Annotated in this window: 54 protein-coding genes and 1 pseudogene (1 of these 55 running past the window's edge); 23 read left to right on the forward strand and 32 right to left on the reverse strand. The window is 68.9% G+C overall.

Annotation, left to right across the window (positions count from 1 at the left end):
* The 6 genes in view from H074_RS29085 to H074_RS29110 are tightly spaced (at most 5 nt apart) and all read left to right on the forward strand, a layout consistent with a single transcriptional unit that may run on beyond the window.
* Window positions 1-260 carry the 3' portion of a FadD3 family acyl-CoA ligase gene (locus H074_RS29085; protein ID WP_007033652.1) on the forward strand. Its footprint begins 1,231 nt before the window's first position, so the window shows 260 of its 1,491 coding nt (coding positions 1,232-1,491); its start codon lies off the left edge, out of view; the stop codon is at window positions 258-260.
* Window positions 257-1,096, forward strand: coding sequence for an enoyl-CoA hydratase (locus tag H074_RS29090; RefSeq protein WP_007033653.1), 840 nt, complete (start codon window positions 257-259; stop codon window positions 1,094-1,096). Before H074_RS29085 ends, H074_RS29090 begins: the two co-directional genes overlap by 4 nt.
* Window positions 1,096-2,229, forward strand: a complete 1,134-nt coding sequence (locus tag H074_RS29095; protein WP_007033654.1) for an acyl-CoA dehydrogenase family protein — start codon at window positions 1,096-1,098, stop codon at window positions 2,227-2,229. Before H074_RS29090 ends, H074_RS29095 begins: the two co-directional genes overlap by 1 nt.
* A complete protein-coding gene (locus H074_RS29100) occupies window positions 2,226-3,155 on the forward strand; it encodes an acyl-CoA dehydrogenase family protein (protein WP_007033655.1) in 930 nt (309 codons plus the stop codon). The genes H074_RS29095 and H074_RS29100 overlap by 4 nt, the downstream gene beginning before the upstream one ends.
* Window positions 3,152-4,123, forward strand: a complete 972-nt coding sequence (locus H074_RS29105; RefSeq protein WP_007033656.1) for an acyl-CoA dehydrogenase family protein — start codon at window positions 3,152-3,154, stop codon at window positions 4,121-4,123. Before H074_RS29100 ends, H074_RS29105 begins: the two co-directional genes overlap by 4 nt.
* Window positions 4,124-4,128: 5 nt before the next feature.
* On the forward strand, window positions 4,129-4,536 hold the full coding sequence (locus H074_RS29110; RefSeq protein ID WP_083920518.1) for an HIT family protein: 408 nt from the start codon (window positions 4,129-4,131) through the stop codon (window positions 4,534-4,536).
* Here H074_RS29110 and H074_RS29115 read toward each other — a convergent pair.
* Window positions 4,527-5,444, reverse strand: coding sequence for an RNA polymerase subunit sigma-70 (locus tag H074_RS29115; RefSeq protein ID WP_007033658.1), 918 nt, complete (start codon window positions 5,442-5,444; stop codon window positions 4,527-4,529). The two genes, H074_RS29110 and H074_RS29115, sit on opposite strands and share 10 nt — an antisense overlap.
* Before the next feature lie 94 nt (window positions 5,445-5,538).
* Here H074_RS29115 and H074_RS29120 point away from each other — a divergent pair, with 94 nt between their 5' ends.
* The gene (locus H074_RS29120; RefSeq protein WP_007033659.1) at window positions 5,539-5,907 is read left to right on the forward strand and encodes a nuclear transport factor 2 family protein; all 369 of its coding nucleotides are present in this window, start codon (window positions 5,539-5,541) and stop codon (window positions 5,905-5,907) included.
* A gap of 101 nt (window positions 5,908-6,008) precedes the next feature.
* On the opposite strand, the gene H074_RS29125 is transcribed toward H074_RS29120, so the two are convergent.
* The 4 genes and pseudogenes from H074_RS29125 to H074_RS42275 form a co-directional block, all read right to left on the reverse strand.
* A complete protein-coding gene (locus tag H074_RS29125) occupies window positions 6,009-7,046 on the reverse strand; it encodes an HNH endonuclease signature motif containing protein (protein WP_007033660.1) in 1,038 nt (345 codons plus the stop codon).
* A gap of 223 nt (window positions 7,047-7,269) precedes the next feature.
* Window positions 7,270-7,617, reverse strand: a pseudogene (locus tag H074_RS29130) (IS30 family transposase); the annotation flags it as partial.
* Window positions 7,610-7,765 carry a helix-turn-helix domain-containing protein gene (locus H074_RS42385; protein ID WP_083920519.1) on the reverse strand — a complete coding sequence of 52 codons (156 nt, stop codon included), beginning with the start codon at window positions 7,763-7,765 and terminating at the stop codon, window positions 7,610-7,612. The pseudogene H074_RS29130 and the gene H074_RS42385, both read right to left, overlap by 8 nt.
* A 164-nt stretch (window positions 7,766-7,929) precedes the next feature.
* Entirely contained in the window at window positions 7,930-8,211 is a 282-nt protein-coding gene (locus H074_RS42275) for a DUF6881 domain-containing protein (protein WP_007033662.1), read from the reverse strand.
* Between the two features lie 227 nt (window positions 8,212-8,438).
* Between H074_RS42275 and H074_RS29135 the strand changes: the two genes are divergently transcribed.
* Window positions 8,439-9,470 carry a fatty acid desaturase family protein gene (locus H074_RS29135; RefSeq protein WP_007033663.1) on the forward strand — a complete coding sequence of 344 codons (1,032 nt, stop codon included), beginning with the start codon at window positions 8,439-8,441 and terminating at the stop codon, window positions 9,468-9,470.
* On the opposite strand, the gene hsaB is transcribed toward H074_RS29135, so the two are convergent.
* From hsaB to H074_RS29160, 5 genes are read right to left on the reverse strand one after another with little or no spacing between them, the layout of a single operon-like run.
* Window positions 9,436-9,990: a 3-hydroxy-9,10-secoandrosta-1,3,5(10)-triene-9,17-dione monooxygenase reductase subunit gene (gene hsaB / locus H074_RS29140; RefSeq protein WP_007033664.1), complete on the reverse strand. Its 555-nt coding sequence runs from the start codon at window positions 9,988-9,990 to the stop codon at window positions 9,436-9,438. The genes H074_RS29135 and hsaB overlap by 35 nt on opposite strands.
* Window positions 9,987-10,901 carry an iron-dependent extradiol dioxygenase HsaC gene (gene hsaC / locus H074_RS29145; RefSeq protein WP_007033665.1) on the reverse strand — a complete coding sequence of 305 codons (915 nt, stop codon included), beginning with the start codon at window positions 10,899-10,901 and terminating at the stop codon, window positions 9,987-9,989. The genes hsaB and hsaC overlap by 4 nt, the downstream gene beginning before the upstream one ends.
* Window positions 10,901-11,749, reverse strand: coding sequence for a 4,5:9,10-diseco-3-hydroxy-5,9,17-trioxoandrosta-1(10),2-diene-4-oate hydrolase (gene hsaD / locus H074_RS29150; protein ID WP_007033666.1), 849 nt, complete (start codon window positions 11,747-11,749; stop codon window positions 10,901-10,903). Before hsaD ends, hsaC begins: the two co-directional genes overlap by 1 nt.
* Complete coding sequence (gene hsaA, locus H074_RS29155; protein WP_007033667.1) at window positions 11,749-12,924, reverse strand: 3-hydroxy-9,10-secoandrosta-1,3,5(10)-triene-9,17-dione monooxygenase oxygenase subunit; 1,176 nt, start codon at window positions 12,922-12,924, stop codon at window positions 11,749-11,751. Before hsaA ends, hsaD begins: the two co-directional genes overlap by 1 nt.
* A gap of 43 nt (window positions 12,925-12,967) precedes the next feature.
* Entirely contained in the window at window positions 12,968-14,566 is a 1,599-nt protein-coding gene (locus tag H074_RS29160; RefSeq protein ID WP_007033668.1) for an FAD-binding protein, read from the reverse strand.
* Window positions 14,567-14,665: 99 nt separating this feature from the next.
* Between H074_RS29160 and kstD the strand changes: the two genes are divergently transcribed.
* The 7 genes from kstD (at window position 14,666) to H074_RS29195 (ending at window position 21,349) form a co-directional block, all read left to right on the forward strand.
* Window positions 14,666-16,336, forward strand: a complete 1,671-nt coding sequence (kstD, locus tag H074_RS29165) for a 3-oxosteroid 1-dehydrogenase (protein ID WP_007033669.1) — start codon at window positions 14,666-14,668, stop codon at window positions 16,334-16,336.
* Window positions 16,333-17,472 carry a 3-ketosteroid-9-alpha-monooxygenase, oxygenase component gene (locus H074_RS29170; RefSeq protein ID WP_007033670.1) on the forward strand — a complete coding sequence of 380 codons (1,140 nt, stop codon included), beginning with the start codon at window positions 16,333-16,335 and terminating at the stop codon, window positions 17,470-17,472. Before kstD ends, H074_RS29170 begins: the two co-directional genes overlap by 4 nt.
* Entirely contained in the window at window positions 17,469-17,729 is a 261-nt protein-coding gene (locus tag H074_RS29175; protein WP_007033671.1) for a hypothetical protein, read from the forward strand. The genes H074_RS29170 and H074_RS29175 overlap by 4 nt, the downstream gene beginning before the upstream one ends.
* Window positions 17,726-18,751 (forward strand): ferredoxin--NADP reductase, encoded by a 1,026-nt coding sequence (locus H074_RS29180; protein ID WP_007033672.1) that lies wholly within the window; start codon window positions 17,726-17,728, stop codon window positions 18,749-18,751. Before H074_RS29175 ends, H074_RS29180 begins: the two co-directional genes overlap by 4 nt.
* Window positions 18,752-18,939: 188 nt before the next feature.
* A complete protein-coding gene (locus tag H074_RS29185; protein WP_007033673.1) occupies window positions 18,940-19,803 on the forward strand; it encodes a MaoC/PaaZ C-terminal domain-containing protein in 864 nt (287 codons plus the stop codon).
* 52 nt (window positions 19,804-19,855) lie between these two features.
* Window positions 19,856-20,605 (forward strand): methyltransferase domain-containing protein, encoded by a 750-nt coding sequence (locus tag H074_RS29190; RefSeq protein ID WP_007033674.1) that lies wholly within the window; start codon window positions 19,856-19,858, stop codon window positions 20,603-20,605.
* A gap of 285 nt (window positions 20,606-20,890) precedes the next feature.
* Window positions 20,891-21,349, forward strand: a complete 459-nt coding sequence (locus H074_RS29195) for a riboflavin kinase (protein ID WP_007033675.1) — start codon at window positions 20,891-20,893, stop codon at window positions 21,347-21,349.
* A gap of 48 nt (window positions 21,350-21,397) precedes the next feature.
* On the opposite strand, the gene H074_RS29200 is transcribed toward H074_RS29195, so the two are convergent.
* From H074_RS29200 to H074_RS29230, 7 genes are all read right to left on the reverse strand, one after another.
* Window positions 21,398-21,967 carry a DUF5134 domain-containing protein gene (locus tag H074_RS29200; protein WP_007033676.1) on the reverse strand — a complete coding sequence of 190 codons (570 nt, stop codon included), beginning with the start codon at window positions 21,965-21,967 and terminating at the stop codon, window positions 21,398-21,400.
* 73 nt (window positions 21,968-22,040) lie between these two features.
* Window positions 22,041-23,210, reverse strand: a complete 1,170-nt coding sequence (locus H074_RS29205; protein ID WP_007033677.1) for a lipid-transfer protein — start codon at window positions 23,208-23,210, stop codon at window positions 22,041-22,043.
* The gene (locus H074_RS29210) at window positions 23,210-23,605 is read right to left on the reverse strand and encodes a MaoC family dehydratase (protein WP_007033678.1); all 396 of its coding nucleotides are present in this window, start codon (window positions 23,603-23,605) and stop codon (window positions 23,210-23,212) included. The genes H074_RS29205 and H074_RS29210 overlap by 1 nt, the downstream gene beginning before the upstream one ends.
* A complete protein-coding gene (locus H074_RS29215; RefSeq protein ID WP_007033679.1) occupies window positions 23,602-24,516 on the reverse strand; it encodes a bifunctional MaoC family dehydratase N-terminal/OB-fold nucleic acid binding domain-containing protein in 915 nt (304 codons plus the stop codon). Before H074_RS29215 ends, H074_RS29210 begins: the two co-directional genes overlap by 4 nt.
* The gene (locus tag H074_RS29220) at window positions 24,513-25,685 is read right to left on the reverse strand and encodes an acyl-CoA dehydrogenase family protein (protein ID WP_007033680.1); all 1,173 of its coding nucleotides are present in this window, start codon (window positions 25,683-25,685) and stop codon (window positions 24,513-24,515) included. The genes H074_RS29215 and H074_RS29220 overlap by 4 nt, the downstream gene beginning before the upstream one ends.
* A gap of 4 nt (window positions 25,686-25,689) precedes the next feature.
* Entirely contained in the window at window positions 25,690-26,754 is a 1,065-nt protein-coding gene (locus H074_RS29225) for an acyl-CoA dehydrogenase family protein (RefSeq protein WP_007033681.1), read from the reverse strand.
* A 112-nt stretch (window positions 26,755-26,866) separates the two neighbouring features.
* Window positions 26,867-28,258 carry a WS/DGAT/MGAT family O-acyltransferase gene (locus tag H074_RS29230; RefSeq protein WP_007033682.1) on the reverse strand — a complete coding sequence of 464 codons (1,392 nt, stop codon included), beginning with the start codon at window positions 28,256-28,258 and terminating at the stop codon, window positions 26,867-26,869.
* A gap of 66 nt (window positions 28,259-28,324) precedes the next feature.
* Between H074_RS29230 and H074_RS29235 the strand changes: the two genes are divergently transcribed.
* Entirely contained in the window at window positions 28,325-29,569 is a 1,245-nt protein-coding gene (locus H074_RS29235) for an alpha/beta hydrolase (RefSeq protein ID WP_007033683.1), read from the forward strand.
* A gap of 165 nt (window positions 29,570-29,734) precedes the next feature.
* On the opposite strand, the gene H074_RS29240 is transcribed toward H074_RS29235, so the two are convergent.
* The 3 genes from H074_RS29240 to H074_RS29250 all read right to left on the reverse strand — a co-directional run bounded on the left by H074_RS29240 (window position 29,735) and on the right by H074_RS29250 (window position 35,889).
* Window positions 29,735-30,919, reverse strand: coding sequence for an SWIM zinc finger family protein (locus tag H074_RS29240; RefSeq protein WP_007033684.1), 1,185 nt, complete (start codon window positions 30,917-30,919; stop codon window positions 29,735-29,737).
* Window positions 30,919-33,684: a DEAD/DEAH box helicase gene (locus H074_RS29245; RefSeq protein WP_083920520.1), complete on the reverse strand. Its 2,766-nt coding sequence runs from the start codon at window positions 33,682-33,684 to the stop codon at window positions 30,919-30,921. The genes H074_RS29240 and H074_RS29245 overlap by 1 nt, the downstream gene beginning before the upstream one ends.
* Before the next feature lie 129 nt (window positions 33,685-33,813).
* Window positions 33,814-35,889, reverse strand: a complete 2,076-nt coding sequence (locus H074_RS29250; protein WP_007033686.1) for an acyl-CoA dehydrogenase family protein — start codon at window positions 35,887-35,889, stop codon at window positions 33,814-33,816.
* Between the two features lie 169 nt (window positions 35,890-36,058).
* On the opposite strand from H074_RS29250, the gene kstR reads away from it, so the two are divergent.
* On the forward strand, window positions 36,059-36,706 hold the full coding sequence (gene kstR, locus H074_RS29255; protein WP_038523880.1) for a cholesterol catabolism transcriptional regulator KstR: 648 nt from the start codon (window positions 36,059-36,061) through the stop codon (window positions 36,704-36,706).
* Window positions 36,707-36,768: 62 nt separating this feature from the next.
* On the opposite strand, the gene H074_RS29260 is transcribed toward kstR, so the two are convergent.
* Genes H074_RS29260 through icmF form a run of 3 tightly spaced genes read right to left on the reverse strand, consistent with a single transcriptional unit; the run spans window position 36,769 to window position 41,890 of the window.
* Entirely contained in the window at window positions 36,769-37,758 is a 990-nt protein-coding gene (locus H074_RS29260) for a TIGR03557 family F420-dependent LLM class oxidoreductase (protein ID WP_007033688.1), read from the reverse strand.
* Complete coding sequence (locus tag H074_RS29265) at window positions 37,755-38,600, reverse strand: LLM class F420-dependent oxidoreductase (RefSeq protein WP_039923642.1); 846 nt, start codon at window positions 38,598-38,600, stop codon at window positions 37,755-37,757. The genes H074_RS29260 and H074_RS29265 overlap by 4 nt, the downstream gene beginning before the upstream one ends.
* A gap of 53 nt (window positions 38,601-38,653) precedes the next feature.
* Window positions 38,654-41,890: a fused isobutyryl-CoA mutase/GTPase IcmF gene (gene icmF, locus H074_RS29270; RefSeq protein ID WP_007033690.1), complete on the reverse strand. Its 3,237-nt coding sequence runs from the start codon at window positions 41,888-41,890 to the stop codon at window positions 38,654-38,656.
* Window positions 41,891-42,025: 135 nt separating this feature from the next.
* Between icmF and H074_RS29275 the strand changes: the two genes are divergently transcribed.
* The 3 genes from H074_RS29275 to H074_RS29285 all read left to right on the forward strand — a co-directional run bounded on the left by H074_RS29275 (window position 42,026) and on the right by H074_RS29285 (window position 43,689).
* Window positions 42,026-42,364, forward strand: coding sequence for an ArsR/SmtB family transcription factor (locus H074_RS29275; RefSeq protein ID WP_007033691.1), 339 nt, complete (start codon window positions 42,026-42,028; stop codon window positions 42,362-42,364).
* Entirely contained in the window at window positions 42,357-43,010 is a 654-nt protein-coding gene (locus H074_RS29280) for a DUF899 domain-containing protein (protein ID WP_007033692.1), read from the forward strand. Before H074_RS29275 ends, H074_RS29280 begins: the two co-directional genes overlap by 8 nt.
* A gap of 121 nt (window positions 43,011-43,131) precedes the next feature.
* Window positions 43,132-43,689: a dihydrofolate reductase family protein gene (locus H074_RS29285; protein ID WP_007033693.1), complete on the forward strand. Its 558-nt coding sequence runs from the start codon at window positions 43,132-43,134 to the stop codon at window positions 43,687-43,689.
* Between the two features lie 38 nt (window positions 43,690-43,727).
* Here the strand turns inward: H074_RS29285 and H074_RS29290 are convergent, their stop codons facing one another.
* Genes H074_RS29290 through H074_RS29305 form a run of 4 tightly spaced genes read right to left on the reverse strand, consistent with a single transcriptional unit; the run spans window position 43,728 to window position 48,933 of the window.
* Entirely contained in the window at window positions 43,728-44,291 is a 564-nt protein-coding gene (locus H074_RS29290) for a GTP-binding protein (RefSeq protein ID WP_007033694.1), read from the reverse strand.
* 28 nt (window positions 44,292-44,319) lie between these two features.
* Window positions 44,320-45,066 (reverse strand): DUF742 domain-containing protein, encoded by a 747-nt coding sequence (locus H074_RS41315; protein ID WP_007033695.1) that lies wholly within the window; start codon window positions 45,064-45,066, stop codon window positions 44,320-44,322.
* A 7-nt stretch (window positions 45,067-45,073) separates the two neighbouring features.
* Entirely contained in the window at window positions 45,074-45,526 is a 453-nt protein-coding gene (locus H074_RS29300; protein ID WP_005166055.1) for a roadblock/LC7 domain-containing protein, read from the reverse strand.
* On the reverse strand, window positions 45,523-48,933 hold the full coding sequence (locus H074_RS29305) for a sensor histidine kinase (RefSeq protein ID WP_007033696.1): 3,411 nt from the start codon (window positions 48,931-48,933) through the stop codon (window positions 45,523-45,525). The genes H074_RS29300 and H074_RS29305 overlap by 4 nt, the downstream gene beginning before the upstream one ends.
* Before the next feature lie 968 nt (window positions 48,934-49,901).
* Here H074_RS29305 and H074_RS29310 point away from each other — a divergent pair.
* Together H074_RS29310 and H074_RS29315 are read left to right on the forward strand one after the other, a co-directional pair.
* Window positions 49,902-50,324, forward strand: coding sequence for a DUF485 domain-containing protein (locus H074_RS29310; protein ID WP_007033697.1), 423 nt, complete (start codon window positions 49,902-49,904; stop codon window positions 50,322-50,324).
* Window positions 50,321-51,895: a solute symporter family protein gene (locus H074_RS29315; protein WP_007033698.1), complete on the forward strand. Its 1,575-nt coding sequence runs from the start codon at window positions 50,321-50,323 to the stop codon at window positions 51,893-51,895. The genes H074_RS29310 and H074_RS29315 overlap by 4 nt, the downstream gene beginning before the upstream one ends.
* 93 nt (window positions 51,896-51,988) lie before the next feature.
* On the opposite strand, the gene H074_RS29320 is transcribed toward H074_RS29315, so the two are convergent.
* Window positions 51,989-52,558 (reverse strand): TetR/AcrR family transcriptional regulator, encoded by a 570-nt coding sequence (locus H074_RS29320; protein ID WP_007033699.1) that lies wholly within the window; start codon window positions 52,556-52,558, stop codon window positions 51,989-51,991.
* 137 nt (window positions 52,559-52,695) lie between these two features.
* Here H074_RS29320 and H074_RS29325 point away from each other — a divergent pair, with 137 nt between their 5' ends.
* The gene (locus tag H074_RS29325) at window positions 52,696-54,117 is read left to right on the forward strand and encodes an MFS transporter (protein ID WP_007033700.1); all 1,422 of its coding nucleotides are present in this window, start codon (window positions 52,696-52,698) and stop codon (window positions 54,115-54,117) included.
* Here H074_RS29325 and H074_RS29330 read toward each other — a convergent pair.
* The 4 genes from H074_RS29330 to H074_RS29345 all read right to left on the reverse strand — a co-directional run bounded on the left by H074_RS29330 (window position 54,114) and on the right by H074_RS29345 (window position 56,472).
* The gene (locus H074_RS29330; protein WP_005166062.1) at window positions 54,114-54,467 is read right to left on the reverse strand and encodes a DUF3817 domain-containing protein; all 354 of its coding nucleotides are present in this window, start codon (window positions 54,465-54,467) and stop codon (window positions 54,114-54,116) included. The two genes, H074_RS29325 and H074_RS29330, sit on opposite strands and share 4 nt — an antisense overlap.
* Window positions 54,468-54,490: 23 nt before the next feature.
* Window positions 54,491-54,859, reverse strand: coding sequence for a hypothetical protein (locus H074_RS29335; protein ID WP_007033701.1), 369 nt, complete (start codon window positions 54,857-54,859; stop codon window positions 54,491-54,493).
* Window positions 54,860-54,973: 114 nt separating this feature from the next.
* Window positions 54,974-55,858, reverse strand: coding sequence for a lytic transglycosylase domain-containing protein (locus tag H074_RS29340; RefSeq protein ID WP_007033702.1), 885 nt, complete (start codon window positions 55,856-55,858; stop codon window positions 54,974-54,976).
* A gap of 131 nt (window positions 55,859-55,989) precedes the next feature.
* A complete protein-coding gene (locus tag H074_RS29345) occupies window positions 55,990-56,472 on the reverse strand; it encodes a hypothetical protein (RefSeq protein ID WP_007033703.1) in 483 nt (160 codons plus the stop codon).
* Window positions 56,473-56,558 lie beyond the last annotated feature (86 nt).

The following is a 56,558-nucleotide window of genomic DNA, read 5'->3' on the forward strand; positions in this document are numbered from 1 at the left end:
TCGAGCAGGTGCTGAGCCGCCTGGACGGTGTCGCGGAAGCCGCCGTCGTCGGTGTGCCGGACGAGCGGCTCGGCGAGGTCGGCAAGGCCTTCGTCCGGCTCCGCCCCGGGGCCGGACTGTCCATAGAGGATGTTTTGGCGCACTGCGAAGGCCGGTTGGCCAACTACAAGACCCCTCGATTTGTCGACTTTGTGGCGGAGCTTCCGCGAAACCTGTCGGGGAAGGTGTTGAAACGCGTGTTGCGGGAGGAGAACGGATGACCGTCGAGTACGAGCGACACGGGCCGGTGGCCGTCGTCACGATGAACCGGCCGGAGTACCGGAACGCGCAGAACTCGGCGATGACCTACGCGCTCGACGCGGCGTTCACCCGCGCCGTCGACGATCCCGAGGTCAAGGTGATCGTGCTGGCCGGGGCGGGGAAGCACTTCTCCGCCGGGCACGACATCGGGACACCGGAACGCGACGTGGACGTCTCGTTCGAGCGCAAGGCGGTCCTGTGGTGGGACCATGTCGGCGCCGAGGGCGGTGATCAGCGGTTCGCCCGCGAGTCGGAGGTCTACCTCGGCATGTGCCGCCGGTGGCGCGAGATCCCGAAACCGACCATCGCGAGTGTGCAGGGCGCGTGCATCGCGGGCGCGCTGATGCTGGCGTGGGTGTGCGACCTGATCGTCGCCTCCGATGACGCGTTCTTCGCCGATCCCGTGGTGCGTATGGGGATTCCCGGAGTCGAGTACTTCGCGCACCCCTGGGTCCTCGGTCCGCGCGCGGCCAAGGAAGTGCTGTTCACCGGCGAGCGCTTCACGGCACAGCAGGCCAAGGAATGGGGCATGCTGAACCGCGTCGTGCCCCGCGCCGACCTCGAAACCGAGACGATGGCGCTGGCGGAGAAGATCGCGGTGATGCCGCGGATGGGACTCGCGCTCGCCAAGAAGGCCGTCAACCAGGCCGAGGACCTGATGGGCCTCCGGTCCGGCATGGACTCCGTGTTCGGGCTGCACCACTTCGCGCACGCGCACAACGCCGAGGTTTCCGGCGGTGACTCGCTGGGCGGGCAGGACGCGCGCTCGATGCGAGACGCGAACAGGACCTCGTGATGGATCTCGATCTCGACGAACGCACGCTCGCCTTCCGCGACGAAGCCCGCACTTGGCTCGCCGCGAATGTCCCCGCCCAGCCGCTGAAATCGTTCGACACCGCCGAAGGATTCGCGCAGCACCGCGTCTGGGAATCCCGGTTGGCCGACGCCCGCTGGTCGGTCGTCTCGTGGCCGCGCGAGTTCGGCGGGCGGGACGCGAGCCTCTTGGAGTGGGTGCTGTTCGAGGAGGAGTACTACGCGGCGGGAGCACCGTTGCGGGTCAACCAGAACGGCATCTTCATGCTCGCGCCCACGCTGTTCTCCCATGGCACGGAAGAGCAGCAGCGCCGCATCCTGCCGAAGATGGCGCGTTCGGAAGAAGTCTGGGCGCAGGCCTGGTCGGAGCCCGAGGCGGGCAGTGACATCGCCGCGCTCCGGAGCACCGCCACCCGCTGCGACGGCGGCTGGCGGGTCAGCGGCCAGAAGACGTGGAGCTCACGGGCGACGTTCGCCGACCGGGCGTTCGGCCTGTTCCGCAGTGATCCGGACTCCGTGCGGCACAAGGGTCTCACCTATCTGATGGTGGACCTGCGGTCCGAGGGCGTCACCGTCCGGCCGATCCCTCAGCTGGACGGCGAACCGGGGTTCGCCGAGATCTTCTTCGACGACGTCTTCGTCCCCGACGAGGACGTGATCGGCTCACCTGGCGAGGGCTGGCGGGTCGCGATGACGACGGCGAACAACGAACGCGGACTGTCCTTACGCAGTCCCGGCCGGTTCCTCGCCGCGGCCGACAGGCTGGTCTCGCTCTGGCACGACGCCGGGCGCCCCGCGCACACCGCGGACAGGGTCGCCGACGCGTGGATCGGCGCGCGGGCCTACCAGCTGTACACCCTCGGCACGGTCACCCGCCTTTCCGACGGCGCCGAGCTCGGACCGGAATCGAGTGTCAACAAGCTGTTCTGGTCGCACCTCGACGTCGCCCTGCACGAGACCGCGCTCGACATCCTCGGACCGGACGCCGAACTTCAGGGCAGCTGGAGCGACGGCTGGCTGTTCTCGCTGGCGGGACCGATCTACGGCGGGACCGACCAGATCCAGCGGTCCATCGTCGCCGAACGCCTGCTCGGCCTGCCGAAGGGGGCTCGATGAGGTTCACACTCTCCGGTGAGCAGGAGCAGTTTTCCGGCAGCCTGAACGATCTTCTGTCCGGTGTGGACACCGACTCGGCGAACCGGTCCTGGGCGGCGGGCGATCCCGGCCCCGGGCTCAAGATCTGGCGTCGGCTGGCGGAACTCGGCGTGACCGCGCTGGCGGTCCCCGAGAAGTACGACGGGCTCGGCGCCACACCGGTGGATCTGGCCGTCGGCTTCGAACGGCTGGGTCATCACTGCGTGCCCGGGCCGTGGACCGACACCGTGGCCGTCCTGCCGTCCTTGCTGGACGACGAGCTGCTGACGTCGGTCGCGTCCGGCGAGACGCTGGCGTCGGTCGCCTACGCGCCGCACGTGCCGTATGCCTTGGATTCCGACGTCGCGGACGCGCGTCTCGCCGTCGAGAACGGCAGGCTGCGCGCGTTCGCCCCCGGCTCACTGCTGTCCTCTGTGGACGGCTCACGACGGCTGTTCCCGCCGGTGACCGGAGACGATCTCGGCATGGCGCTCGACGCGGACCGCGCTTTCGAGCTGGGCTGTCTGGCCACCGCCGCGCAACTCCTCGGCGCGGGACGCTGGCTGCTCGACACGTCGGTCGCGTATGCCACCCAACGCAAGCAGTACGGGCGCGAGATCGGCGGGTACCAGGCGGTCAAACACCTGCTCGCCGATGTCGCGACCGGACTGGCGCTGGCCGAACCGCTGCTGTTCGGCGCGGCCGTCACCCTGGACCGGCGCGACGTCTCCGCGGCCAAGGTGGCGTGCGGCGACGCCGCGCACCTCGCCGCCCGGACCGGGCTGCAGGTGCACGGCGCGATCGGCTACACCGCGGAACACGCGCTCGGCCTGCGGCTGACCAGGGTCCGCGCGCTGGTCGGCGCCTGGGGCACGCCGCGGTTCCACCGGGAGCGGGTGCTGTCATGACGTTCACCGCCGAGCAGGACGCGCTGCGGGACAGTGTGCGGAAACTGCTGGACCGGGAAGCGGATCCCTGGCCGGAGCTGTGCGAACAGATCGGTGTGGCGGCGTTGGCCGTTCCCGAACGGTTCGGCGGGCTCGGCGCCGGGACGACGGAGCTGCAGGTGGTCGCCGAAGAACTGGGAAGGGTCCTCGCCGACGTCCCGTTCCTCGGCTCGGCCGTGCTCGCCGTGCACGCGGTCCTGGCGACGGGCAACGACGAAGCTTGCGAGCGTCTGCTCCCCCGCCTCGCCGAAGGGGTCGTCGGCGCGGTGGCCTGGACCGGTGCCGAGGGCGGCTGGGATGTTCCCGCCTGCCGCGTCGTCGACTCCACCGTGGAGGGTGAGGCGCACTACGTCCTCGACGGTGACGAGGCCGAGATCCTCTTGGTCGTGGCCGGCGGCTCGCTGTACGAGGTCTCCGATGCCCGCCGCGTCCGGACTCCGGCGATGGACGAAACGCGGCGGCTCGCCCGCGTGACTTTCGATCGTGCTCCCGCGCGGCTGCTCGGCCCCGTCGACCTCGTCGCGCTGCGGGACGTCGCGTGCGCCGTCCTGGCCGCCGAACAGGCCGGGGCCGCGGCACGGGCGTTCGAGCTGACTGTGGAGTACAGCAAGCAACGGCACCAGTTCGGCAGGCCGATCGGCGGATTCCAGGCCTTGAAGCATCGGATGGCGGATCTCCACGTCCTGGTCGAGACCGCGCGTTCGGCGGCTTACGCGGCTCCGGAGTCGAGCAGGCTGGCCGCGGTGGCGAAGGTGCATTGCTCGGAGGCGCTGGCGACGGTGGCGGGCGAGATGATCCAGCTGCACGGCGGGATCGCGATCACCTGGGAGCATCCGGCGCACCGCTATTTCAAGCGGGCGCACGGCGCGGCACACCTGTTCGGGTCGCCCGGAGACCACATCGGGCGGGTGCGGCCGCCGTTATCGTGAGCCCCGTGGAGTGCGCGATCTGTGCCAAGCACCGCGGCGAGGGGCCCTTGGCCGGTCCAGTCGTCTGGGCGGACGACGCGGTCGTGGTGTCGCACCGTCCCGGCGAGTTCCCCGGCTATCTGTTCGTGGAGACCCGGCGGCACGTGGCGGCACTGGACAAGCTGACCTCGGACGAGGTCTCGGCGGTGTCGCACGCGGCCTGGTGCGCGGCTCGCGGCCTGCGGGCGGAGCTGACTCCGGAGCACGTGTTCTCCGCCATCGCCGGGCGCAGCGTCGCCCACTTCCATCAGCACGTTTTCGTGCGGCATCGAGGAACGCCCGAAGAGATCGGGTGGATGGACAGTCCTTTGTGGACGGGCACGCCGGTCTTGGACATCGGCGTACTCTGCCGTCGTCTGGCGGATTACTTCTGATGGAGGAACCGGGTGATGGCGCGGATGCGGTCACCATCCAGGGTGAGGACCATCAGCCCGGCCGATGTCTCGCCATGGCGGCAGCGGAAGGCGGGCTGGTTGTTGGCCCGCGTCGGCGTCACGGTGAAACGCTCCACGGGAATGGCCATGGTGACGCGAAGGAAACCGGCGATCGCTGCGAGACCGTGGTACTCGTGCGGTGCCGGCGGCATGGCGAGCCAGGCGTCATCGGTGAGCAGGCTTAAGACGCCGTCGAGGTCAGCCGCGGTGAAAGCATCGGCGAATCGCCTGGTCAGCTCGCGTTCCTGCGGTGAAGGCCGGTGTGCGGCGCCATCGCGATGCTTGTCGAGGGACGCGCGGGCGCGCTGAAGGATGCCTTTGATCGCCGTCTCGGTGGTGCCGAGCATGCTCGCGACCTCATCGGCGGGGAAGCACAGGACGTCACGCAGGACGAGCGCGGCGGCTTGTCTCGGCGGGAGAAGCTGGAGGCCGGTGATGAAAGCGAGCTCGATCGCCTCCCTGGTGCCGTAGCGCGCTTCGGGGCCGGGCTCGCTGTCGGCGACGCGCTCGAGGAGTTCGTCCGGGTACGGCTGCAGCCAGGTCATCTCGCCGCGGAGGCTCGGCTCCGGCGGGTCGAACGGCGGCACCGGTTCGGGCGGTCGACGGCGGCCCGCGTCCCTCTGGGCGTTGAGGCAGCGGTTGGTGGCGATGCGGCACAGCCAAGTGCGAAGCGACGAGCACCCCTCGAAGCCGTCGAGACCTCGCCACGCGGCCAGGAGTGTTTCCTGGACGGCGTCCTCGGCGTCGGTGAAGGAGCCGAGGATCCGGTAACAGTGCAGGTGGAGCTCGTGCCGGTACGTGTCGGCCAGCTCGCGAAACACCTGCTCGTCCGTCGTCCTCGTGCTCACGGGCCGATCCTGTCACGACCTTTTTCGCGGCGCACCGTTCCGTTCCGGGCGGGGGTGGTGTCTGACGGGGTGAAGATCGGCGAAAGGAACCATCATGACCAGTCCCGCCTTGGATGTCGCACTCTCCTACCACCGCGCGTGGACGGGCAAGGACTTCGAGCAGGCGATGACCTACGTCGCCGACGACATCGTCTGCCACACGCCCGGTGGGCGCCTTGCCGGCGCGGAGGCTTTTCGCGGGTTCATGGGCCCGTTCACCAAGATCCTGACCGGGTCGACCCTGCTTTCGGCGTTCGGGGACGAAGCGACGGCGTTGCTGATGTACGACACGGCGACCCTGCCGGTGGCGAGCGCACCCGGGGCCGAGCTGATGACGGTGCGGGAGGGGAAGATCGTGGAGTTGCGGATCGTGTTCGACCGGGCTCCTTTCGATGCGGCGCGGGAGACTGCTGCGGGGTCTTAGCGGCACGTGGCGCGCGTGGTGGCGGACCGGGCGCGCTTCGGGGCGCGCCGGTGCCGCCGCCCGGCGCGTGTCCGGGTGGTCGCAGGGTATGTCCGTGCCGGTCAGAACGGTGGGGTGTCGTCCTCCGGTTCGGGGCGCGGGTCATGGAGTGGTTCGGGGGTTGCGGTGTAGGTGCGGCCGGTGGGGGTGGTGATGGTCATGCCGCCGTTGCCGGTGGGGGTGGCGGACCAGCCGGGTTCTTCTTTGAGGAGGTTGTGGATTTTGCAGGCGGCGTGGCAGTTGTGGTGATCGGTCTTGCCGTTCCGCGCCCAGGTGGTGATGTGGTCGATTTCGGAGAACTCGGCGGGGCGGTGGCAGCCTGGATGGGTGCATTCCCGATCCCGTGCCTTGATCAACCTGGCCAGCGAGGCCGGGGACCGGTACTTGTCGGCGCCGGCTTCCAGGAGTTGTCCGGTGGCGGGGTCGGTGATCAACCGCGACCACGTCGAGGCGGGGTCTGAGGCGATCTCTCGCGCGAGCCAGTCCGGAACGGGTCCGTAACCCGCCAGGAACGCGGGATCCTCACGCGCACCGGCCAGGGTGAGCAGGTCGACATAGACGTGGATGTGCGCACGAGGTGTGCCGTGGCCGTCTTCGGCGAGGAGACGTTCGGCGAAGACGTCGGCGCGGTGCTGATCGAGGGTGCGGGATTTGTCGTTCCTGCGGCGTATCTTGGCCGCGTGGCTCAACGACACGTAAATCGAGCTTGCCACCTCGGCGGGAAGCCAGCCCGACAGTTTGGACATGGTCTCGTCTTCGTGTTCCAGCGAGACATGACGCAACGCGCGTTTCTTCGCGGCGCGTTCCTCATAACCGGCGCGGTCGAACTTCTGCACCGCGTGATCCACCGATTTCCGGATCGCCCCGGGGTCACGGTCGGCGAGACGCTTGGCCATGAACGCGTCCACCTGTGCGGCGACCTCGTCGGAGACCTCACGGGTCAGCTGACTGACCTTCGACGCCTTGAACAGATCGATATCACCTTTCTCCAGCGCCGCCAACGTATTCGGCAACCGGCCCACCAGGGCACAGGAGGTTTCGACCAGCAGATACGCCTGATTGCGGGAGACCGAGAAGGCCAAAGCGACCTCCTCGGTCACCGATCTTCGCGAACCACCCACCGCGGCGAACCCCGCTATCGAACGCACCTGCCGCCCCTGCGCACGGCGAAGCGACACCTCTTCATCGTAAGCGGCGTCGAGAAAACGAGCGGCTTTCGGGTTAAAGCCAAGAGACGTGGTCATACCCATGATCATACTCGAACATGAGTTCGATCGCTACGAAATGAGGCGGGGGTGGTTTCAATTGGTGAGTGCACCACCTCTAGTCTAGCAACACTTTGCTGAACGCTTCGATCGGCTTCAGCCATCCCAGCGTCTGCCTTGGCCGGTCGTTGAGTTCGTCTGCGACGGCATCGAGCTCGTCCTGCGAATATCCCGAGAGATCGGTTCCCTTGGGGAAGTATTGGCGCAGCAGTCCATTGGTGTTCTCATTGCTGCCACGTTGCCATGGCGCGCGTGGGTCGCAGAAGTAAACTGGCATGTTCGTGGCGATCGTGAACTCGGCGTGTCGGCCCATTTCGCCACCTTGGTCCCAGGTGATGCCGTTCTTGAACAAGTCGGGAAGAGTGTTCATTTTCCTAGCCAAGAGGCGTGCCACACGTTCAGCGGTTCCGTGGCCAATACTGATCGCGTCCTCCGTTGTTGTTCACCTCACGTGCCACCACCGAGTGATGACGGCCGATCCATGTGGCGATAACACGGAACGACAGATTCCGCTTGATACCCAACGCGATGAGCTCGCGCTCAACCGCTTGCAAAGGGACGCCGCGCCATCCAGAACACTCCCATCGTCAAGCGGTATGGCCACCATCTCACGTGGCGCACTGACCGTTTGACTCCAAGGGTGTCAGGAGCTCAGTAGATATCCGCGACTGCCCTATCGTCGGCGAGCGATGGCTTCACCGAACCTGAAGGTGGCCGCTCATTGCCCGCCGAGTGCTCGGTCCCATGCCTGTTCGAACTCGTCGCCACCGACTCGGGACGCCACGAACTCCTGCTGTGAGTTGATCTCGGCAAGAGGCGGGACGGGAACCTTCCCCAAACCTGTGCCGCCCACCTCGTGCTTCTCGTCAGCCCAACCGAATCGGCCATTTCGGAAACGCTCTACCTTCCGACGCTCATAGCCATCGGCACCGACCTCACTGAGGATCTCCACGGGTTCCTCGGCGAATTCATGCGACCACGCTACTCGTAGATACCACATCCACGTATCTCCTCACCCGTGCCGACTCTGCTCTTCTCTACGGCGCCGTCCGCTCACTGAGACCAGCCGTCGCGAACGAGGCCGCGTCGAAAAACGCCGGCGCGCACCAACAGCCGATCCCGCTGGATCGAAGCCGAACCTCAACCCTCAGGGTAGGGCCAACCCCCGCACCGACCCACCGGCGCACCGCATTCACCCCGCCCCGTCCCCGAACCAGACTCACAACGGTGACCGCAAACCTCCGCACAGGCAGCGATTTCGCCCGCCTGTCCCGCCGCATCAGCGAAGCGGGCCTCCTCGACCGCCGTCCCGGCTACTACGCCTTCCGCATCGGCCTGGTCGCCATCCTCTTCGTCTCCGGCTGGATCGCCTTCTTCGCGATCGGGGACTCCTGGTGGCAGCTGGGGATCGCCGTCTTCCAGGCGGTGATGTTCGGCCAGATCGCCCTGCTGTCGCACGATCTCGCGCACCGCCAGGTGTTCCGCACCCGCCGTCCGAGCGAGATCGCCGGACGTGTCGCGGGGAACCTCGGGATCGGCATGAGTTACGGCTGGTGGATGGACAAGCACACCCGCCACCACGCGAACCCGAATCACGAGGACCTCGACCCCGACGTCGATCCGGACATCCTCGTGTGGTCGAAGGAGCAGGCGAGGGCCAGCAAAGGGCTACCGCGGTTCATCGGCCGCTACCAGGCGTACCTGTTCTTCCCGCTGCTCACCCTCGAAGGCCTGAATCTGCACTTCTCCGGTATCCGCGCGGTTTCGAAACCGGGCCTCCGGCGGCGCGGGATCGAAGCGGCCTTGCTACTGGCGCATTTCGCGCTGTACTTCAGCGCGCTGCTCGTGGTCCTCTCCCCCGCCAAGGCGCTCGTCTTCTTCATCGTCCACAAAGCACTGTGGGGTGTCTACATGGGATCGATCTTCGCTCCCAACCACAAGGGGATGCCGATCCTGTCCGGTGACACCGAGCTCGACTTCCTCCGCAAGCAGGTGCTCACGTCACGCAACGTCCGGGGCGGCCGGATCGTCGACGTCGCGCTCGGCGGGCTCAACTACCAGATCGAGCATCATCTGTTCCCGAGCATGCCGTCGCCGCATCTTCGCCGCGCCCGGCCCATCGTCCAAGGATACTGCGCGGAAATCGGCGTCCCGTATCACGAGACGGGCCTCGTCGAGTCGTACGCGCTCGCGTTGCGCAGCCTGCACGAAGCGGGTGAGCCGATCAGAGCCAATCATCGGGACGCGGCCACGGCATGAGCGCGGCGAGCGCGTCCGTCACCGGTTCGGTCACCGTGTACCGCCCGCGGTGGAACAGCAGCGGACGATCGTCGGACGGTTCCCCGAGCGCGGTGACCCTGCCGACGACGACGTAGTGGTCACCCGCCTCGTGCACGGCTTCGAGCGTGCAATCGATCCACGTCAAGGCCCCTGTCAGCAAGGGGGACCCGGAAGGGGCGGGCGTCCAGTCGATCGACGCGAACTTGTCCGCGCCCCGCGAGCCGAACACCGCGCTGACGTCCTGCTGGTCCTCGGAGAGCACGTTCACGGCGAACCGGCCCGACTCGGCGAGCACCGCCCACGTCCGGGAAGTCTTGGCAGGACAGAAAAGCACCAGCGGCGGATCCAGGGAAAGCGCCGCGAACGACTGGCACGCGAAGCCCACCGGCGCTCGACCGTCGTGCCCGGTCACCACCGCGACACCCGTGCAGAAATGCCCGAGCACCGTGCGGAACCGCGCCGGATCGATGTCCGAGCCGAGGTCCGTCACCGGGGTCACGACTGACCCGGCGGACGGGCACCGACCGAAAAGTCGTGTCCCCACAAGGAAACCGCCGTACTCTCTCGGGCGATCCAGCTCTCGTCGTCCACTTGCCTGCCCTCGCAGCCGTATTCGACGTCGAAGCCGCCGGGAGTCTTCATGTAGAACGAGAGCATCAGATCGTTGACGTGCCGCCCGAGGGTCGCCGACATCGGCACCTTCCGGCGGATGGCCCGGTCGAGGCAGAGGCCGACGTCGTCGGTGTTCTCCACTTCGACCATGAGGTGCACGATGCCACTCGGCGTCGGCATCGGCAGGAAGGCGAGACTGTGGTGGCGCGGGTTGCAGCCGAAGAACCGCAGCCACGCCGGAGCGCCGTCGGCGGGCCTCCCGACCATCTGCGGCGGCAGTCTCATCGAGTCGCGCAGTCGGAACCCGAGCACGTCGCGATAGAAGCGCAGGGACGCGTCATCGTCGTGTGTCGACAGGACGACATGCCCGAGTCCTTGCTCGCCGGTCACGAACTTGTGCCCATAAGGACTCACGACCCGCCGGTGTTGCAGCGCGACGCCGTGGAACACTTCGAGCGTGTTACCCGAAGGGTCCTCAAAGGACACCAAACCGTCGACCCGGCGATCGGCCAGCTGATCCGGGGTTCCTTCCTTGTACGGCACCGAGTGCGCGTCGAGCGATGCCCGGATCTCGTCGAGTTCGCCGGCGTTGGCGACCTCCCAGCCCGCCACTGCGAGCCGGTCGTGGTCACCGGGGAACACCACCAGCCGCGCCGGAAAATCGTCCATGCGCAGGTAGAGCGCTTCCGGGTTCGTACCGGAGCCCTCGACCATACCGAGGACCTTCAGCCCGTATTCACGCCACGCGGCCATGTCGGTGGCTTCGATGCGGAGGTAGGCGAGCGAACGGATACCCATCAGGAGGCTCCCAGGAAGTCGAGTGCCAGCCGGTTGAACTCGTCGAACTTCTCCAGCTGCGCCCAGTGCCCGCAGCCGCCGAACACGTGCAACTGGGCACGCGGGATCGTCTTGAGCGCGAGCAACGCGCCGTCGAGCGGGTTGACCCGGTCTTCCCTGCCCCAGATGAGCAGCACACGCTGGCGCAGGCGATGCGCCTCGCGCCACAGCATGCCCTCCTCGTAGGTTTCGGGCTGAGCGAACGACTTCCCCATCGCCTTCATCGCGGCCAGGGACTCCGGCGCGCTCGCGGCGGCGAACCGTTCGTCGATCAGTTCGTCGGTGATCAGCGACTGGTCGTGCACCATGATCCGAAGGAAGGCTTCGAGTTTCTCGCGGCTCGGCCCCGGCGGGGCGCTGAACCGGCCGAGGTTCTTGATGCCCTCGGTGGGGTCGGGCGCGAACAGGTTCACGCTCAGACCGCCCGGTCCCATCAGGACGAGACGTCCGGCGCGCTTCGGGTGATTGAGCGCGAGCCGCACGGAGGTCCCGCCGCCGAGCGAGTTGCCGACGAAATGCGCCCGCTCGATACCGAGTTCGTCCATCAGCCCGACGACGGCGTCCGCGCTGTGCCGGAAGTACTGGGGGTGCTCGGTCGGTTTGCCCGATCGGCCGAACCCCGGCTGGTCGATCGCCAGCGTCCGGTAGTTCTTGCCGAACACCGAGAGGTTGCGGCCGAAGTTGCTCCACGCCGACGCGCCGGGCCCGCCGCCGTGCAGCAGGATCACCGTCTCCGGATGCTCCCCGCCCGCCTCGTGGTAGTGCAGCTTGAGTCCATCGTGGACGGTGACGTACTTGCCTTCGGCCATCAGACCATCGCATTCTCGACGGGCAGCCCGAAGGCGCCGGTTCCGAACATGACGTAGGCGCGCTCGGCGTCGTTCGCGGCGTGCACCCGGCCGGCGTGGGCGTCGCGCCAGAACCGCTGGATCGGGGTTCCGGCCTGCAGTGCCCGCCCGCCGGAGTTCTCGAAGAGCCTGTCGATCGCGAAGATCGCGCGCTCGGTACCGCGAACCTGGTCACGGCGGACTCGCAGCCGCGTGGGGAATGGCAGCTTCTCCCCCTTGCACGCCAGCTGGTACAGCTCGTCGATGTTGTGCGTCAGCTGGAGCCAGGCCGCGTCGATCTCGCTCGCCGCCTCGGCGATCCGCACCTTGGCGAACGGGTCCTCTTTGGACTGTTCACCCGCATAGGCCGCGCGGACCCGCTTGCCCTGGTACTCGACGTGCGCGTCGTACGCGCCCTGCGCCATCCCGATGATCGGTGCGGTGATCGTGCTCGGGTGCACCGAACCGTACGGCAGTTTGTACAGCGGCCCGGGGTTGATCTCCTGCCCGGGTGTCTTGCACTTCGATGTCGCGATGAAGCTGAGCGCACGGTGCTTCGGGACGAACACGTCGTTCACGATGATGTCGTTGGACCCGGTACCTCGCAGGCCCACGGTGTCCCACACGTCTTCGATCGTGTAGTCGGAGATCGGCACCAGATAGGTGCAGAAGTCGACGGGTTTGCCGCCGGAGAACGTCGGCCCGCCCAGCAGCACCCAGGTCGCGTGGTCGCAGCCGGAGGAGAAACTCCAGCGCCCGCTGAGCCGGTAACCGCCGTCGACGACGTCCGCCTTGCCCATCGGCGCGTACGACGAGGAGATCCGGACGTCGGTGTCGTCACCCCAGACGTCCTGCTGCGCCTGCGCCTCGAACAGGCCGAGGTGCCACGGGTGGACGCCGAGGATGGAGGCGACCCAGCCGGTGGACCCGCACGCGCTCGCGACGAGTTTGACCGCGGTGTAGAAGCTCACCGGGTCGGCTTCGAGGCCGCCGAACGTCTTCGGCTGCAGGAGTTTGAAGAACCCGGTCTCCTGCAGGGATTTGACGGACTCCTCGGGAACGCGCCTCGCGTCCTCCGCCTCCTGCGCCCGTTCCCGCAGGACCGGCAGCAGCTCCCGGATCCCCGCGATCACGTCCTGCGCGGCGTGCTCGCTCATATGCGTTCCCTCTCTCGCCATACTCCGTGAACCAGATCCAAGACTAGAACACGTTCTCGTTTTTGTCGACCGACCCCCGGTCGAGGGCACTGTGCAGTCCGGCACGACGACCGGAAAACACGCAGTCGGCCAGCGACAGACCGCTCACATAGGACCTAGAACAGATTCCCACCGCGGTCCGCCCCGCCGCGTACAGCCCGCGGATCGGAGCACCGGACGACGCACGTACGGCACCGGTCTCCTCGTCCACGACCAGGCCGCCCAGCGTCAGCATCGGACACGGATAGCCGAGGTTCGGCTTGATCGAGACGTCGATCAGCGAGTACGGCGCCCGATCCAGCGGCCGCGCGAATTCCGCGGGTTTCCCCGTCGGATCGGCGCCGGAGCGCGAGGCCTCGACACTGGCGGCCAGCCCGCCGGGATCGACACCGGCCTTGCGCGCGACCTGTTCGAGCGAACCGGCGACGACTCGTTGCCGCAGCAGATAGCGCACCTGAAGTCCTTGGAACCATTGACTTTGCCCGCGTGCGTCCCGCCGGACCTCCCGGACGATGGCGTCGTCGACCAGCAGCCAGCCACGCCCCTCGTGTTCGGTGATCATGCGTTCGCCGACGGCGGCACCGTACCGGGATTCGTCGATGATCCGGCCGCCCGTCTTGTCCACGAGCAGGCCGCCGAGGAACGCCGAGGGCGGGGTGATGAACCGCCAGGCGGAGATCCGCCCGAGTTCGGCCGTGGCCCCGCCCGCTTCGACACCCATCCGGATGCCGGACCCGTCGTCGGCGGAGGTCCCGAGCGCCAGCCCACCCCGATAAGCGGGAGCGTGCTCGCGCACCATCTCACGATTCGCGATGAACCCGCCCGCCGAGAGAACGACGCCACGCAAGGCGGAGATCCGCAGCTCACGGCCGTATCGCCGTTCGATTCGTTCCACCCGCCGGTGCAGCGACTTCCGCAGCGACGGCACGTAGATCCCCGGTTTCGCGGCATACGCGGACAGCTTCCGATGCGCTGCCCGCACCCGAGCGGGAGCGTCCCGCAACGTGGACACGACGACGCCGGTCACGGTCCCGTCGGCGTCCACGATGAGATTCCGCGCGGCGGTCTGCCGCAGCACCTGGACACCGCGACTGCGGACAGCCTCCATCAGGCGTTTCATCAGCAGTTTCCCCGAAGTGCCGGGCCCCTTGACGCGGTGCCCGCGCGGCGCCGGCTTGGCCGCGTCACGGAAGCCGCCCGCCGCCTCACTGCCCGAGTAGTACAGGTAGTGCTTGTCGCTCGGATAGGACGTCTTGTACGGGCACAGGCTGCCCTCGAACGGCACGCCGTTGCCTTCGAGCCAGGAGATCATCTCCGTACTACCCGCGCAGAACCGCCGCAAGGTCTCCTCGGAAACGACGTCGCCGACCTCGAGCCGCAGATAGTCGTACATCGCGTCGACGCTGTCGTCGATGCCCGCGTCCCGCTGTTGCGCCGTCCCGCCACCGGCGTAGACGACACCACCGCTGACCGCGCTCGCGCCACCGCCGGAGAACCGGTCCAGCACGAGCACCCGGGCACCGGCGTCGGCGGCTTCGATCGCCGCGCAGGCACCCGCCGCACCGAAACCCACGATCACCACATCCGCGACGAGGGAGTCCATGACCCCACCCTAGAACTAGAACACGTTCTCGTCTATGGTGACTGGAGCAGCGCGGATGCTGCTACATGCTTCCTACAACGTGTTTCAGGTGAGGGGCGTATGGAGTACGACGTGATCGTGGCGGGCAGTGGTGCCGCCGGGATGACCGCCGCACTGTCCGCAGCCCACCGGGGACTCGAGGTCCTGGTCGTGGAGAAGGCCGCCCACTTCGGCGGCTCGACGGCCCGGTCCGGCGGCGGCGTCTGGATCCCCGGCAACCACGCGCTGCGCGCGGCCGGGATCTCCGAACCCCCGGAGCGGGCGCACGAGTACCTCGAAGCGATCGTCGGTGACGTCGTCCCCGCCGAACTCCGGTCGGCCTTCCTCGACCGCGGCCCCGAGGTCCTGTCCTTCGTCTGCGACAAGACGCCGTTGCGCTTCCGCTGGGTCCGCGGTTACTCGGACTACCACCCGGAGGCCCCGGGCGGGCGCGCCGGCGGACGGTCGGTCGAACCGGCCGCGTTCGACGGCAACCTGCTCGGACCCGAGCTGGCGAATCTGGAGCCGCCGTACAGCGCTCCCCCGCTGGGCGTCCCGATCACCCAGGCGGACTACCGGTGGCTGAGCCTGCTCGCCCGGCATCCGCGGGGCATCCTCCGCGTCCTCGGCCTCGGCGGACGCTGGCTCGCGGGCCGGATCCGCCGCCAACGGCTACTTTCCATGGGGCAAGCGCTTGCGGCAGGTCTGCGTGAGGGGCTGCGGCGGGCGGATGTCCCCGTCTGGCTGAACACGCCCCTGGTGGATCTCTCCAGCGAAGGCGACCGGGTGACCGGCGTCGTGGTCCGCCACGAGGGCGAGGACAAGCTGATCCGCGCGCGGCTCGGCGTCGTCCTCGGCGCGGGCGGGTTCGAGCGCAACGAGGAGATGCGGGTCAAATACCAGCGGGCGCCCATCGGTACGGAGTGGACCGTCGGCGCCGAAGCCAACACCGGCGACGCCATCGAGGCCGGGCTCGAACTCGGCGCGGCCGTCGACCTGATGGACGACGCCTGGTGGGGCCCGTCCATCCCGCTGACCGGCGGGCCGTGGTTCGCGCTCGCCGAGCGGTCGCGGCCGGGCTGCCTGATGGTGAACGCGCGCGGCGAACGCTTCGTCAACGAGTCGGCGCCCTACGTCGAGGCCGTGCACGCGATGTACGGCGAGGGTGACGGACCCGGCGAGAACATCCCGACCTGGCTGGTGTTCGACCAGCGCAACCGCAACCGGTACATGTTCACCGGGCTCGGACCGCGCCAGCCGCTGCCCGGCCGCTGGTTCAAAGCGGGCATCGCGGTCAAAGCGAGCACGATCGCGAAACTCGCCGAGCGGATCGAGGTCCCGGCCGAAGCGCTGGAGGCCACCGTGCGGCGGTTCAACGGCTTCGCGAAGAGCGGCGTGGACGAGGACTTCCACCGCGGGCGCAGCGCGTACGACCACTACTACGGCGACCCGCGGAACAAACCCAATCCAAGCCTGGGCCCGCTGGACGTCGCGCCGTACTACGCGGTGAAGATCGTGCCCGGCGATCTGGGCACCAAGGGCGGTTTGAGGATCGACCCGCACGCGCGCGTCCTGCGCGAGGACGGGTCGGTGATCGAGGGACTTTACGCGGCGGGCAACACGAGCGCCGCGGTGATGGGCCGCACCTACGCGGGCCCCGGCGCGACGATCGGCCCGGCGATGGTGTTCGGCTACCTTGCGGCCGAGCACCTCGCGCAGCAAGATCACGGTCAAACGGGAGGCAGCCGATGACGACGGAATCCGTACGGCAGATCGACGCGGGCGCGCCCCCTTCGCGGTTCGCGCGCGGCTGGCACTGTCTCGGTCTGGCCGAGCCGTTCCGGGACGGGAAACCGCACGCCATCACGGCGTTCGGGACGAAACTGGTGGTCTTCGCCGACTCGTCCGGCAAGCTCAACGTGCTCGACGGGTACTGCCGCCACATGGGCGGCGACCTCACCCAGGGCGAGGTCAAGGGCGACGAGATCGCCTGCCCGTTCCACGACTGGCGCTGGAACGGTAACGGCAAGTGCGTCTCGATCCCCTACGCCAAAAGGGTTCCGCTGCGGGCGCGGACGAAGTCGTGGCTGGTACTTGAGGAGAACAAGCAACTGTTCGTCTGGCACGACCCGGAGGGCAATCCGCCCCCCGAGGACGTCGTCATCCCGCGTATCGATGGCGTGTTCAACGGCGAGTGGAGCAACTGGACCTGGGACTCGGTGCTGATCGAGGGCTCCAACTGCCGCGAAATCATCGACAACATGGTCGACATGGCGCACTTCTTCTACATCCACTACGCCTTCCCGACCTACTTCAAGAACGTGTTCGAGGGGCACATCGCCACTCAGTACCTGAACACGAAGGGCCGCCCGGACAAGGGAATGGCGTCGAACTACGGTGGCGAGGAGAACCTGCTGCGGTCGGAAGCGTCCTACTTCGGACCCTCGTACATGATCAACAAGCTGCTCAACACGTACCAGGGTTTCGAGATCGAGAACGTGCTGATCAACTGCCACTACCCGGTCACCGAGAACTCGTTCGTGCTGCAGTGGGGCGTGAGCGTGAAGAAGTTCGAGGGCGTCTCGGACGAGCACGCGGACAAGATCGCCGGGAAGTTCGCCAAGGGCATCGGCGTCGGCTTCCTGCAGGACGTGGAGATCTGGCGCAACAAGACGCGGATCGACAACCCGTTGCTGTGCGAGGAGGACGGTCCGGTCTACCAGCTGCGCCGCTGGTACGACCAGTTCTATGTGGACGCGGCCGACGTCACCGAGGACATGACCCAGCGTTTCGAGTTCGAAGTGGACACCAGCCGCGCCAACGAGGTCTGGGCGGCGGAGGTGGCCGAGAATCTGGCGCGGCAGCAGGCGGAAGAGGCCGGGGTGTGAAGCCCGAGACCGTCGAATTCCTCACCGCCGGGCTGCGGCCGCTGAACTGCCGCGCGTGCGGGACGTGCGTGCTGGTCAAGAAGAACAGCGTGCAGCACACCAGCATCCAGTGGACGACCGACGCGTCCCGGAGCTGCCCGGTGTTCGCCGAGCGGAAGGCTTCCGGGGCGCAGACGGCGTTGCTCGACACCTGCGGCAATCTCAGCGACAGCATCGACGCCGCGTTGAAGGACGGCCTGCTGGAGGTGCCCGAATGAGCGGTCCCGTCACCGTGACCGTGGCCGAGGTGATCACCGAGACGGCCGACGCGCGGTCGATCGTGTTCGAGATCCCGGCCGAGCACGTCTCCGCTTTCGCCTACACCCCAGGGCAGTTCCTCACCGTGCGTGTGCCGAGCGAGCGGACCGGGTCGGTGGCCCGCTGTTACTCGCTCTCCAGCGCGCCGCACGAGAACCGGGTCCAGGTCACGGTCAAGCGCACCGCCGACGGCTACGGATCGAACTGGCTGTGTGACAACCTCCAAGCGGGCCAAGAGGTCCAGGTCCTGCCGCCGGCCGGGGTGTTCAGTCCCGCGTCGCTCGACGAGGACTTCCTGCTGCTCGCGGGCGGCAGCGGCATCACCCCGGTGATGTCGATCCTCAAATCCGCGCTGGAGCACGGCACCGGCAAGGTGGTGCTGCTGTACGCCAATCGCGACGAGAGCTCGGTGATCTTCGCGCACGAACTGTCGGACCTCGCCGCGAAGCACGCGGACCGGCTGGTCGTGCTGCACTGGCTGGAGAGCCTGCAAGGGTTGCCGACGGAGGCGCACCTGCGCGCGCTGGTGGCGCCGTACACCGGGCACGAGGCGTTCATCTGCGGACCTGGCCCGTTCATGGACGCGGCGCGCACAGTGCTCAAGGATCTCGGGCTGCCGCGCAAACGAATCCACCTGGAGCGGTTCCTGTCCCTCGGCGGGAACCCCTTCGAGGTGGCCGAGCCCGTCGCCGTCGAAGAGGCCGAGACCCCGGCGTCGGTCGAAGTCACCCTCGACGGTGAGACCAGGAACCTCGCGTGGCCTCGCCGGACGAAACTGCTGGACCTGTTGCTGGAAAAGGGTTTTGACGCGCCGTACTCGTGCCGCGAGGGCCAGTGCAGCGCGTGTGCCTGCCGGATCACCTCCGGCGAGGTGAAGATGCTGAACAACGAGGTCCTCGACGGCGACGACATCGCCGAAGGCATCGTGCTGGCGTGTCAGTCCCTGCCGCTGACCGACGAGGTAACCGTCACCTACGAGTAGGAGAAGGAGATGCGTGTCTGGATGCGGATCCCACGTGACTGGAGCCGGATCTCGCGTGTCTCCAGCCGGATGACGCGGTGCGGCGCCCAGTCACGTGTGTTCCGCCTTCAATCACGTGTGTTCCGCCTTCAATCACGTGTGTTCCGCCTTCAATCACGAACAAACCACAGCATCTGAGGAGTTCCCCCGTGCCCATCGATCCTTCGGCCGCGATCGGCGCCGACCTCGGCGAGGTGAGTTTCGCCTGGACCGCGTCGGACGTGCAGCTCTACCACCTGGCGCTGGGCGCGGGCGCGGATCCGATGAGTCCGCGCGAACTGCGCTACACCTACGAGGACGGCCTCCAGGTGCTGCCGACGTTCGCCACCGTGGCGGCGAACCTGCGCGTGTTCGAACCACCCGCGGTCTCGTTCCCCGGCGTCGAGGTCGACCTCGGGAAGGTGTTGCACGGCAAGCAGGAGGTGATCGCGCACCGGCCGATCCCGGTCTCGGGGAAGGCCGTGGCGCGGACGCGGATCGTCGACGTCTTCGACAAGGGCAAGGCGGCCGTGATCGTGAACGAGACGGTCGCCACCGATTCCGACGGGACTCCACTGTGGACGTTGCGGTCGAGCATCTTCGCCCGTGGCGAAGGAGGTTTCGGCGGCGAACGCGGCCCGTCGGACCGCGTCGAACTCCCGTCGCGCGCCCCGGACGCGGTCATCGACACGCCGACGTTGCCGCAGCAGGCCCTGCTCTACCGGCTCTGCGGGGACCGCAACCCCTTGCACGCCGATCCCGCGTTCGCCGCGGCCGCCGGATTCGACGAGCCGATCCTGCACGGCCTGTGCACCTACGGTGTCATCGCGAAGGCCGTCACCGACGAGTTCCTCGACGGCGACACCGCCCGCGTCGCGTCGTTCTCGGCCAAGTTCGCCGGCGTCGTCTTCCCCGGCGAACCACTGCGGACCCGGGTCTGGCGCGAGCCCGCCGGGCTGCTGATCACGACCACGGCACCGGACCGGGACGAGGCGCCCGTCCTTTCCGACACTTTCTTGACCACGACAGACTGAATCATCGTTCCCGCAGATAGCGGCTCTGGCTAGACTCGGCCGGGTGCGACCCTTGATCTCGGATCCGTATGCCGAACTCGGCCGGGACTACGCGCGATCAAGACGCCCGGATCCCCGCATCGCGGCCGCTGTCACCGCCGCTCTCGGAGACGCGCGCTCGGTGGTCAACGTCGGGGCCGGGGCCGGTTCCTACGAGCCGGAAGACCGCGACGTGGTCGCGGTCGAGCCGTCGTGGCGGATGATCGCGCAGCGCCCGGCCGCGGCGGCCCCCGCCGTCCAGGCGTGCGCGGAAGAGCTGCCCTTCCCCGACGGCGCCTTCGACGCCGCCTTGGCGGTGCTCACCGTGCACCACTGGACGGACGTGACCGCCGGACTGGCCGAGTTGCGGCGCGTGTCCCGTCGCCAGGTGATCGTGACCTGGGATCAGGCGGTGTTCGCGCGATTCTGGCTGGTGCGGGACTACCTGCCGGAGATCGCCGAACACGAAAGCCGGCTGGCCTGTCTCGACAGGGTCGTCGAGGAATTGACCGCGGCCGGGCGAACGCCTTCGGTGACTCCGCTGCCGGTGCCGTCGGACTGCGTCGACGGCTTCCTCGGCGCGTATTGGCGCAGGCCGGAGGCTTACCTGTCCGAGCGCGTGCGCGCGGGGATGTCCGGGGTGGCGCTGCTGGACCAGAACGTCGTCGCGACGGCGGTCGGGCGGCTGCGCGCCGATCTCGCGGACGGGCACTGGCACCGGCATCACGTCGGCTTGCTCGGCCGGACGGAACTCGACCTCGGATACCGGCTCGTCACGACGTGATCGAAAGCCAGGTGGCGGAGCTGAGGTGTCCCCGGCAAATGGCCGTACGCCTGAACCCGCCCCGGCCGAAGGCCCCGCCGCCGCGGTGGCAGGGCGCCCTGTACGCACATCGTGACGTAGATGACCAGGCAGCGTCCTGCCGACGTCGGCCGCGGATGCGGGTTCTCCAGGACACCCAGTACACAGTGGACATCTCTCGGACGTCGCTCGCCGCTTGGACGGCGGTCGACCCCGGCTGCGAGGCATGGTATTCATGGCTTTCGTGACAGCGGGGACGGGAGCGGCATGACAGCGGAGTACTTCGTGGTCCGTGGCCAGGTGGAGAAGGGCGATCAGCGGGGCCGGGAACTGGGCTTCCCGACCGCCAACATCGCGCTGCGCGACCAGGACGGCCAAGTCGGCGACGGAGTGTGGGCGGGCTGGGCCGAACGCGCCGACGGCACCCGGATCGCGGCCGCGGTCTCGGTCGGCAGGCGGCCGACCTACTACGGCGCGGACGGCTACCGGCTCGTCGAGGCGCATCTGCTGGACTTCAGCGGCGACCTCTACGGCGAGGTGCTGACCGTGTGGCTGGGCCACCACCTGCGCGAGCAGGAGGCGTACCCGTCGTCGGAGGCGCTGATCGTCGCGCTCAACAAGGACATCGCCGACGCCCGCAAGTGGGCCGCGGACAACCCGGCCGACGGCCTGCCCGACGCGGGCGCCGCCGAGGCCGGGGTCGTCCGCCGCATCCCCCGCGATTAGTCACTTGCTTGCGCCGGTCGACCACGCAAGCAGGTGACTACTTGCGGGTCAGACGGCCGCGCCCAGAAGCATGTAGCCCATGCCGAGTCCCATGATCACCCGGCACACCCGCCGCGACGTCTGACCGGAGTCCCCGGCTCCCCGCGCCGCCAGGACCCCGGCTCGCACGGCGTCCACCGCGAAATACGCGGCCACGGCACCGAAGATCAGGGAAAGCCACAGCGCCGAAGTGCCGCCGGGACCGGACATCACCAGCCACGGTCCGTGGGAGACCTCGCTGTGCGGCATGAACGTCACCATGAACAGCATCGCGGTGGCGGAGACGGCGTGGTGCCCGCACGAGGCGTGCCCGGATCGCCGCCCCTTCCACCACGAGACGGCGAACCAGCCGGCGGTCAGCGCCAGCACCGCCTGCCAGCCCGCCGCGGGGATCGGGCCGCCCACCGGGGACAGCATCGCGACCATGGCGACTACGAGCAGCAGTTCGGCCAGGTCGCCGTTGCGGACCGCCGCGCCCTGCCTGCCGTAGTCCAGCCGGACGAGTCTCAGCACGCAGGGCAGGACGAGCGCGGCGAACACCGCGGTCAGGGTCCACGCGACGACGATTGGTCCAGACATGGCACCTCCCGGCCGGTAACCCTTTCACCGTGGCAGGTGCCGCTCTAGTACACCATCGGGCATTGAGGTGATCTCAGCCCGCGGTCAGGACCAGTCCGCTCGTAGGTACGCCGGTGCCGGCGGTCACCAGCACGCGCGAGGCCCCGTCGACCTGGTTGACGGCGTCGCCCCGTAGCTGCCGGACACCTTCGGCGATCCCGTTCATCCCGTGGATGTAGGCCTCCCCCAGCTGTCCGCCGTGCGGGTTGAGCGGGAGCTTCCCGTCGAGTTCCAGCGTGCCGCCGTCGATGAAGTCCTTGGCCTCGCCCTTCCCGCAGAAGCCGAGTTCTTCCAGCTGCATCAGGACATAAGGGGTGAAGTGGTCGTACAGCACGGCGAGGTCCATGTCGCCGGGCCCCAGCCCGGACTGCTCCCACAACTGCCTTCCCACGACGCCCATCTCGGGCAGCGCCGGAAGATCGTCGCGGTAGTAGCTGGTCATCACGTACTGGTCCGGCCCGCTCCCCTGCGCCGCCGCCGCGATGACGGCGGGCCGGTGCGGCAGGTCACGCGCCCGCTCGGCGCCGACGATCACCAGGGCGACCCCGCCGTCGCTCTCCTGACAGCAGTCCAGCAGGTGCAACGGTTCGGCGACCCAGCGGGAGGCCTGATGCTCTTCGAGCGTGATCGGCTTGCCGTAGAACCACGCCTTGGGGTTGGTCGCCGCGCGGGCGCGGTCGACGACGGCCACCCGGCCGAAGTCCTCACTGGTCGCGCCGTACTCGTGCATGTAGCGCCGGGCGAGCATGGCGACGGTCGCGGCCGGGGTCGCGATGCCCATCGGGTAGTGGAACGCGTTGTCGACGCCGGAGGAGTTCACCTGCCCCGCCGCGGCCGAGGACACCTGCCCGAACCGCATCCCGGACCGTTCGTTGAACGCCCGGTACGCGACGACGACGTCCGCGACACCGGTCGCGACGGCCATCGCGGCCTGCTGCACGGTCGCGGCCGCCGCACCGCCGCCGTAGTGGATCCGGCTGAAGAACTTGAGCTCGGGGATGCCGAGTTCGCGTGCGACGGCGATCTCGCTGTTGCCGTCCATGGTGAACGAGACCAGGCCGTCCACATCGGACGGAGAGAGCCCGGCGTCCTTCAACGCGCTCGAAACCGCTTCCGCCGCCAGCCGCAGCTCACTGCGCCCGGAGTCCTTGGAGAACTCCGTGGCGCCGATCCCGGCGATGGCCGCCCGTCCGGACAGCGTCATCACTCGCCTCCCAACGTGAGCGCCACGGTGCCCACCACGTGTTCACCGAGACTGTCCACACCGGACACCGAGATCACCACGTCGTCGCCGTCCCGTTCCGTGACCCGTCCGGTGAAGGTCAGCGTGTCGTAGGCGTAGCAGGGCACGCCGAGCCGGATCTTGATCGACCGCACGAACGCCTCCGGTCCCGCCCAGTCGGCGACGAACCTCTGCACCAGGCCGGTGTCGGTGAGGATGTTGAGGAAGATGTCCTTGGACCCGCGCTGAACGGCGGCGTCGCGGTCGTGGTGGACGTCCTGGAAATCCCGCGTCGCCAGCGCGGTGCTCACCACGAAGGTGGGGGTGGCCTCGATCGTCAGCGACGGCAGCTCGGTGCCGACCGAACAGTCCTTCATCGCGCGACCCTCCAAGCGGGCAACGTCAGTTCCTCGTCGATCTTCACGAAGGCGGCCTCCACCGGGAGTCCGATGTGGACAGACTCGGGATCGGCACCGAGCAGCTCGCCCATCACCCGGACCCCCTCCTCCAATTCGACGAGCGCGACCACGAACGGCAGATCCTTGCCGGGAACCTTCGGGTGGTGGTGCACCACGTAGCTGTAGACCTTGCCCTGTCCGCACGCGACGACGTAGTCCGGCTTGGCGTCGAAGTCGCCGTCCGGGGGCATCGGGCCGGGCGGATGCCGCAGGGTCTCGCCCCACCGCTGGATCCGCAGCTCCCCTTCACGCAGGCCCGCCCAGAAGAACTCGGTGTCCTTGCTGATCACCGGCCGCAGCACCGGGGCGGCCGCCTTGGCGGGCTCGGCGCCCGGCGGACGGAACTTCAGCACCCGGAACACCATGTCCGCGACGGCCTCGCCGCCGACGTACCAAGTGGTCTTCGTCGTCACGAACCAGCCTTCGCCCAGCGCGGTGCGTTTAGGTCCGACGACACTTTCGAGTTTCGCGGTCGCCGCGACGCGCTCGCCGTGCCGCAGATACCGGAAGTAGTTCTGCTCGGAGTTCGTCGCGACGACCGAGGTGAACCCCGCTTCGTCGAGCACCTCCATCATCGCGCCGAGCGGGTCGTCCGACGCCCTCGTCCAGTGCAGTCCGCCCATCGTCCACACCTGCGCCATCGCGGGTGGCGCGACAAGTCCCTTGTGGACACTCTTCGCGGCGAACTCTTCGTCGACGTACACCGGATTGCGGTCGCCGATGGCCTCGACCCAGTTGTTCACCATCGCCTGGTTGACCGCGTCGCGCGCGGCCCTCGGCGCGGATTCCCCGCGCGCGGCGATGTGGGCGGCCGCTTCCTGAATACTCATCGCGGCACCCTCGGCAACCCGAGGCCGGCGGTGGCGATCAGCTCGCGCTGGATCTCGTTGACGCCGCCGCCGAAGGTCAGCACCAGATTGCGTTTGGCCACCACGTCCAGCCACAGCACCAGTTCCGCGGTTTCGGCGTCGGCCTGATCGCCGTGCCGCGCCACGATCTCCTCCAGTCTCCTGGCCAGCCGCTGAATGCGTTCGGAACCGAAGATCTTGGTGGCCGACGCGTCGGCCACCGCCACCGGTCCGGTCGCCGACGACGCCGCGACCTGCCAGTTCAGCAGTTCGTTGACCCGGGCGGTCGCCAGGGTTTCCGCGAGGACGGCCCGGACGTCGGGCAGCTGGAGCAACGGCGTGCCGTCCGGCGCCTTCCTGGACGCCGCCCAGTCGCGGACGCGGTCGTGGAGACCGCCGATCCGCCCGGCGGGGCCGAGCATGACGCGTTCGTGGTTCAGCTGGGTGGTGATCAGCCGCCAGCCCTCGTTCTCCTTGCCCACCAGCATGTTCGCGGGCACCCGGACATCCGAGTAGTAGGTGGCGTTCACGTGGTGCGCACCGTCGCAGGTGATGATCGGCGTCCACGAATAACCCGGATCACGGGTGTCCATGATGAGGATGGAGATCCCCTTGTGCCTCGGCGCGTCCGGCGCGGTCCGGACGGCGAGCCAGATGTAGTCGGCGTCGTGCCCGCCGGTGGTGAAGATCTTCTGGCCGTTGACGACGTACTCGTCACCTTCGCGTACCGCTGTCGTGCGCAGCGCCGCGAGGTCCGTTCCCGCGTCGGGTTCGGTGTAGCCGATGGCGAAATGCACTTCACCGGCGAGGATCTTGGGGAGGAACAGGGATTTCTGCTCCTCCGTGCCGAACGCCTGCAGCGTGGGCCCGACGGTCTGCAAGGTCACCGACGGCAGCTGGACGTCGGCACGGGCGGCCTCGTCGACGAAGATGTGCTGCTCGATCTCGCCGAAACCCCGGCCGCCGTACTGTTCCGGCCAGCCGACGCCGAGCCGGCCGTCGCGGCCCATCCGCCGCACGATCTCGCGGTACACCGGTCCGTGCCGCTCCCGCAGCATCGCGCGCCGCTCGTCGGCGCTCACCAGCCCGGCGAAGTACTCACGCAGTTCGGAGCGCAACTCGTGTTGCGCCGCGGTCAGTTCGATCAGCATCGGTTCACCCCGCCACCAGTTCGCCCAGACCGGCCAGCCGATGCGAGGCGCCGCCGAGCATTCTTCCCAGATCCTTGACCGCCGACGAGAACCGGTGCAGTGGATACGTTTCGTCCACGCCGATCCCGCCGTGCAGGTGATGACACAAAGCCAGCGCCCCGGGCGCTTCCTCCGCCAGCCAGTACGCCGCGATGTCGAGTTCCGCCTCGGCGTCGAGCCCCGCCGCGAGCCGCCAGACCGCCGACCGCGCGGCCAGCTGGACCGTCCTCGAAGCGACGTAGACGTCCGCGATCTGTTGCGCCACCGCCTGGAACGCCGCCAGCGGACGCCCGAACTGCTCACGTTCGCCGACGTGCTTCGTGGTCAGCGCGAGCGCGCCGGCGAGCAGCCCGTCACCGAACGCCACGGCGCCCGCGAGCGCGAACCGGTGCAGCGTCGCGATCGACTCGCCGGGACCGTGCCCGTTGAGGAGGTCGGCGTCGGTGACGGTCACCGCATCCAGCGTCATCGTGTAGTCCGGTGTGCCGGAAGAGGTTCTCGTCGAGGTCAGCGTCACGCCGTCCGCGTGGGGATCGACCAGGAAGACGCCGGTGCCGCCGGGCATCGTGACGGGTGTCAGGATCCGGGTCGCCTCCGCCGCGAACGGCACGCCGATCTTGACCCCGCTCAGCCGCCAGTCCCCGGCCGATTCCGCGACGGTCGCGGGCCGGGTGGAGAACGGCGCGGAAGGTTCGTGCAGCGCGGCGGTGAGCACGGATTCGCCCGCGGCGACCGGCGGGAGCAGCGCCGAGCGCTGGTCCGGGCCACCGAGCGCCGTGACCGGCAGAACCCCGAACGCCAGCGACGCCAGCGCGGGCGCCGTCGAGGCGACGCGGCCGAGTTCGGTCAGCACCAAGGCGACTTCGGCGACACCGAGACCGTCACCGCCGAGTTCGGCGGGCAGCGCCAGCGCGAGCAGACCGGCGTCGGCGAGCGCGCGCCACGTGTCCGCGGGCTCGCGCTCCTTGCCGAGCACGCGCGCGGCCAGCGCGGTGACCTCGGTCTGCGTCTCGTCGAACTGGAAGTCCACACTGGCTCCTCACCGGGGCGAACGGGCACAATATTGAAACCTGTTCTAGTCTTAACCGGAAGGAGGCGTGACGGCAACCCCCGCGGGAGGCGGGGGTGCGGGAAGAGGGGATTCAAGGCATGGCTTTGAGCAGTTCCTCGAGAGCGTCGGGGAAATGGTCGGCGAGCGGCCACAGGTCACCGGTGAGTTCGCGGGCGCCGAGCAGGCCGACGTCGACCCTGCCCGCGTTGGACAGCACGGTGACGTTGAGCCCGGCGCCGTGGAACACCGGACCGAGCGGGTAGAGCCCGGTGATGCGGCAGCCCAGCAGGTACAGCGGCATCGGCGGACCGGGCACATTGGAGACCACGAGGTTGTGCACCACCGGATGCCGTTCGGCCAGGCGCAGCGCGGAATACGCTCGCACCGCGAGGCCGAACATGGTCGCCGCCGAGAACTGCGCCCAGTCCTGGAGCATGTCCGCGTCGATGTCGTGGTGATGGTCCTTGGAACGCCGATTCGACTCCGCGAGCATGAACACCCGCGCGGCGGGATCCTCCAGATGGGTGGGCAGCGACGCGAAGAACGCCGAAACCTTGTTGCTGCCGTGCTCGCGTTCGGTCCGGCCGCGCACCGACACCGGCACGGTCGCCACCAGCGGGTCTTCCGGCAGTTCGCCCCGGTCTCGGAGGAACCGGCGCAGGGCGCCGGTGACCACGGCGAGGACGACGTCGTTGACGGTCACCCCGAAGGCGTTCTTGATCCGTTTGACGTCGTCGAGATCGAGAGAGGAATAGGCGACACTGCGATGCGCGGTGATCGTCCCGTTGAACGACGTGCGCGGCGCCGTGAACGGGACCGGCATTCCTTTGCCCTGCAACGCTTTACCCAGCCATCTCGGCACGAGTTCGAGCAGGTCGGGGAGCAGTTTCACCATCTCGGCCGGGCGTTTCGCGAACGACGTCAGCCCCGCGCCGAACAGCGCACGTCTGCCGGGCACGCCCCCGTTGCGGCGTTCGTCCCGTGCGATCTCCGGCGGCGGGGCGTCCGGTTCGAGCCCGGCGAGAGAGGTGATCAGGCTGGCGCCGCCGACACCGTCGACACTCGCGTGATGCATCTTCAACAGGACCGCGATCCCGCCGTCAGCCAGGCCTTCGATGACGTACAACTGCCAGAGCGGCTGTGCGCGGTCCAGTCGTTGCCCCGCGATGTGGGCGCAGAGTTCGGCCAGTTCCCGCCGGTCACCGGGCGCGGGTACGCCGATCCGGTGAACGTGGGCTTCGAGGTCGAAGTCCTCGTCCTCGACCCAGACCGGATGCGCCAGATTCCAGAGTGGATTGTGCAGCTTGCGCCGGAACGCCGGGATCAGCTCGACCCGTTCGGCCAGTTTCTCCTTGAAGCGCTCGAAATCGTAGCCGCCGGGCATGGTCGAACCGTCCAAGGTGAGCAGCCCGCACACGTGCAGTACCTGGGCCGGTGTCTCCAGGTAGAGAAAACTCGCGTCCAGGCCGCTCAATCTCTGCATAAGAATCACCTTAAGTGAACTTTGCAACCGGTTCTAGACGGCCACCCGGCGGTAGGATCGGTGCCCATGCAGCCGAGTTTCGTCGTCCGTCAGGCACTCCAGCTCGCGCTCGCCGCGAACGCGCTGAAGCCGCCGAGAGGTGCCCGGACGGCGGTTCCGGTGTTCTTCGCGGGCTGGCTCACCGGGGAGCTCGCCCCGCATCTGCTCGCGCTCACCGCGGCCGACGCGGCGGCGCATGTCGCCCGGCACCGGGGCGGGTCGAGCAAGACCGGGCTCGCCCTCGCGGCGGCGTCGGCGGCCGGGCTCGGCACGCTGATCGCGCAGTCCCAGCGGGCCCGTGGCGAGATCGAGACCGCGCTGACCGAAGGCATCGGCAAGGCGTACGCCGACGAACTCCAGCATCCGCCGAGCCCGACCGACCTCGCGACGCCGTGGGGCCAGCTGGCCATGCCGTTCCGCATGCGCGACCCCGACGTCCGGCGGACCCGCAACGTCGCCTACGCGCCCGGCGGGAAACGGTTCCTGCTCGACGTCTACGCCCCGCGCGAGCCGGTCACCGGCGCGCCGATCCTGCTGCAGGTGCACGGTGGCGCCTGGGTGATCGGCAACAAGGACCAGCAGGGCCTGCCGCTGATGCTGCACATGGCCAAACGCGGCTGGATCTGCTTCGCGATCAACTACCCGCTCTCCCCCGCCGCCCGCTGGCCCGCGCATATCGTCGCGGCGAAACGCGCGCTGGCCTGGATCCGGAAGAACGCCGGTTCCTACGGCGGCGACCCGTCGTTCGTCGCCGTCACCGGCGGTTCCGCGGGCGGGCATCTCGCCGCGCTGCTGGCGCTGACCGCGAACGACCCGGCGCTGCAGCCCGGCTTCACCGAAGCCGACACGAGCATCCAGGCGTGTGCCCCGCACTACGGCGTGTACGACTTCGCCGCGACCAGCGGACGGCGCTCCAGCCAGACCCGGCTGAAGACGCTCATCGCCCGGCACGTCTTCGAGGCGGACAGAGATCCGGTGAACTTCCTCGACGACTACATCGCGGCGTCACCGCTGGACCGCATCACCGAGGACGCGCCGCCGTTCTTCGTCATCCACGGCGTCCACGACTCACTGGTGCCGGTGGGCGAGGCCCGCGAATTCGTGCGGCGCCTGCGGGACAAGTCCCAGCGCGAGGTCGCGTACGCGGAGATCTCCGGCGCGCAGCACGCCTTCGACGTCTTCCCCTCGATCCGCAGCGCACACGTCGTCCGCGGGGTGGAACGGTTCCTGGAATGGGCTTACCGGTCAGAGAAGCGCCCGGTCCAAGGGTGACCGGGGCGGCGCGGCACCGCACTCACGTGATCAGACCCGGAACTCTCGTGATTGAGAACGGGACTCACGTGATCAGGCACCGCACACCCGAGTGCGGCATCCAGTCACGCGAGTTCCGTCCCTGATCACGCGAGTCACGCCTTCACCCGGCCCAAGCCGACGGCGTCAGGGCGGATAGATCACGTCGGTCGGACGGGCGGAAGACGGGCCGTCGACCCGCCACCCCTCGCCGTCGCGCACGAACCGGTACCACCGTTCGTCACGGCCGTAACGCAGTTGCAGGTCGCCCTGGGTGATCCGGTTCCGCCAGATCTTCGGCGTTCCCGGCAACCCCGATTCGGCGAGGTCCGCCCTGGCCTGCGCGAGCGGCGCCTGCCCGGGACGCCAGGCGTCCCGGACCACGGCCATCCCGCCCCGGCCCGACTCACGCCAGGCCTGCGCCCAGACGGCCAGATCCCGCACCGGGATCCGGGCGGCCTCGGCGAGTTCGGCGACCACGTGAGGATCGCTCGCCGCCGCGCGACGCGCGAGGTCTTCCTCGAACGACAGCTCCGCTTCGCGCTCGGGCCCCATGACCAGCAGCTCCCAGGCCCTCGCGGCGGCGTCGGCCGCCAGTTCCGCGAACGTGTCGCTGCTCCAGCCCGTGCGGTGCGGCGGGTCGACGTCGAGGACCGCGGGCGGCCCGACCGTGCCCGGGACGGCCAGTCGCGGCGGCAGCGCGGCGATCCGCCGGGTGTAGGCGCGTTTCGGGTCCACCCCGGGCGCGGCGGGGGCACGCACCCGCTTGCCGGGCGCGCTCGCGGGGGCCCGGCGGGAGCGCAATTCCGCGAGCACGGCCTCCCTCGGCCTGCCGCGCAGCAGGAACAGCACGAACGGATCGGCGTCGACCTCGTCCGCGACCAGGTAGTACACCGCGGCGACGTGCTTGCACGGATTCGCGCTGTCGGGACAGGAACACTTCGGGCGCAGATCGCCGGGGCCGGGGAGCAGATCCGCGCCGGCGGCCCGCGCGTCCTCGGCCAACTCGCCGGGTAGCTCGCCGTCGAGGAGGGCGGCGACGTGCCCGAGGCGCGAGCCGACCATGCCGAGCAGGCTCTCCCACTGCGGTTCGGTGAACGCCCGCATGTGGATGGTCACCCGGTACGGCACCGCCCTGCTGCCCTGCACCCAGGCGGTCACCTCGCCCGCGCCGACCGCGAGGTCGCTGACCGTGTCTTTGCGCGCGTAAGTCCGCCCGCGCGGCAACCTGTTCGGGTCGAGCTTGGCGCGCTCCTCCAGGGCCTCGACCCACGCCTTGCCCCACCACGTGTTGCCGAAGGTGCGCCGTTTCCGGCCTGTCGCGCTCGGCATCAGGTCTCCCCGAGCCGGACGAGGTCGGCGAGCTCCTCGTCGGACAGTTCGGTGATCCAGTTCTCGCCCGCGCCGATGACCGCGTCCGCCAGCCCGCGTTTGGTCTCCAGCACCTTGGCGATGCGCTCCTCGAGCGTGCCCTCGGCGATCAGCCGGTGCACCTGGACCGGCCTGTCCTGCCCGATCCGGTACGCGCGGTCGGTGGCCTGATCCTCGACCGCCGGGTTCCACCAGCGGTCGTAGTGGATCACGTGAGTGGCCTTGGTCAGGTTGAGCCCGACCCCGCCCGCCTTGAGCGAAAGCAGGAACACCGGCACCTCGCCCGCCTGGAACCGGGCGACCATGTCCTCCCGGTCCTTGGGCGTGCTCGACCCGGACAGCAGCATCGCCGGCAGGCCGCGTTCGGCCAGGCGCTTCTCCAGCAGGCGACACAACCGGACGTACTGGCTGAACACGAGCACGCTGTCGCCCTCGTCGAGGATGACGTCGAGCAGTTCCTCGAACGCCGCGAGCTTGCCGGACCGGCCGTGCAGCACACCGGGTTCCTTGAGGTACTGCGCCGGGTGATTGCAGATCTGCTTGAGCTCGGTGAGCAGTTTGAGCACCTGCCCGCGCCGCGCCACCCCGTCCAGCTCGCGGATCATCGCGAGGTTCTCCCGGACCACGGCCTCGTACAGCGTCGTCTGCTCGGCGGTGAGCGGGACGAACCGGTCGGTCTCGGTCTTGCGCGGGAGCTCTGGCGCGATATCCGGGTCGGTCTTCTTGCGGCGCAACAGGAACGGCCGGACGGTCGTGGCGAGCCGTTCGGTGGCGGCGACGTCACGGTCGCGTTCGATCGGGCGGGCGACCTTGCGGCGGAAGCCGTCGAGCGAGCCGAGCAGCCCCGGCGTCGTCCAGTCCACGATGGACCAGAGTTCGGTGAGCCGGTTCTCCATCGGCGTCCCGGTCAGCGCGACCTTCGCGGCGGCCGGAATCTTCCGCAACTCCTTGGCGGTGGCCGAAAGCGGATTCTTGACGTGCTGCGCCTCGTCGGCGGCGACCATCCCCCAGTCCACTTCGGACAGTGCTTCGCGATCCCGGCGAAGGACGCCGTACGTGGCGAGCACGACCTCGTCCGGTGCGACCTCGTCGAGATGCCGTCCGCCACCGTGGAACCGGCGTACCGGGATGTCCGGCGCGAAGCGGGCGAACTCACGTTCCCAGTTGCCCAGCAGCGACGTCGGGCACAGGACGAGCGTGGGGCCTTCCCCGCGCGGACGGCGGTGCAGGTGCAGGGAGATGAGCTGGATCGTCTTGCCGAGCCCCATGTCGTCGGCGAGGCAGGCGCCGAGACCGAGTCCGGTCATCGTCGCCAGCCAAGCGAGGCCCGCCTTCTGATAGGGACGCAAGGTGGCCCGCAGTTCGGCGGGCTGCTCGATCGGTTCCGCGGCGCTGTCCCGGATTCGCTGGAGCAGCCCCGTCAGCGCCGACGGCGCGGTGAACTCGACCTTTTCGCCGTCCAGTTCCAGTTCGCCGGTGAGCGCCGCGGCCAGCGCCTCGGCCCCGGACAGCTTCTTCGCGCGGTGGGCGCGCACCTTGGCGATCAGGCGCGCGTCGACCTTGACCCATTTGCCTCGCAGTCGCACCAGCGGCCGTTTCGCCTCCGCGAGCGCGGTGACCTCGGCGTCGGTGAGGTCCTCTTCCCCGAGGCTCAGCCGCCAGCGGAACTGCAGGAGGCTCTTGAGCGTGAACTCGGGCCCGGTGACACTGCCCGGGGCCTGCGTCGCGCTCGCTTTCGCCTTGAGCTCGCCCGCGAAGAGGTCCTTCGGCCACTGCACCTCGATGCCGGCGCCACCCAGCGCCGCGTCCCCGTGGGTCAGCAGGTCGACGACCTCGTCGTACTCCAGCGCCAGCCCGGTCGGCGCGGCCGACCGGAGCATGCGGCCGAGCGGTGCCCACGCCCTGGCGCCCCGGCGCAGACCGAGCAGCAACTGCGTCTCGACCTGCTCGCCCATCCGTTCCAGTACCGCCTCGGGCGCGTCCCAGAGTGTCGCCGCCTCGACGATCAGGCTCGGATCGGCGGCGCTCCGCACGGCGAGCACGGCGGCGAACGTGGGCTCTTCTTCGGGATCCTCGGGCTCGTGGACCTCCATGCGCAGGACGAGATGCGCGCTGTGTGCCTGCCGGGCGCTCAGTTCCGCCAGCCACGCGGCACCGTCCGGCCCGACCAGCGTCGGCTCGGCCGCGGCGAACGCAGGACCGCCCGCCGCGACGCTCGCGGCCGGCGTGCGGACCAGCACGTCCGCCGTCGCGTCCCAGAGCGCGCGGATCAACGACTCGGGCGAATGCAGCCGGATCCGTTTCAGTCCGGACAACGGCAGCGCGTGGGCCTCGGGAGGCAGCGCGGCGGCGAGCCCGCGCAGCATCTCCTCGTCGGCGACGTCGAGCGGGCCGACCCGCCACGAATCCACCCCGCCGGGTGAGGCCGCGGGAAGCAGCCTGCCGCGGGCGATGAGGTTCACCCCGGCTTCGGCGACGGCCGACCACGCGGCGATGGCCGGGCTCAGGTCGCCGTCCGCGGTGAGCAGCCGCGGAATCGCGCGTGACAACGGGACGAGTGCCGCGTCGACCTTCGTGCGCCGGAAGACCTTGCCCGCCGGAAGCACGAGTTCGATCGCGGTGTCACCCGCTACGCCGTCTCCCCAGAGCGCCAGCACGCCGTCCCGCGGGGGATCCGAGGGAACGAAGGTGGCTTGGGTTCCTGTTCCGAACTCCACCCCTCGCACGCTAGAGCACCGGACCGACAGGCGGCGGGCGGCGGTGGCGTGAAAGGGGCGTTCAGGACACAAAACGTCTTGAACTTCCCTTTCACGACGCCCGGAACGGGCGTGACCGGGACTTTCACGACCCGGGTTTCAGGACCGAGGCAGCCCCAGCAACCGTTCGGCCGTCAGGGACAGCAGCACCTGCGTCGTGCCGCCCGCGATACTGAGGCAGCGGGTCAGCAGGAACTCGTGCTGCGCGGGGCCGCCGTCCACGAGGGCGTTCTCCCCGAGCGCCTCCAGCGCGAACTCCGCCACCGCCTGCCGATGCCGCACTCCCAGCAGCTTGCGCACGCTCGACTCGGCACCGGGGTCTTGCCCGTCGAGCCGCCGCAGCGTCGCCCGCAGGTCCAGGACAGAACACGCGCTGCCGTCGGCGATCAGCGCGCCGAGTTTCTCCTGATCGGCGTCGTGGCCGAGGGTGGCGAGCAGGTTCTCGACGCCCTCCCCCACCGCCGACCCGCTCCCGAGGGCCACGCGCTCGTTCGCCAGCGTCGTCCGCGCGAGCCGCCAGCCACCGTCGACCTCCCCGACCACCATCTCGTCCGGGACGAAGACGTCGTCGAGGAACACCTCGTTGAAGACGGCGTCGCCGGTGATCTCGCGCAGCGGGCGCGTGCTGATCCCGTCGGCCGTCATGTCGACCAGGAAGTAAGTGATCCCCTTGTGCTTCGGCGCGTCCGGATCGGTGCGCGCCAGGCAGATCGCCCAATCTGCCTCACGCGCGAGCGACGTCCACACCTTCTGGCCATTGAGCAGCCATCCGCCGTCGACGCGCCGGGCCGTCGTGCGAAGCGACGCGAGATCGGACCCCGCCTCCGGCTCGCTGAACAACTGGCACCAGGTGATCTCGCCGCGCAAAGTGGGCGCGGCGAAACGTTCGCGCTGTTCCCGCGAACCGTGTTCGAGCAGCGTCGGGATCGCCCAGGAGCCGATGACCATGTCGGGACGGCGGATACCGGCGTCCGCGAGCGCGGCGTCGATCCGCAGTTGCTCGGCGGCCGCGGCGCCCCTGCCGTACGGCGCGGGCCAATGCGGGGCCAGCAGTCCCGAATCGGCCAGCGCGACGCGCCGTCCCGGCTCGGGCAGTGCGGCGATTTCGCCGACCAGGTCACGGAGTCCGGCATCTTCGCCGACGTCGACGCTCAACGTCCGGCGGTCGCCGCGCAGCGCGAGTTCGGCGGCGCGACGGCGCCAGCGGGCGGAACCGCCGAGCCACTGGCGCAGGGCGACGGCGCGGCGCAAGTAGAAGTGCGCGTCATGCTCCCAGGTGAATCCGATGCCGCCGAGGACCTGGATGCAGTCCTTCGCGTTGGCCGCGGCCGCGTCGAGCGCGCAGGCCGCCGCCGTCGCGGCCGCGAGGGCGTGCTGCGCCGGGTCGTCGGCCGCCCTCGCCGCGTCCCAGGCGAGCGCGTCCGTCGCTTCGGCCCGGCACAGCATTTCCGCGCACAGATGCTTGATCGCCTGGAAGGACCCGATGGGACGGCCGAACTGCTCTCGCACTTTCGCGTACTCGACGGCGGTCCGAAGACACCATCGGGCGATGCCCGCGGCTTCGGCGGCGCCGAGCGTGGCGGCGTAGGAATCCACCGGCAGTGCCTCGAAAACCGCTTCCGGCCGCACCTTCGAGCACCTGACACGACCGACCGGCCGGGAGACATCGAACGGCTCGCACCGCTCGATGTCCACTCCGGACGTGCCGGGTGGAATGAGCGCGGAGACGTCACCGTCGGAAACCAGCGTCCACGCCGACGGGTGAACGTCGAGAGCCGGTCCGGACTCGCCGTCGACGACCGAACCGGAGATGGTGAAACCGGGGCCGAGTACCACGGCCAGCCGCTCGGTCCCGTCCGCGAGGCCGGGCAGGATCTCCTTGGCGGTTCGGGGAACCGTCGCGAGCAACGCGCCGCCCAACGCCGTCCCGAGGACGGGACCGGGCACGAGTGCTTCGGCGGCTTCGGCGAGCCCGGCGGCTAGATCGGCGAGCGTCCCGCCGGCGCCGCCGACGTCTTCGGGAATCGCCACGCCGAACAGGCCGAGTTCCGCCAGCCCTGGCGGTGGCTCGGCGATCCGGCCACTTCGGACGGCTTCGACGGGACGGGTGGAAGCCGCCCATGCCCGGATCGACGCGGCCAGCGCCGCCTGTTCCTCGGTGAGCGCGATCGACACGGGTGAGACCTCCTCGCCGTGGCCCTGATCAGACCTACCCGCAAGTGTAGAACGTGTTACAGTTTCTTGCCCAGTGGGTCACGTCTTGAACAGTTCGTCCGCTTAGGTACGCTACGCGGGGAAAGTGGAACAAGTTCCGAAGATCGGTTCGATGAAGGGGGACGTGGCGATGCCAGGGAAGGCCAAGGCGCCCACGAGCGCGAAAGCGCGAAGCGGCAACGGTCTCTCCGCGCTGGGCGGCGAGGAACTCGGCTCCGCGGCACAACGCGACCGGCGGCGCCGCATCATCGACGCGACCCTGACCCTCGCCGCGAAGGGTGGGTACGACGCGGTCCAGATGCGGGCGGTCGCCGAAAAGGCGGACGTCGCGCTCGGCACGCTGTACCGCTACTTCCCATCGAAGATCCACCTGCTGGTTTCCGGGCTGGCCAGGGAATTCGAACGCGCGCAGGAGAAACTCGACCGCGCGGCCATCCCCGGCGACACCCCGAGCGAGCGGCTGATGTTCGTCCTCGGCCGCAACACCCGGCTGATGCAGCGAGACCCGCACTTGACCGAGGCCATGGTCCGCGCGTTCATGTTCGCCGACACGACCGCGGCCGCCGAGGTCGAACAGGTCGGGCGGCTCATGGAGAACATGTTCGCCAAGGCCATGGGCATCGAGGACCCGACCGAAGCCGATCGCGACATCTTCCACGTCATCGCCGACGTCTGGATGGCGAACCTGGTCGCCTGGGTGACGCGGCGCGCCTCGGCGGCCGACGTCGCGAACCGGCTGGAACTGTCGGTGCACCTGCTGCTGGACAAGAACGTCTGACCTGGGTCCTCGTGAGTGGTAAGGACGGTTCTAACCGTCCTTACCACTCACGAGGCCGGCGGTTACGCGGTCAGCTTCGGCAGCACGTCCCGCCCGAAGGTCTCGATGAACTCGTCCTGGTTCCGGCCCACGTTGTGGATGTAGATCCGGTTGAAGCCGGCGTCGACGTACTTCTGCAGCGCCGCGCGGTGCACGTCCGGGTCGGACGAGACGACCATGCGCCCCTCGAAGTCCTCACGCCGCACCAGTTTCGCCATCTGCGCGAAGTCGAACGGCGACCGGATGTCGGCCTTCGGGAACTTCATGCCGCCGTTGGGCCACTGGTCCAGCGCGTTGGCCCACGCCGTCTCGTCGTCCTCGGCCCACGACAGGTGCACCTGCAGAAGCTTCGGCATCGAGTCCGGATCCTTGCCCGCCTTGCGCGCGCCGGTGCCGAAGTTGTCGAGGATCCCCGCCAGCTTCTCGATCGACGCGCCCGGCGTGATCAGCCCGTCCGCGAGCTCACCGGTCTTGCGTGAGGTGTACGGGCCCGCCGACGCGATGTAGATCGGCGGCGGCTCGTCCGGCAGCGTCCACAGCCGGGTGGTGTGCAGCTTGAAGAACTCGCCGCTGTGCTTGACGTCCTTGCCGGTGAACAGCTTCCGGATGACCTCGAGCGCCTCGAACATCCGCCGTACGCGTTCGGGCGCTTCGGGCCAGTAACCGCCGATGATGTGCTCGTTGAGCGCCTCGCCGGAACCGATGCCGAGCCAGGTCCGGCCCGGGTAGGTCGCCTCCAGCGTCGCCGCGGCCTGCGCGACCATCGACGGGTGCAGCCGGAACGACGGGCACGTCACGCCCGGCCCCAGGTCGCCGGTGGTGTTCTCCGCCAACGACGCGAGCACGCTCCACACGAAGGACGCTTCACCCTGTTGAGGGACCCACGGCTGGAAGTGGTCGGCCGCCATCTGGCCGGAGAACCCGTGCTGTTCGGCCAGCGCGGCCAGCCGGATCGACTCCCGCGGCGAGAACTGCTCGAGCGCCGCGGCCAAGCCGATTTGAACCTCAGTCACGCCTGCTGCCCCTTTCGAAAGCTCTCGGCGACCTTCGCGAACTGGTCGAGTCGTTCCAGTGTCGCCGCTTCGGGCTCGGTCGGCAGGAAGAGCGTCGCCTCGTCGACGCCGCCGTCGGCCAGCCTGCCCAGCGCGGCCTCTTCCGGGGTGGCACCGAAGGCCGAGAACTTGATGTCGCCACGGCCCTGGTCGGCCAGCCATTGACGAGCCCGGCGAAGCTCCTCCGGCGGTGTGTGGGCATGCGGCAACCAGCCGTCGCCGTACTTGGCGATCCGCTCCATCGCCTTCTCCCCCGCACCGCCGATGTAGATCGGCGGATGCGGCTTCTGCACTGGCTTCGGCCACGCGAAGATCGGGTCGAAGTCGACGTGCTTGCCGTGGAACTCGGCCTCGTCCTTCGTCCAGATCTCCTTCAGCGCGGCGAGTTGCTCGTCGACGAGCGCGCCCCGGGTACGCGGATCCGTGCCGTGATTGCGCATTTCCTCCCGGTTCCACCCGACGCCGACGCCGAAGACGAACCGGCCTCGCGAGACCAGGTCCAGTGAAGCGACCTCTTTCGCCGTGTGGATGACGTCGCGCTGCTGCACCAGCGCGACACCCGTGCCCAGCTTCAGCGTCGACGTGGCCCCGGCCGCCGCCGTCAGCGCGACGAACGGGTCCAGGGTCCGGTAGTACACGCGCGGCAGTTCGCCACCGCCCGGGTACGGGGTTTCCCGGCTGACCGGAATGTGCGAATGCTCCGCGATGTGGAGCGAGCTGAACCCTCGCTCTTCGACAGCGGCGGCGAGGGTGTCCGGCCTGATGCCTTCATCGGTGATGAAAGTGGCGATTCCGATCTCCATGTCCAGCATCTACCCGGACACGCCCCGCGATATTCCCGAGCCGCCGCACGGCGCTAGACGTTGCGCCGGTACTGCCCGCCCACCTCGAAGAACGCCTCGGTGATCTGACCGAGCGAGCACACCCGCGCCGCGTCCATCAGGACACCGAACAGGTTGCCGCCCCGGGTCGCGGCCTCGCGCAGCGTCTTGAGCGCGACCTGCGCCTCGGCGTGGTGGCGGCGCTGGAAGTCCTCGAGCCGCTCCAGCTGCGAACGCTTCTCGTCCTCGGTCGCCCGCGCGAGTTCGACCTCGACGTCGTTCTCACCGCCGTTCGGGTTGCGGAAGGTGTTGACGCCGATGATCGGCAGCGTGCCGTCGTGCTTCTGGCGTTCGTAGAGGATCGACTCGTCCTGGATCTTGCCGCGCTGGTAGCCGGTCTCCATCGCGCCCAGGACGCCGCCGCGCTCGGAGATCCGGTCGAACTCCAGCAGCACGGCCTCTTCGACCAGGTCGGTCAGCTCGTCGATGATGAACGAGCCCTGCAACGGGTTCTCGTTCTTCGACAGGCCCCACTCCTTGTTGATGATCATCTGGATCGCCATCGCGCGCCGCACCGAGCTCTCCGACGGCGTCGTGATCGCCTCGTCGAAAGCGTTGGTGTGCAAGGAGTTCGCGTTGTCGTAGAGCGCGCACAGCGCCTGCAGCGTGGTGCGGATGTCGTTGAAGCTCATCTCCTGCGCGTGCAGCGACCGGCCGGAGGTCTGCACGTGGTACTTGAGCTTCTGCGAGCGCTCGTTGGCGCCGTAGCGCTCCCGCATCGCGACCGCCCAGATCCGGCGCGCGACCCGGCCCAGCACCGAGTACTCGGCGTCCATGCCGTTGGAGAAGAAGAACGACAGGTTGGGCGCGAAGTCGTCGATGTCCATCCCGCGCGCGAGGTAGCTCTCGACGTAGGTGAAGCCGTTCGACAGGGTGAACGCCAGCTGCGAGATCGGGTTCGCCCCGGCCTCGGCGATGTGATAGCCGGAGATCGACACCGAGTAGAAGTTCCGGACGCCGTGCTCGATGAACCATTCCTGGATGTCGGCCATCATGCGCAGGCTGAACTCGGTGGAGAAGATGCAGGTGTTCTGCCCCTGGTCCTCCTTGAGGATGTCCGCCTGCACGGTGCCGCGAACGTTGCGCAGCGCCCATTCGCGCAGTTCGGCGGCCTCGGCTTCGGACGGCTCGCGGCCGTGCTCGGCCTTGAACGCCTCGACGCGCTGATCGATCGCGGTGTTGAGGAAGAACGCGAGGATCGTCGGTGCCGGACCGTTGATCGTCATCGAGACCGAGGTGCTCGGCGAGGTCAGGTCGAAGCCGTCGTAGAGCACCTCCATGTCCTCGAGGGTCGCGATGGAGACACCCGAGGTGCCGACCTTGCCGTAGATGTCGGGGCGGGTGTGCGGGTCGTGCCCGTACAGCGTCACCGAGTCGAAGGCGGTCGAAAGGCGCTTCGCGTCGGAGTCGGCGGAAAGCAGCTTGAACCGCTTGTTGGTCCGGAACGGGTCACCCTCGCCCGCGAACATACGCGCCGGGTCCTCGCCCTCGCGCTTGAACGGGAAAACGCCCGCGGTGTAAGGGAAGTATCCGGGCAGGTGCTCGCGGCGCAGGAAGGACAGCAGTTCGCCGGATTCGGTGTAGCGCGGCAGCGCCACGCGCGGGATCCGGTTGCCGGACAGTGTGTCGCGCCACAGCTGGGTGTGCAGTTCCTTGTCGCGGATCTTCACGACCAGCTCGTCGGCGCGGTAGGACTCGGCCAGCTCCTGGAAGCGGGCGAGCAGATTCGCCGACTCACCGTCCACATCGGACTCGGCGGCGGCGAGCAGGCCGTCGAGCGCGTCGGTGTTCGCGTCGACGGCGGCCAAAGCGTCCTTGGCGGCGGCGAGGTGCTCGCGTTTGCGCAACGCGGCGACCTGCTGCTCGGTCTTCGCGTGGTAACCGCGGACGGTCTCGGAGATCTCCGCGAGATAGCGCGTCCGGTTGGCCGGGATGATCGTGCTGGCGTCGGTGGAGACCTTGCCTTCGACCTTCGGGAGCACGCCCGCCGAGACGGTCAGCCCGCGTTCGGCGAGGGTGTCGCGCAGATGCTGGTAGAGCGCGGTGACGCCGTCGTCGTTGAACTTCGCGGCGCTGGTGCCGTAGACCGGCATGTCCTCGGGCGAGGAGCTGAACGCCTCCCGGTTGCGTACGAGCTGACGCGCGACGTCGCGACGGGCGTCTTCGGCGCCACGGCGCTCGAACTTGTTGATCGCCACCGCGTCGGCGAAGTCGAGCATGTCGATCTTCTCCAGCTGCGACGCCGCGCCGAACTCCGGCGTCATGACGTACAGCGACTGGTCCACGTAGTCGACGATGCCGGCGTCGCCCTGGCCGATACCCGGCGTCTCGACGATCACGAGGTCGAAACCGGCGGCCTTGCACGCGAGGATCGACTCGGAGAGCCCGGCGGGGATCTCACCGCTGGTGGTCCGCGTGGCCAGCGAGCGGAAGTAAACGGGGCTGCCGTCGAGACAGTTCATCCGGATGCGGTCGCCGAGCAGCGCTCCCCCGCCCTTGCGGCGCGACGGGTCGACGGCGAGCACGGCGATGCGGAGCTTGTCCTCCTGGTCCAGCCGGAAGCGGCGGATCAGCTCGTCGGTGAGCGACGACTTGCCGGAACCACCCGTTCCGGTGATGCCGAGGACCGGCACCGTCCGGGACTTGGCGGTCTCGGTGATCTTGTCGAGCCAGTCCTGTGGCAGGGCCTCGCGCTGGAGTTGCGTGATGACGCGGGACAGCGCCGGGATGTCACCCGAAAGCAGTTTGTCGAGCGACCCGGGCGACTGCGCGGACAAGTCCGTGTCGCAGGCCTTGATCATCAGGTTGATCATGCCCGGGAGGCCCATCTCGTAGCCGTCCTCGGGAGAGAAGATCCGCGCGACGCCCCGCGAATGCAGCAGGTCGATCTCCTCGCGGACGATGACACCGCCCCCGCCGCCGAACACCTTGATGTGCCCCGCGCCGCGCTCGTCGAGCAGCTCGACCAGATAGCTGAAGTACTCGACGTGCCCGCCCTGGTAAGCGCTGATGGCCACGCCCTGCACGTCCTCGGCGATGGCCGCGGTGGCGACCTCGTCGACCGACCGGTTGTGCCCGAGGTGCACGACCTCCGCACCCTGCGACTGCAGGATGCGCCGCATGATGTTGATGGACGCGTCGTGCCCGTCGAAGAGGCTCGACGCCGTCACGAAGCGAACGGGGTTCACGGGCCGGTGGAGGTCGCTGCTCATCTCTCCAAAATACTTGGACTTCCGACTGTTTTAAACCCGGCAACTTGCGTGACGGCGCTCTCACTCGTCCTTGACAGATCAACCCACACCAGTACTTTCAACCCAGAGGTTGAACAACCGATTGATTGAGCAGCGATGACCAATGATCAGCTCAGCGCCACGTTCGCCGCCTTGGCGGACCCCACCCGGCGGGCGATCCTCGCCCGGCTCGCCGCCGGCGAGGCCAGCGTGAACGAGCTGGCCCAGCCCTTCTCGGTCAGCCTCCAAGCCGTCTCGAAACACCTCAAGGTCCTCGAGCGCGCGGGTTTGATCAGCCGGAGCCGGACGGCGCAGTGGCGGCCCTGCCGGCTGGAGGCGGCCCCGCTCGGCGAGGTCTCCGACTGGGTCGAGCGCTACCGGCGCTTCTGGGAAGGCGGCTTCGGCCGCATGGAAGAACACTTGGCTGAACTTCAGAAAGGCGAAAAAGATGACTGAGACCACCGCGCTGCCGGAGGTCGTCTCGGCCGACGATTGGCAGATCGCACGAGACGTGTTGCTGGCCAAGGAAAAAGAGCTCACCCGTGCCGCGGACGCGCTCGCCGCCGAACGGCGACGGCTGCCGATGGTCCGCTTCGACAGCACGTACGAGTTCGACGGACCCCAGGGCCGGGTCACCCTCCTGGACCTGTTCGAGGGGCGACGTCAGCTCATCGTCTATCACTTCATGCTCGGCCCGGGGCAGAAGGCGGGCTGCCCCGGCTGCTCGATGATCGTGGACAACATCGGCCACCTCGCCCACCTGCACGCCCGCGACACCACGCTGTACGTGGTCGCGCCGGCGACGCTGCCCGAAATCGAGCGGTACAAGGAGCGGATGGGCTGGACCGTCCCGTGGGTCTCGACCCTCGGCGGCTTCAACCCGGACTGCGGCATCGACGGCGGGTTCGGCATCAGCGTCTTCCTGCGCGACGGCGACGAGGTGTTCCGGACGTACTTCACCACTGATCGCGGCGGGGACCAGCTGGTGGGGACGCTGCGGTACCTGGATCTGACGCCGCTCGGACGGCAGGAGGCCTGGGAGGAGGCCGGCCGCGGGACCGACGGCCCCGGGCACTGGTGGAAGCGGCACGACGAGTACTGAGCCCCCGGGCCCCGCAATCCGTCACCTACTTGCGGTCGAGGCATGTCGAGAACCGCCAGGTCGCTCCGACCCCTCGGTGTCCGGCGCCCGGAAGGCGGGCGCCACCCCGAAGGGAACAGCCATGCGCAAGCTCGTCTACTTCGTCCACACCTCGATCGACGGCCACATCGAGGGCCCGGACGGCGAGTTCGACTGGCCCGCGATGGGGCCCGAGCTGTCCGGCCACTCCCAGGAACTGGTCGACCGCGCCGACACCTTCGTCTACGGACGGCGGGTCTGGGAGATGATGTCGTCGTTCTGGCCGCGGGCGGAATCGCTGTCGGACGACCCGCACGACCTGCGTTTCGCACCGATCTGGCGGAAGACGCCGAAGATCGTCTTCTCCCGGACGCTGGAAGAGGCGGACTGGAACACCGAGGTCGTCGGCGGCGACCTCGCCGAACTCGTAGCCGGGCTCAAGGGCGGGCCCGGCAAGGATCTGCTGCTGATGGGCGGGGCCGCACTGGCCACCGCGCTCGCCGACCGCGGTCTGATCGACGAGTTCCACGTCGTCGTGCACCCGGTGGTGCTCGGCGGCGGCAAGCAGGTGTTCTCGGGCGGCGTCCGGACGGACCTGCGGTTGACCGGCACCCGCACGTTCGACGGGCGCGCGGTACTGCTGACCTACGAAGTGAAGTGAAACCCGGGGCGGCAGCCCCTACGCTGCCGCCGTCAGGATCACCTGGCGTTGCTCGCGCGCAACGCGATCCACTGCCGCATCGCGTATTCGACCAGTGTGATCAGCGTCTGCTTCGTCGACTCCCGTTCCCGGGCGTCGCAGCGGACGATCGGGATGTTGGGGTCGATCGAAAGCGCTTCACGCACGTCGTTGATGTCGTGCTCGAGGATGCCGTCGAAGGTGTTCACCCCGACGATGTAGGGCAGGCCCCGGTCCTCGAAGAAGTCGATCGGCGCGAACGAGTCGGCCAGCCGTCGCGTGTCGGCCAGCACCACGGCGCCGATCGCGCCGCGGACGAGGTCGTCCCACATGAACCAGAACCGCTGCTGCCCGGGTGTGCCGAACAGGTAGAGGATCAGGTCCGCGTCCAGGGAGACCCGGCCGAAGTCCATCGCGACCGTGGTGGTCGATTTGTTGGGCGTCTGGTCGAGGTTGTCGATCCCCCGACTGGCGTCCGTCATCATCGCCTCGGTGGTGAGCGGGACGATCTCCGACACCGAACCGACGAAGGTCGTCTTGCCCGCACCGAAGCCACCCGCCACGACGATCTTCGCGGATGTCATGGTCGGGGGCGCGGTTTCCCGCGGTGCCTTAAAGCCGACGGAGTCCACTCAAAACCCTTTCCATCAACACCAGATGTGCCTCGGCGCCGTCATTGCCCGAAATCGTCTTGTGCACGCTGACCAGCCCCGCGTCCGCCGCGTCGCTGATCAGCACGCGTGCCACACCCAGCGGTACGCGCAGGGTCGCCGCGATCTCGGCGACCGAACGCGGGGTGCGGCACTCCTCGATGATCGAGACGCACTCGATCTGGTCCGCGGCCGCCGCTGGGAGGCTACCCGCGACGACATGGTCCTTGGTGGAGATGAGGGTCTCCAGCTCGAGAGCGTAGTTCGCCTTCGTCCGGCCCCCGGTGAGGGCATAGGGACGGACGATCGCCGTCTCTTCGAGCGGCGACGGCGCCTGCTCGAAGACGGCGGGCATGATGAACTCGCCACTGGGCGGGCCCGGGTCGAAAAGACCACCTGGTCTCGGCCCGACGGCGCCTGCGCCGCTGTCGGGTGGAGAGGCAAGTGAGGTCACGCGGTCTCCTTGATCGGTCGGCTGCGGGACTGCCGATTCCCCGGCGGCGTGTGCTCCGCCCGCCTGGGAATCCTCTGACTGCTTGTGCTTCTTGCGCTTCCGACGACCACGACCCGAATCCAGGGTGAAGCCGTTCAGGACGTCGGCGAAGGTGCCGTCGTCGCGTGAACCGGCGGCATTGGCAGCCCCCGCGTGCGAAGGCTGGTTTTCACCCGTCCCCGGCGGTTCGCCGAAGGATCCGGACCCGGTGCTCATCGGGACATCATCCCACCGGTTCGCCGATCAGCGACCCACCGGCGCCCTGCAATTGTGCGCGAAGTTCCGGAGTGAGGATCTGGCCGACGCGATCGACGAGCATCGTCATCTCGTAGGCGACCTGTCCGATGTCGCAGTTCGGGGCGGCGAGGATGGCCAGGCAGGAGCCGTCACTGATGGACATCAGCACCATGATGCCGAGCTCCATCTCGACGACGGTCTCGTTGACCGCGCCCGCCTCGAAACAGCGCGCGGCGCCCTGGGTCAGGCTCACCAGGCCGGACGCGACGGCGGCCAGCTGGTCGGCCCGGTCCAGCGGGAGCCTGCTGGACGCGGTGAGCAGGAGGCCGTCCGCCGACACGACCACGGCGTGCGCCACTCCGGGTACCCGCTCGGCGAAGTCATTCACCAGCCACCCGAACTGGTTCTGCTGGGGCTGGGCCGGGTTCGGCGAGGTCATTCACCCTCCAAGGTTTCGTGGTTGGCTTCGGTCGCCTGGGCTGTGTGGTGCCGTCCGCGCTGGATGCCCTGCTGGAAGCTGCTCAGGCGACCGCGCACGTCGTGCGCGTCTCGCTGTGGTCGGGGGGTGACCGCCCCGGCGGGCGGTCCCGCGCTGCCCGGGAGCAGTTGCTCCCCGCGACGGCGCCTGGGTAATCCTGCCGAAGTCATCCGCGAGGGCACGGACTGGGACACCGCTTGGGCGGCTTTCCAGCCTTCGTCGGAGCCGAAGTTCCAGGTGTCCGACTGCTCGGTGGCGGCGACCGGTTCCGGTTTCGGGGACGCGGCCTGCGGTTTCTTCTCGGGCTTCCGGCTCGGCAACGCGGCGGGCGGAGCCGCCGGACGCTCGGCCGTCCCCGTCCCCGTCTCCGTCGCCTTCGCGGGCTCGGCTGCCTTCGACGACTCGGGGGCCGCTGCCGGCTCGGGCCTCGCGTCCGGCTGGGCGGCGGGCTGGGCGGTGACCGGCGTGGCCTTGTCCGCCGCTTCCTTGCGCCCTCGCTTGACGCCCTGCTGGAAGCTGCTCAGCCTGCCCCGCACGTTCGCCGGGTCACGGACCGGCAGCTCCGACTTGGCGGCGGGTTCCGCGGCCGGGACCGACGACGCCGCGCTGCCCGGGAGGAGCTGCTCGCCCTTGCGGCGACGCGGCAATCCGGCCCGGGTGAACGTCGACGGGGCGTTCTGGGAGACCTCCTGCACCGTGCGGAAGGCCTTGTCGCTGGCGAAGTCCCAGGTGCGGGCCTCCTGCTCGGCGGTGGGAGCCGCCCCGGCCGTCTTCTTCTCTTCGGCTTCCTTCGCCCCCGGCTTCTCCTTCTTGACCCCGTGCTTTTCCGGAGCGGGCGCGGGCGAACGGAACCACACCGAGAGCATCTCGTCGAAGATCGGCGTCGTCTCCGACGCGGTGGGCGGCGGGGGCGGCGGGGCGGGTGTGGTCGCCTGGCTCCACCATTCGCTCAGCGTGGTGCTGTTCTTGGCCTCGAACAGTTCCTTGCCACTGGGCAGATCGCCTTCCGCCGGAGCGGGCTTCTCCGCCTCCTTGGCGACCGGTTCGGGCCGGGCGGCGGGTTCCGGTTCGGGGCGGCGGGGTTCCGATGCCGGCGGCTGGGCGGGCGGCGGTGTCGTCTCGTCCTTGGGGATCGGGCTGAACAGCGCCGTTCCCGAAATCTCCGGATCGGACGGCGGCCGCGGCTCCTGGGGGCGACTGTTCCCGTTGACCCCGGGCTTGGTGTGGCCTGCCAGATCGTTCGCCGACGGCCACCGCTCGCCGCCCTGCGGGGGCACGTTCGGCAGCGCCGGGCGCGAACCGTTCACGGGACGCTGACGACGGGGCAGGCTTCCCGGCTGCTGCGACGGCAGCGGCGCGAGGCGCTGGGTGATCGGGCCGGTGGCGGGGCCGGGGTCTCCCCCGGGCGGGACCATCACGAGGTCCGCCGGGACCGAGACGGTGGCGCGCACGCCGACGATGTCCTTGCCACCGTGCAGCGAGACACCGATGCGGTGCCTGCTGGCCAGCCGCCCGACCACGAACAGGCCCATCCGGCGTGAGGTGGTGAGGTCGACGCTGGGGGCCTCGGTGAGCCGGGCGTTGGCCTCGGCGACCTCGGCCTCGTTCATGCCGATGCCCTTGTCGAGGATGTCGATGCCGAACGAGCCGTCTTCGACGAGCCTGGTCGCGACGGTCACCTGGGTCTCCGGTGCGGAGAACGCCGTGGCGTTGTCCAGCAGTTCGGCGATCAGGCGCATCAGATCGTTGGCCGCGTACCCGACCAGCCGCACCGGCGGCGGGTTCTGCACGGTGACCCGCTGGTACTGCTCGATCTCGGACACCGCCGCGCGCACCACGTCGGTGGCGGAGACCGGCTGACCGGAGCGCCTGCCCGGCTCGGCGCCGGAGAGGACCATCAGGTTCTCGTTGTTGCGGCGCATGCGGGTGGCGAGGTGGTCCAGCTGGAACAGCGTGGCCAGCTGGTCGGCGTCCTCTTCGTCGCGCTCCAGCCGCTCGATCAACTGCAGCTGCCGCTGCACGAGGCTCTGGCTGCGGCGGGAGAGGTTGACGAACACGTTGCTGTAGCCGGTCCGCATCGAGGCCTGCTCGGTGGCCAGTCGCAGCGCCTGGTGGTGCACCTTGTCGAAGGCCCTGGCGACCTCGCCGATCTCGTCGTCGCTGCCGACCGGGACGGGCCGCACGTCGGTGCCCTGCGAGCGGCCCTCCTGGATGTTGCGGACCGCGTCGGGAAGCTGCTTCTCGGCGACATCGAGGGCGCTGGCGCGCAGCACCTTCAGCGAGCGCAGCAACTGGCGGGTGATGAGGAAGACGACGGCGACGGCGAGCACCATCGCGCCGAACAGCAGGACCGCGAGCAGACCCGCGCCGCTGCTGGCGTCGTCGACCAGTTCGGCCGAAACCGCGCTCGTCTCGCCGCCGAATTTGTTCGCGACCTCGCCGACCTTGCCGATCACCGCGGTCGAGGCATCGGTCCAGCCCTGCGCGGACAACGAGCGGAACGCCTGCGTGGACGAGGTTCCCTGTTCGCCGAGGGCGGTTTTCGCGAGCCTGTCGCGGTTTTCCATCGCTTCGGCGGTGACGGCGGCGCCGAACTCCTGGCGCTGCTGCTCCGAAGCGGCGGCGCGGAAGTCGGTGAAGCGGTCGGCCAGCCGGAGTTCGGCGGTGCGCAGCTGGTCGAGCTCGCTCGGCGCGAGGCTCGAACGCGCGATGCCGAAGGAGACCAGCGCCTGGCTCAGCGACAGTTGTTCCTTCATCACGGCGAGGTCGTGCAGCGCCGCGGGGGTGCCGCCGAGGACGTCTTGGCTGGCACCGGCCGCCAGCGCCGTGTCGAGGGCGAGCAGCGCGGTGGTCACGTCGGTGTACTCGCCGATCGCCTGGACGGGGTCGAGCTGTCCGGCGGAGGCCCGCTGGCGGATGTCGGCCAGCCTGTTCAGCTGGGCGGCCGCGGCGTCACGCGCCTGGCGGAGCGACGGCTCGTTCTCCACGGCCCGGGACGCGGCGGCGACGTAGAGAGGAATGGCGGTGTCGACGTCGGCGCGCGCCGAGCCGAGCTCCAAGGTCCCGCCGACGGTGCCCGCGGTCAGCCCGGCGGCGGACTGGGTGCGTTCGCGGCCGAGGCCGTCGGCGAGGGTGCGGATGTGCCCGCTCAGCGCGACGAAACGATCCAGCCGCTGGTAGCCGTCGGAACGGCCGACCTGGCCGGCGATGGTGGCGATGCCCAGTGCGAGCGCGATGAGGATCGGCACCAGCGTCACGGCCGACAGCTTCACCGGCAGGCTCCAGTCCCGCCAGCGCACGAGCGTGCGCCAGCCGGTGGCCCACCGAGATGGCCGGGGAGTGCGTCCCAGCAGCTCACCGACCGGCACTTGGCCTTCTCCTGCAACGGTCACGTAGGTGACTCCCTGTCCGGCGTCCTGGCACGTTCTGTGGCGTCCGTTCCCGCGAGGTACCTGCCTGCGGGGAACTCGGCCCCGGTCTGACCGCGTGACCGATCGCGACGAGAGGGACCTTGTCCGGCGATCCGCGTGTCCCCAGGAACACCGGTCCGCGTCGGGAGGTCTTGCACCTGCACGTGCAGGTCGCAACCTGCGAAGTGCATGGTCGTCGAGATCAACGTTCCTTTGCCAATCGATCACTGCGGGTCAGCCGGGCCAAAGAATCGTACACCAATCCAGGTGCCGTCAATTCCGTTCAGTACACGGCTGCTGACCAGCGAAAAGTGTGTATCCGAACGATCCGAGGGGCCCGAAAACCGCCCGCGCGTCACAAACGAGGGAATTCCGGTTACGGGTTGCGCGGATACACAGGTTACCCTTATCACCCGATCAGCCTACGTACGGTAGCCGCATCGCCCGTTTGAACTACTTTCCGTGCCCCCAACGGGTGGGTCAAGCCAAAATATGTGCCCGATGTTGTGGCCTTGCCATCCGAGCCGGTCCGATGCCGCCCGACATGGTGATTTCTTTCGAGACGCCCGGCGAAGCGGGCGATCTTCCCCCGCCCGGGGTCGCGGGCACGATATCGGAACCCGTCGTGCCCCGGTAGCGAAACTACGATCTGTCACCAAAATGAGGGATACAGCGTGGTCATCGCCCGTCGCCTGCCACAGTGGGCCGTTCGGACGACGACCCCGCGTGACAACACCGCTCACTATTACGAGTGATAAAGCCGGATCATTTCGGCCGAAACGATTTTCCGCAACACTAAAACGAGGAGAAATCGAATACAGGCTCGCGCCTTCACGGAACCGGGGTCGCCTATTCAGAGCGCGTGAAGCCGCAGTTAGTATGTGCGCTCCCGTACCGCGCCACGGATGCAAGTCCCGGAGGAACCCATGCCCGACGTCGCGCGTCCTTACGCGGCGAGCAACGCCCTGGAGGACACCGGACAGATGCCCGCGCTGTTCGCCCGCGAGCGCCAGTCCACTCCCCCGCCGCCGCGCGCCACCGGCCCGGACTTCGACCGGATCCAGCACGGCAAGGAGTTCGTCGCGCTCCGCAAGACCTTCCGGCGATTCGTGTTCCCGATGAGCCTGCTGTTCTTCACCTGGTACATGACGTTCGTGCTGCTGGCGGCCTACGCCCACGACTTCATGAGCCGGAAGGTGTGGGGCGAGATCAACGTCGGCATCCTGCTCGGACTGGGCCAGTTCGCCACCACGATCCTGATCACGATCGCCTACGTGAAGTTCGCCAACAAGCGGCTCGACCCCAAGATCGAGCAGCTGCGGGCCTCGGTCGGGGCCGGTGAGCGATGAGCATCCCCGACAACGACCCGGTACTGAACATCGCGGTGTTCGCGCTGTTCGTCGCGATCACCCTGTACGTGGTGTATCGGGCCAGCACGCGTAATTCCTCCACTTCGGACTACTACGCGGCGGGAAGCGCCTTCACCGGGCGGCAGAACGGCATCGCACTTTCGGGTGACTTCCTCTCGGCGGCGTCGTTCCTCGGCATCGCCGGGGCGATCGCGATCCACGGCTACGACGGCTTCCTGTACTCGATCGGGTTCCTCGTCGCGTGGATGGTCGATCTGCTGCTGATCGCGGAGCTGCTGCGCAACACCGGCCGCTTCACCATGGGCGACGTGCTGAGCTTCCGGATGAAGCAGCGCCCGGTCCGCGCCGCGGCCGCGACGTCGACGCTGGTGATCTCCTTCTTCTACATGCTCGCGCAGATGGCGGGCGCCGGTGGACTGGTGGCGCTGCTGCTGGACATCCACGGCGGCCTCGGCCAGGCGCTGGTGATCGGCGTCGTCGGTGTCATCATGGTCCTGTACGTGCTGGTCGGCGGGATGAAGGGCACCACATGGGTGCAGATCATCAAGGCGACCATCCTGCTGCTGACCGGCGCGCTGATCACCGTGTTCCTGTTCGGCAAGTTCGGCTTCAGCTTCTCGAACCTGCTCGCCGCCGCCGCCGACAACAGCCCTCTCGGTGACGAACTGCTGGAGCCGGGAGGCTCGTACGGCATGACCGAGATCACGAAACTCGACTTCGTCTCGCTGGCGCTGGCGCTGGTCCTCGGCGCCGCCGCGCTCCCGCATGTGCTGATGCGCTTCTACACGGTGCCGAATTCGCGCGAGGCGCGGCGCTCGGTGGTGTGGGCGACCGCTTGCATGACGATCTTCTATCTGTGCACGCTGGTCATCGGCTTCGGCGCGGCCGCGCTGGTCGGCCCGGAGGCGATCAAGAACGCGCCCGGCGGGGAGAACTCGGCAGCGCCGCTGCTCGCGCTGAACATCGGCGGCACCCTCCTGCTCGGCATCGTCTCGGCGGTGGCCTTCGCGACCATCCTCGCCGTCGTCGCAGGGCTGACGATCACCGCGTCGGCCTCCTTCGCCCACGACGTCTACGCCAACATCTTCAAGCGCGGCAAGGCGGAACCGGCCGCGGAGGTCCGCGTCGCCCGGCTGACCGCGGTCGCCGTCGGGGCGCTCGCGATCGTGGGCGGCATCCTGGCGAACGGGCAGAACATCGCGTTCCTGGTGGCGCTGGCGTTCGCCGTCGCGGCGTCGGCGAACCTCTCGACGCTGCTGTACTCGCTGTTCTGGAAACGCTTCAACACCACCGGCACCCTGTGGGGCATCTACGGCGGGCTGATCGCCAGTCTGGTGCTCGTGTTCTTCTCGCCGGTGATGTCCGGGGCCGCGGACTCGATCATCAAGAGCGTCGACTTCCACTGGTTCCCGCTGAAGAACCCGGGCCTGGTGTCGATCCCGTTCTCGTTCTTGTGCGGCTTCGTGGGCACCTTCGTCGGCCGATCGAAGGCCGATCCGGTCAAGCACGCGGAGATGGAGGTGCGGTCCCTCACCGGGATCGGCTCCTGAGGTGCCTGAAGCCACCGATGGCCGGCTCTGGCGGTGGGCCTCGTGAGTGGTAAAGACGGTTAGAACCGTCCTTACCACTCACGAGCACGGATCTCACGACACCCGGAGGCCGTCCAGCACGATCGCGAGAAGCCGCTTCGTGTCCTCCTCCGAAGCCTTGCTCGCGGCCGAACCCAGACCGTGGCCGAGCCGGAGGATGTCGACGCCGGCGACGTCGGCTCGGAGCACTCCCTCGTCCTGCGCCGCCTTCACGATCGTGTCCGCCGCGGCCCGCAAGCGCGACTGACACCAGCCGAAGACTTCGGAGCCGGCGTCGACGGACGCCTTCAGTGTCATCGCGAGCCCGTGCTTCTCGACCACGTAGATGACGTGCGTGGCCAGCCACGTCTCGAGCGCCTGCCCCGGCGGCAACTCTTCGAGCAGGTCGTACGCCTGCTGCGCCAGCCCGTCGATCTCGTCGCGGTAGACGGCCTCGATCAGCTTGTCGCGTGTCGGGAAGTGCCGGTACAACGTGCCCGCGCCGACACCGGCGCGTTTGGCTATGTCGTCGGCGGGCACGTCCACGCCGTCGGCGGTGAACGCCTCCTTGGCCACGGCCACGATGCGCTCGTAATTGCGCCGCGCGTCCGCGCGCATGGGGCGGGCCGGATCGGCCGTGACCATCTGCACCTCCTCGGGCGACGAAAACGGAGACGTTCTCCGAATTCGCTTGCGTAAGCGGAGACTGTCTCCATATCATCGCTCACGACCTCAAGTGGAGAGTCTCTCCGCTTCATCTCGTTACGTCTTTGGAGTATTCCTTGACCGAGCGAACCCTGCGTGCCGAGCCTAGGCCGGAGACCGCCGGGAGCCCGCCACCTCCGCACCGGCTGGTCCTCCCGATCATCCTGACCTGCCAGCTCATGCTCATCCTCGACGCGACGGTGATGAACGTCGCGCTCCCGCGCATCCAGTCCGAACTCGGCTTCACCGACACCGGCCTGTCCTGGGTGATGACGGCGTACAGCCTGGTCTTCGGCGGCCTGCTGCTGCTCGGCGGCCGGGCGGGTGACCTGTTCGGCCGCCGCCGGACATTCGTCGTCGGCGCGGCCGTGTTCACCGCCGCCTCCCTGCTCGGCGGCCTCGCCGGCTCGGCGGAACTGCTGATCGCCGCCCGGGTCGCGCAGGGCGTCGGCGCCGCGCTCGCCGGGCCGAGCACCCTGGCCCTGATCACCAGCACGTTCACCGAAGCCAAGGCCCGGGTGCGCGCGCTGGCACTGTTCTCGGCGATGTCCAGCAGCGGTTTCGCGATCGGCCTGCTGCTCGGCGGGCTGCTGACCGAATGGATCTCGTGGCGCGCGGCGCTGTACATCAACGTCCCGTTCGGGCTCGCGATCGTCCTGCTCACCTCGCGATACGTCGCCGATCCTCCCCGTCGACGCGCCCGGCTGGACCTCCCCGGCGCGGTCACCGGCACCTTCGGCGTCGGCTCGCTCGTTTTCGCCTTCACCCACGCCGCTTCGCACGGCTGGGGCGACACGATCACCCTCGGCGGCCTCGCCGCCGGGCTGGCGTTGCTGGCCGCGTTCCTCACGATCGAGACCAGGGTGAGCGAACCGCTGATCCCCTTGCGCCTGTTCGCCGAACGTGACCGCGCCGCGGCCTACGTCAATTTCTTCCTCGGGCCGATGGCGATGATGTCGATGTTCTTCTTCCTGACCCAGTTCCTGCAGGACATCGCGGGGTTCGCCGCGCTGGAGACCGGCTTCGCGTTCCTGCCGATGGCGGCCTGCATGTTCCTGCTGAGCAGGCTGATCCCGAAACTGCTCCCCTGGTTCGGGCCGAAACCGCTCGCGCTGACCGGGACCGCGCTGATGACCGGCGGGGTCGTCTGGCTGACCACGCTCACCACGGACAGCGGCTACTTCTCGCATCTGCTCGGGCCGATGCTGCTGATGGGCGTGGGCGCGGGGCTGGCGTTCTCCCCGCTCAGCGTGATCATCATGGCGACGGTGCCCACCGCCGACGCGGGTGCCGCGGGCGGCGCGTTACAGACGTTGCAGCAGGTCGGGGCGACACTGGGGCTGGCGATCCTGATCACCGTGTTCGGCGCGGTGACGCGGACCCCGTCCGGAAGCCCGGCGGAGACCACGGTCGGCGGGATGACCGCCGCCTTCACCGTCGCCGCCGCGGTGACGGCGGTGTCCTTCCTGGTGGCGCTGACCTTCCGGCGCCGGGCTTAGAGCTTGGCGCCCGCCTGGACCTTGTGCGTGACCTTGCGCTCCATCACGAACGAGAAGAACGGGATGCAGCCGGCGATCAGCACGAGCAGGGTGCCCTTCATCGACCAGCGGGCCTTGATCGCGAGGTCGACCGCGAGCAGGAGGTAGATCAGGTAGAGCCCGCCGTGGACCATGGGGATCATCTTCACGAACTGGGGAAGTTCCACGCGGAAGACGTACTGCAGCAGCATCTCGACGACCAGCCCGAGCAGGGCCACACCGGTGGCGTACGCCGCGACACGGAACCGGATCAGCGGTCCGCCGAGCGAGACCGGGCGGGCCGGGGCGGCGTCGTCAGTTCGGGTGGTCATAGGGTCTCGAACCTCTCTGGGGACTACTTGTCGCGGGCGTTGAGTTCGCGCAGGTACCTGTTGTACGCGGCGAGCTCGTCGTCCTCGGGGGGCGGCGGCGCCGGGGCACGCCGCCGGGGCGCGGGCACCTCGGGGACGGCGGTCTCGGCCACCGCTTCCTGGGCGTCGGCCTCGGCGGCGCGGCGGCGAAGCTTGCGGATCCGCCAGAACATGAACGCGGGGAACAGCCCGAACAGCGGCCACTGCAGGACGTAGCCGAGGTTCTGGAACGTCCCGCTGGCCGAGGAGAACCGCTCCCACTGCCACCACGCGAGCCCGCAGCACAGCGCCAGGCTCACCAGGCAGACGCCGGCGATGCCGAGACGGCGCAGGGTGACGGACGATGCGGACACGCATCGACGCTAGCACTGGGCGCGCGGCGAAACTTCGCCGACCTGGGCGCTCGGGACCTTGGTCCCGGGTCCCGTCTCGTGAGTGGTAAGGACGGTTCTAACCGTCCTTACCACTCACGAGCGGGACTGCACGGCCTTCGCGTAGTCGTCCGCGAGCCCGAAGACCTTCTGCGCGTACTCCGTCGAGTTGTTGTAGGACAGGATTCCCTGCCACCACCCCGAGGCGGCCGACATGTCCCGGTTGTTCACGCACAGGTAGCGCGCCGCCGCCAGCGTCGCGTCGTCGATCTGCTGCGGGTCGCCGACGCCGTCGCGGTTGCCGTCGGCGGCGTACCGGCGCCAGGTGCTGGGGATGAACTGCATCGGCCCGACCGCGCGGTCGACGGCCGCGTCCCCGTCGAACTGACCGCCGTCGGTGTCGCCGATCGCCTTCACACCGGGCGACCCGTCGAGCGGGACGCCGATGATCGGCTTCGACGGCCGTCCGTCCTGGCCGAGGACGGCCCCGCCGTACTGACCGTGGTTCGATTCGATCCGGCCGATACCCGCCAGGGTCGCCCACGAGATCTTGCAGTTCGGTTGCATCTGACGCATCGCCAGTTCGGCGTTGCCGTAGGCGAGCAGCGCCCTGGCCGGGATTCCGGTCGCCTGCGCCGCCCGCTCGGTCCAAGCGGCCAGGGGGTCCTTGCCCGGCTTCGGCTGCGCCTGCTGCGGCACGGTCTGCTGGGTGGTGCCGCCCGCGAGGGTGGCGTTGACCGGGGCGACCGAACCGGGTTTGACGTCGGCCGCCTTGACCTGCAGCGCGGGGATCTCCATCGTCGTGGGGCTCGCGACCGGGGCGGACGCCTTGGTCACCAGCCAGATCCCGCCCCCGGCGAGGCCGAGTACGGCCAGCACGATCACCAGCCTGCCGAGTACGGCGGCGCCCGCCCCGCGGCGTGGCGGAGCGGGCGTGGCCGGGTCGGCGACGAGCTCGTCGTTTTCCGGGGTGGTGCGCACGAAGCGAGTCCTCCAGCGTGGGCGGCGATCACGACCGATGCTCGAACAACGAGCCCGCGCAGGTTAGCGTTACGCGGTAGCCGAGATCGCCCTTGCCACGCCGGTTCACCCGCGCGTGCGAGAAGTTCTCGTCAGGCGGACTTCTGCTGCCTCGCCAGCCTCGCCACGCACCAGGCCGGGGCACTGCCGCGGCGAAGGTGCTGCAAAACGGTCATCGGGCCGAGACGGCGGCTCAGGTCGGACGGGGCGAGCCCGGCCGCGCGGTAGTCGAGGGCGCGCTGGTCGAGCGGGCTGATGCCCGCGTCCCACCAGGCTTCGGCTTCGGCGACGCCGCCGACCATCTGCCACCAACCGGCGGCCGCGACGAGCAGGTCCTGCGGAACCTCCGGGAGACGACGGCGCATGGCGTCGAGGTAGCCGGGGTCGGCCGCCTCGACCGGCGCCCAGCGCGCCTGACCGGACTGCTGACGCTGGCCCGGGATTCCGGGAGCCTGCCGGGGCACGTCGGCCAGCCACGCCGACGCGATGCGGTCGGCCTCCTGTTCCTCGGGGGTTTGCTCACGCTCGGCCGCCCACTGCCGGATCAACGCATCGACTCCGGGATCTCCGGTCATCCCTGCCTCCTCTTGATTCCCCGACTGACAAGTCCTGACTTACTTGCCCGGCTGGAAGTTCCCGCTGCTCTGGGGCTTGCACCTGC

Origin of the sequence: Amycolatopsis decaplanina DSM 44594 (assembly GCF_000342005.1) — a bacterium.
Classification (GTDB): domain Bacteria; phylum Actinomycetota; class Actinomycetes; order Mycobacteriales; family Pseudonocardiaceae; genus Amycolatopsis; species Amycolatopsis decaplanina.

Coding starts and splice junctions, on each gene's coding strand:
- H074_RS41315 (WP_007033695.1), bottom strand. CDS start 45,066: ATGAGCACCGGGTCCGGATCCTTCGGCGAACCGCCGGGGACGGGTGAA.
- H074_RS29240 (WP_007033684.1), bottom strand. CDS start 30,919: ATGCCGAGCGCGACAGGCCGGAAACGGCGCACCTTCGGCAACACGTGG.
- H074_RS29200 (WP_007033676.1), bottom strand. CDS start 21,967: ATGTCTGGACCAATCGTCGTCGCGTGGACCCTGACCGCGGTGTTCGCC.
- hsaD (WP_007033666.1), bottom strand. CDS start 11,749: ATGGCCGAAGGCAAGTACGTCACCGTCCACGATGGACTCAAGCTGCAC.
- icmF (WP_007033690.1), bottom strand. CDS start 41,890: ATGAGCAGCGACCTCCACCGGCCCGTGAACCCCGTTCGCTTCGTGACG.
- H074_RS29220 (WP_007033680.1), bottom strand. CDS start 25,685: ATGCTGATCGAACTGACCGCGGCGCAACACGAGTTGCGCTCCGAACTG.
- H074_RS29280 (WP_007033692.1), top strand. CDS start 42,357: ATGACTGAGACCACCGCGCTGCCGGAGGTCGTCTCGGCCGACGATTGG.
- H074_RS29205 (WP_007033677.1), bottom strand. CDS start 23,210: ATGACGCTGTCCGGACGGGCGGCCATCGCCGGGATCGGCGCCACGGAG.
- H074_RS29235 (WP_007033683.1), top strand. CDS start 28,325: ATGCAGCCGAGTTTCGTCGTCCGTCAGGCACTCCAGCTCGCGCTCGCC.
- H074_RS29275 (WP_007033691.1), top strand. CDS start 42,026: ATGACCAATGATCAGCTCAGCGCCACGTTCGCCGCCTTGGCGGACCCC.
- H074_RS29160 (WP_007033668.1), bottom strand. CDS start 14,566: ATGGACTCCCTCGTCGCGGATGTGGTGATCGTGGGTTTCGGTGCGGCG.
- H074_RS29195 (WP_007033675.1), top strand. CDS start 20,891: ATGACAGCGGAGTACTTCGTGGTCCGTGGCCAGGTGGAGAAGGGCGAT.
- H074_RS29120 (WP_007033659.1), top strand. CDS start 5,539: ATGACCAGTCCCGCCTTGGATGTCGCACTCTCCTACCACCGCGCGTGG.
- H074_RS29320 (WP_007033699.1), bottom strand. CDS start 52,558: ATGGTCACGGCCGATCCGGCCCGCCCCATGCGCGCGGACGCGCGGCGC.
- hsaA (WP_007033667.1), bottom strand. CDS start 12,924: ATGAGCGAGCACGCCGCGCAGGACGTGATCGCGGGGATCCGGGAGCTG.
- H074_RS29315 (WP_007033698.1), top strand. CDS start 50,321: ATGAGCATCCCCGACAACGACCCGGTACTGAACATCGCGGTGTTCGCG.
- H074_RS29265 (WP_039923642.1), bottom strand. CDS start 38,600: ATGGAGATCGGAATCGCCACTTTCATCACCGATGAAGGCATCAGGCCG.
- H074_RS29230 (WP_007033682.1), bottom strand. CDS start 28,258: ATGCAGAGATTGAGCGGCCTGGACGCGAGTTTTCTCTACCTGGAGACA.
- H074_RS29300 (WP_005166055.1), bottom strand. CDS start 45,526: ATGACCTCGCCGAACCCGGCCCAGCCCCAGCAGAACCAGTTCGGGTGG.
- H074_RS42275 (WP_007033662.1), bottom strand. CDS start 8,211: ATGTGGTATCTACGAGTAGCGTGGTCGCATGAATTCGCCGAGGAACCC.
- hsaC (WP_007033665.1), bottom strand. CDS start 10,901: ATGGGTATCCGTTCGCTCGCCTACCTCCGCATCGAAGCCACCGACATG.
- H074_RS29330 (WP_005166062.1), bottom strand. CDS start 54,467: ATGACCACCCGAACTGACGACGCCGCCCCGGCCCGCCCGGTCTCGCTC.
- H074_RS29105 (WP_007033656.1), top strand. CDS start 3,152: ATGACGTTCACCGCCGAGCAGGACGCGCTGCGGGACAGTGTGCGGAAA.
- kstR (WP_038523880.1), top strand. CDS start 36,059: ATGCCAGGGAAGGCCAAGGCGCCCACGAGCGCGAAAGCGCGAAGCGGC.
- H074_RS29180 (WP_007033672.1), top strand. CDS start 17,726: ATGAGCGGTCCCGTCACCGTGACCGTGGCCGAGGTGATCACCGAGACG.
- H074_RS29215 (WP_007033679.1), bottom strand. CDS start 24,516: ATGAGTATTCAGGAAGCGGCCGCCCACATCGCCGCGCGCGGGGAATCC.
- kstD (WP_007033669.1), top strand. CDS start 14,666: ATGGAGTACGACGTGATCGTGGCGGGCAGTGGTGCCGCCGGGATGACC.
- H074_RS29100 (WP_007033655.1), top strand. CDS start 2,226: ATGAGGTTCACACTCTCCGGTGAGCAGGAGCAGTTTTCCGGCAGCCTG.
- H074_RS29210 (WP_007033678.1), bottom strand. CDS start 23,605: ATGAAGGACTGTTCGGTCGGCACCGAGCTGCCGTCGCTGACGATCGAG.
- H074_RS29345 (WP_007033703.1), bottom strand. CDS start 56,472: ATGACCGGAGATCCCGGAGTCGATGCGTTGATCCGGCAGTGGGCGGCC.
- H074_RS29290 (WP_007033694.1), bottom strand. CDS start 44,291: ATGACATCCGCGAAGATCGTCGTGGCGGGTGGCTTCGGTGCGGGCAAG.
- H074_RS29170 (WP_007033670.1), top strand. CDS start 16,333: ATGACGACGGAATCCGTACGGCAGATCGACGCGGGCGCGCCCCCTTCG.
- H074_RS29285 (WP_007033693.1), top strand. CDS start 43,132: ATGCGCAAGCTCGTCTACTTCGTCCACACCTCGATCGACGGCCACATC.
- H074_RS29090 (WP_007033653.1), top strand. CDS start 257: ATGACCGTCGAGTACGAGCGACACGGGCCGGTGGCCGTCGTCACGATG.
- H074_RS29095 (WP_007033654.1), top strand. CDS start 1,096: ATGGATCTCGATCTCGACGAACGCACGCTCGCCTTCCGCGACGAAGCC.
- H074_RS29310 (WP_007033697.1), top strand. CDS start 49,902: ATGCCCGACGTCGCGCGTCCTTACGCGGCGAGCAACGCCCTGGAGGAC.